The 55946-nt window shown below is 62.3% G+C and carries 55 protein-coding genes (2 of these 55 only partly in view); 32 read left to right on the top strand and 23 right to left on the bottom strand.

Features of this window, described 5'->3' with window-relative positions:
• The 3 genes from ACSFCA_RS23195 to ACSFCA_RS23185 all read right to left on the bottom strand — a co-directional run.
• A protein-coding gene (locus ACSFCA_RS23195; RefSeq protein WP_435461367.1) for a TRAP transporter large permease crosses the window boundary here: on the bottom strand, positions 1 to 560 show its start. The gene continues 1327 nt to the left of window position 1, outside the view; the window shows 560 of its 1887 coding nt (coding positions 1-560); the start codon lies at positions 558 to 560; the stop codon falls past the left edge of the window.
• 144 nt (positions 561 to 704) lie between these two features.
• Positions 705 to 1763 (bottom strand): TRAP transporter substrate-binding protein, encoded by a 1059-nt coding sequence (locus tag ACSFCA_RS23190; RefSeq protein WP_435461350.1) that lies wholly within the window; start codon positions 1761 to 1763, stop codon positions 705 to 707.
• 28 nt (positions 1764 to 1791) lie between these two features.
• Entirely contained in the window at positions 1792 to 2217 is a 426-nt protein-coding gene (locus ACSFCA_RS23185) for a VOC family protein (RefSeq protein ID WP_093125791.1), read from the bottom strand.
• 352 nt (positions 2218 to 2569) lie between these two features.
• Between ACSFCA_RS23185 and ACSFCA_RS23180 the strand changes: the two genes are divergently transcribed.
• From ACSFCA_RS23180 to ACSFCA_RS23170, 3 genes are all read left to right on the top strand, one after another.
• Positions 2570 to 3328 carry an HTD2 family dehydratase gene (locus tag ACSFCA_RS23180; RefSeq protein ID WP_435461349.1) on the top strand — a complete coding sequence of 253 codons (759 nt, stop codon included), beginning with the start codon at positions 2570 to 2572 and terminating at the stop codon, positions 3326 to 3328.
• Positions 3325 to 4533, top strand: a complete 1209-nt coding sequence (locus ACSFCA_RS23175) for a CaiB/BaiF CoA transferase family protein (protein ID WP_435461348.1) — start codon at positions 3325 to 3327, stop codon at positions 4531 to 4533. The genes ACSFCA_RS23180 and ACSFCA_RS23175 overlap by 4 nt, the downstream gene beginning before the upstream one ends.
• 87 nt (positions 4534 to 4620) lie before the next feature.
• A complete protein-coding gene (locus ACSFCA_RS23170; RefSeq protein ID WP_435461347.1) occupies positions 4621 to 5490 on the top strand; it encodes an IclR family transcriptional regulator in 870 nt (289 codons plus the stop codon).
• Between the two features lie 81 nt (positions 5491 to 5571).
• On the opposite strand, the gene ACSFCA_RS23165 is transcribed toward ACSFCA_RS23170, so the two are convergent.
• From ACSFCA_RS23165 to ACSFCA_RS23150, 4 genes are all read right to left on the bottom strand, one after another.
• Positions 5572 to 7461, bottom strand: a complete 1890-nt coding sequence (locus ACSFCA_RS23165; RefSeq protein ID WP_435461346.1) for a sigma-54-dependent Fis family transcriptional regulator — start codon at positions 7459 to 7461, stop codon at positions 5572 to 5574.
• 93 nt (positions 7462 to 7554) lie between these two features.
• On the bottom strand, positions 7555 to 8655 hold the full coding sequence (locus ACSFCA_RS23160; protein ID WP_435461345.1) for an LLM class flavin-dependent oxidoreductase: 1101 nt from the start codon (positions 8653 to 8655) through the stop codon (positions 7555 to 7557).
• A 63-nt stretch (positions 8656 to 8718) separates the two neighbouring features.
• Entirely contained in the window at positions 8719 to 9267 is a 549-nt protein-coding gene (locus ACSFCA_RS23155) for a flavin reductase family protein (RefSeq protein WP_435461344.1), read from the bottom strand.
• A gap of 220 nt (positions 9268 to 9487) precedes the next feature.
• Entirely contained in the window at positions 9488 to 10402 is a 915-nt protein-coding gene (locus tag ACSFCA_RS23150) for a LysR family transcriptional regulator (protein WP_093056015.1), read from the bottom strand.
• A 128-nt stretch (positions 10403 to 10530) separates the two neighbouring features.
• Between ACSFCA_RS23150 and ACSFCA_RS23145 the strand changes: the two genes are divergently transcribed.
• The 9 genes from ACSFCA_RS23145 (at position 10531) to ACSFCA_RS23105 (ending at position 20825) form a co-directional block, all read left to right on the top strand.
• Entirely contained in the window at positions 10531 to 11796 is a 1266-nt protein-coding gene (locus ACSFCA_RS23145) for an aromatic ring-hydroxylating dioxygenase subunit alpha (protein WP_435461366.1), read from the top strand.
• A 1-nt stretch (position 11797) separates the two neighbouring features.
• Entirely contained in the window at positions 11798 to 12268 is a 471-nt protein-coding gene (locus ACSFCA_RS23140; RefSeq protein WP_435461343.1) for an aromatic-ring-hydroxylating dioxygenase subunit beta, read from the top strand.
• An 8-nt stretch (positions 12269 to 12276) separates the two neighbouring features.
• Entirely contained in the window at positions 12277 to 12600 is a 324-nt protein-coding gene (locus ACSFCA_RS23135; RefSeq protein ID WP_021005390.1) for a non-heme iron oxygenase ferredoxin subunit, read from the top strand.
• 182 nt (positions 12601 to 12782) lie between these two features.
• On the top strand, positions 12783 to 14000 hold the full coding sequence (locus tag ACSFCA_RS23130) for an NAD(P)/FAD-dependent oxidoreductase (protein ID WP_435461342.1): 1218 nt from the start codon (positions 12783 to 12785) through the stop codon (positions 13998 to 14000).
• Positions 14001 to 14047: 47 nt separating this feature from the next.
• Positions 14048 to 14752, top strand: a complete 705-nt coding sequence (locus ACSFCA_RS23125; protein ID WP_093056023.1) for a fumarylacetoacetate hydrolase family protein — start codon at positions 14048 to 14050, stop codon at positions 14750 to 14752.
• An 85-nt stretch (positions 14753 to 14837) separates the two neighbouring features.
• Positions 14838 to 15974, top strand: coding sequence for a cupin domain-containing protein (locus tag ACSFCA_RS23120; RefSeq protein ID WP_093056025.1), 1137 nt, complete (start codon positions 14838 to 14840; stop codon positions 15972 to 15974).
• A gap of 122 nt (positions 15975 to 16096) precedes the next feature.
• The gene (locus tag ACSFCA_RS23115) at positions 16097 to 17392 is read left to right on the top strand and encodes a GAF domain-containing protein (protein ID WP_435461341.1); all 1296 of its coding nucleotides are present in this window, start codon (positions 16097 to 16099) and stop codon (positions 17390 to 17392) included.
• Between the two features lie 167 nt (positions 17393 to 17559).
• Complete coding sequence (locus ACSFCA_RS23110; RefSeq protein WP_093056029.1) at positions 17560 to 19308, top strand: GMC family oxidoreductase; 1749 nt, start codon at positions 17560 to 17562, stop codon at positions 19306 to 19308.
• 65 nt (positions 19309 to 19373) lie between these two features.
• Positions 19374 to 20825 (top strand): aldehyde dehydrogenase, encoded by a 1452-nt coding sequence (locus tag ACSFCA_RS23105; protein ID WP_435461340.1) that lies wholly within the window; start codon positions 19374 to 19376, stop codon positions 20823 to 20825.
• A 56-nt stretch (positions 20826 to 20881) separates the two neighbouring features.
• Here ACSFCA_RS23105 and ACSFCA_RS23100 read toward each other — a convergent pair whose 3' ends face one another.
• Entirely contained in the window at positions 20882 to 22465 is a 1584-nt protein-coding gene (locus tag ACSFCA_RS23100) for an MFS transporter (RefSeq protein ID WP_435461339.1), read from the bottom strand.
• 87 nt (positions 22466 to 22552) lie between these two features.
• On the opposite strand from ACSFCA_RS23100, the gene ACSFCA_RS23095 reads away from it, so the two are divergent.
• From ACSFCA_RS23095 to maiA, 8 genes are all read left to right on the top strand, one after another.
• A complete protein-coding gene (locus tag ACSFCA_RS23095) occupies positions 22553 to 23200 on the top strand; it encodes a TetR/AcrR family transcriptional regulator (RefSeq protein ID WP_435461338.1) in 648 nt (215 codons plus the stop codon).
• A gap of 22 nt (positions 23201 to 23222) precedes the next feature.
• Positions 23223 to 24200, top strand: a complete 978-nt coding sequence (locus ACSFCA_RS23090) for a zinc-binding alcohol dehydrogenase family protein (protein ID WP_435461337.1) — start codon at positions 23223 to 23225, stop codon at positions 24198 to 24200.
• A 481-nt stretch (positions 24201 to 24681) separates the two neighbouring features.
• Positions 24682 to 25860 carry an ABC transporter substrate-binding protein gene (locus tag ACSFCA_RS23085; RefSeq protein ID WP_108142788.1) on the top strand — a complete coding sequence of 393 codons (1179 nt, stop codon included), beginning with the start codon at positions 24682 to 24684 and terminating at the stop codon, positions 25858 to 25860.
• Positions 25861 to 25864: 4 nt separating this feature from the next.
• Positions 25865 to 26782 carry a branched-chain amino acid ABC transporter permease gene (locus tag ACSFCA_RS23080; protein WP_093056040.1) on the top strand — a complete coding sequence of 306 codons (918 nt, stop codon included), beginning with the start codon at positions 25865 to 25867 and terminating at the stop codon, positions 26780 to 26782.
• Between the two features lie 4 nt (positions 26783 to 26786).
• Positions 26787 to 27815: a branched-chain amino acid ABC transporter permease gene (locus ACSFCA_RS23075; RefSeq protein WP_435461336.1), complete on the top strand. Its 1029-nt coding sequence runs from the start codon at positions 26787 to 26789 to the stop codon at positions 27813 to 27815.
• Positions 27812 to 28570 carry an ABC transporter ATP-binding protein gene (locus tag ACSFCA_RS23070; RefSeq protein ID WP_435461335.1) on the top strand — a complete coding sequence of 253 codons (759 nt, stop codon included), beginning with the start codon at positions 27812 to 27814 and terminating at the stop codon, positions 28568 to 28570. Before ACSFCA_RS23075 ends, ACSFCA_RS23070 begins: the two co-directional genes overlap by 4 nt.
• Positions 28567 to 29280 (top strand): ABC transporter ATP-binding protein, encoded by a 714-nt coding sequence (locus tag ACSFCA_RS23065; protein WP_435461334.1) that lies wholly within the window; start codon positions 28567 to 28569, stop codon positions 29278 to 29280. Before ACSFCA_RS23070 ends, ACSFCA_RS23065 begins: the two co-directional genes overlap by 4 nt.
• A 70-nt stretch (positions 29281 to 29350) precedes the next feature.
• Entirely contained in the window at positions 29351 to 29989 is a 639-nt protein-coding gene (maiA, locus tag ACSFCA_RS23060; RefSeq protein ID WP_435461333.1) for a maleylacetoacetate isomerase, read from the top strand.
• Between the two features lie 45 nt (positions 29990 to 30034).
• Here maiA and ACSFCA_RS23055 read toward each other — a convergent pair whose 3' ends face one another.
• Both ACSFCA_RS23055 and ACSFCA_RS23050 read right to left on the bottom strand, forming a co-directional pair.
• A complete protein-coding gene (locus tag ACSFCA_RS23055) occupies positions 30035 to 31033 on the bottom strand; it encodes an alpha/beta fold hydrolase (RefSeq protein WP_435461332.1) in 999 nt (332 codons plus the stop codon).
• A 16-nt stretch (positions 31034 to 31049) separates the two neighbouring features.
• Positions 31050 to 31364, bottom strand: a complete 315-nt coding sequence (locus ACSFCA_RS23050) for a tautomerase family protein (protein ID WP_435461331.1) — start codon at positions 31362 to 31364, stop codon at positions 31050 to 31052.
• Between the two features lie 35 nt (positions 31365 to 31399).
• Between ACSFCA_RS23050 and ACSFCA_RS23045 the strand changes: the two genes are divergently transcribed.
• The 6 genes from ACSFCA_RS23045 (at position 31400) to ACSFCA_RS23020 (ending at position 40351) form a co-directional block, all read left to right on the top strand.
• Positions 31400 to 32305 carry a LysR family transcriptional regulator gene (locus tag ACSFCA_RS23045; protein WP_435461330.1) on the top strand — a complete coding sequence of 302 codons (906 nt, stop codon included), beginning with the start codon at positions 31400 to 31402 and terminating at the stop codon, positions 32303 to 32305.
• A gap of 127 nt (positions 32306 to 32432) precedes the next feature.
• A complete protein-coding gene (locus tag ACSFCA_RS23040) occupies positions 32433 to 33941 on the top strand; it encodes an efflux transporter outer membrane subunit (protein ID WP_435461329.1) in 1509 nt (502 codons plus the stop codon).
• Positions 33938 to 35161 carry an efflux RND transporter periplasmic adaptor subunit gene (locus tag ACSFCA_RS23035; RefSeq protein WP_435461328.1) on the top strand — a complete coding sequence of 408 codons (1224 nt, stop codon included), beginning with the start codon at positions 33938 to 33940 and terminating at the stop codon, positions 35159 to 35161. Before ACSFCA_RS23040 ends, ACSFCA_RS23035 begins: the two co-directional genes overlap by 4 nt.
• 3 nt (positions 35162 to 35164) lie before the next feature.
• Positions 35165 to 38209, top strand: a complete 3045-nt coding sequence (locus ACSFCA_RS23030; protein WP_435461327.1) for an efflux RND transporter permease subunit — start codon at positions 35165 to 35167, stop codon at positions 38207 to 38209.
• An 82-nt stretch (positions 38210 to 38291) separates the two neighbouring features.
• Positions 38292 to 38960, top strand: a complete 669-nt coding sequence (locus ACSFCA_RS23025) for a response regulator transcription factor (protein ID WP_435461326.1) — start codon at positions 38292 to 38294, stop codon at positions 38958 to 38960.
• Positions 38961 to 38983: 23 nt separating this feature from the next.
• Entirely contained in the window at positions 38984 to 40351 is a 1368-nt protein-coding gene (locus tag ACSFCA_RS23020) for an ATP-binding protein (RefSeq protein WP_435477450.1), read from the top strand.
• Between the two features lie 33 nt (positions 40352 to 40384).
• Here ACSFCA_RS23020 and ACSFCA_RS23015 read toward each other — a convergent pair whose 3' ends face one another.
• From ACSFCA_RS23015 to ACSFCA_RS22990, 6 genes are all read right to left on the bottom strand, one after another.
• A complete protein-coding gene (locus tag ACSFCA_RS23015) occupies positions 40385 to 41140 on the bottom strand; it encodes a winged helix-turn-helix domain-containing protein (protein WP_435461324.1) in 756 nt (251 codons plus the stop codon).
• A gap of 151 nt (positions 41141 to 41291) precedes the next feature.
• Positions 41292 to 41780 (bottom strand): MlaD family protein, encoded by a 489-nt coding sequence (locus ACSFCA_RS23010; protein WP_435461323.1) that lies wholly within the window; start codon positions 41778 to 41780, stop codon positions 41292 to 41294.
• A 21-nt stretch (positions 41781 to 41801) separates the two neighbouring features.
• On the bottom strand, positions 41802 to 42707 hold the full coding sequence (locus ACSFCA_RS23005; RefSeq protein WP_435461365.1) for a DUF2145 domain-containing protein: 906 nt from the start codon (positions 42705 to 42707) through the stop codon (positions 41802 to 41804).
• Complete coding sequence (locus tag ACSFCA_RS23000) at positions 42707 to 43168, bottom strand: hypothetical protein (RefSeq protein WP_435461322.1); 462 nt, start codon at positions 43166 to 43168, stop codon at positions 42707 to 42709. The genes ACSFCA_RS23005 and ACSFCA_RS23000 overlap by 1 nt, the downstream gene beginning before the upstream one ends.
• A 166-nt stretch (positions 43169 to 43334) precedes the next feature.
• Positions 43335 to 44150, bottom strand: a complete 816-nt coding sequence (locus tag ACSFCA_RS22995; RefSeq protein ID WP_435461321.1) for a MipA/OmpV family protein — start codon at positions 44148 to 44150, stop codon at positions 43335 to 43337.
• Positions 44151 to 44173: 23 nt separating this feature from the next.
• Positions 44174 to 44959: an MlaA family lipoprotein gene (locus ACSFCA_RS22990; RefSeq protein WP_435461320.1), complete on the bottom strand. Its 786-nt coding sequence runs from the start codon at positions 44957 to 44959 to the stop codon at positions 44174 to 44176.
• Positions 44960 to 45424: 465 nt separating this feature from the next.
• Here ACSFCA_RS22990 and ACSFCA_RS22985 point away from each other — a divergent pair, with 465 nt between their 5' ends.
• Entirely contained in the window at positions 45425 to 46558 is a 1134-nt protein-coding gene (locus tag ACSFCA_RS22985; RefSeq protein WP_435461319.1) for an alpha/beta hydrolase, read from the top strand.
• Positions 46559 to 46647: 89 nt separating this feature from the next.
• Here the strand turns inward: ACSFCA_RS22985 and ACSFCA_RS22980 are convergent, their stop codons facing one another.
• On the bottom strand, positions 46648 to 47292 hold the full coding sequence (locus ACSFCA_RS22980) for a thiol:disulfide interchange protein DsbA/DsbL (RefSeq protein WP_435461318.1): 645 nt from the start codon (positions 47290 to 47292) through the stop codon (positions 46648 to 46650).
• Between the two features lie 158 nt (positions 47293 to 47450).
• Here ACSFCA_RS22980 and ACSFCA_RS22975 point away from each other — a divergent pair, with 158 nt between their 5' ends.
• Entirely contained in the window at positions 47451 to 48512 is a 1062-nt protein-coding gene (locus ACSFCA_RS22975; RefSeq protein ID WP_435461317.1) for an ABC transporter substrate-binding protein, read from the top strand.
• Positions 48513 to 48630: 118 nt separating this feature from the next.
• On the opposite strand, the gene ACSFCA_RS22970 is transcribed toward ACSFCA_RS22975, so the two are convergent.
• Positions 48631 to 49527 (bottom strand): LysR family transcriptional regulator, encoded by an 897-nt coding sequence (locus tag ACSFCA_RS22970; protein ID WP_435461316.1) that lies wholly within the window; start codon positions 49525 to 49527, stop codon positions 48631 to 48633.
• Between the two features lie 156 nt (positions 49528 to 49683).
• On the opposite strand from ACSFCA_RS22970, the gene ACSFCA_RS22965 reads away from it, so the two are divergent.
• Genes ACSFCA_RS22965 through ypfH form a run of 4 tightly spaced genes read left to right on the top strand, consistent with a single transcriptional unit; the run spans position 49684 to position 52703 of the window.
• Positions 49684 to 50316 carry an NADPH-dependent F420 reductase gene (locus ACSFCA_RS22965; protein ID WP_435461315.1) on the top strand — a complete coding sequence of 211 codons (633 nt, stop codon included), beginning with the start codon at positions 49684 to 49686 and terminating at the stop codon, positions 50314 to 50316.
• A 34-nt stretch (positions 50317 to 50350) separates the two neighbouring features.
• Complete coding sequence (locus ACSFCA_RS22960; protein WP_435461314.1) at positions 50351 to 51184, top strand: isochorismatase family protein; 834 nt, start codon at positions 50351 to 50353, stop codon at positions 51182 to 51184.
• Between the two features lie 59 nt (positions 51185 to 51243).
• Positions 51244 to 52053, top strand: coding sequence for a dioxygenase family protein (locus ACSFCA_RS22955; protein ID WP_435461313.1), 810 nt, complete (start codon positions 51244 to 51246; stop codon positions 52051 to 52053).
• A gap of 26 nt (positions 52054 to 52079) precedes the next feature.
• On the top strand, positions 52080 to 52703 hold the full coding sequence (gene ypfH / locus ACSFCA_RS22950) for an esterase (protein ID WP_435461312.1): 624 nt from the start codon (positions 52080 to 52082) through the stop codon (positions 52701 to 52703).
• Positions 52704 to 52869: 166 nt separating this feature from the next.
• Here ypfH and ACSFCA_RS22945 read toward each other — a convergent pair whose 3' ends face one another.
• The 5 genes in view from ACSFCA_RS22945 to ACSFCA_RS22925 are tightly spaced (at most 31 nt apart) and all read right to left on the bottom strand, a layout consistent with a single transcriptional unit that may run on beyond the window.
• The gene (locus tag ACSFCA_RS22945; protein WP_435461311.1) at positions 52870 to 53715 is read right to left on the bottom strand and encodes a metallophosphoesterase; all 846 of its coding nucleotides are present in this window, start codon (positions 53713 to 53715) and stop codon (positions 52870 to 52872) included.
• Complete coding sequence (locus ACSFCA_RS22940) at positions 53712 to 54164, bottom strand: HAD domain-containing protein (protein ID WP_435461310.1); 453 nt, start codon at positions 54162 to 54164, stop codon at positions 53712 to 53714. The genes ACSFCA_RS22945 and ACSFCA_RS22940 overlap by 4 nt, the downstream gene beginning before the upstream one ends.
• A 31-nt stretch (positions 54165 to 54195) precedes the next feature.
• Positions 54196 to 55164 (bottom strand): metallophosphoesterase, encoded by a 969-nt coding sequence (locus tag ACSFCA_RS22935; RefSeq protein WP_435477449.1) that lies wholly within the window; start codon positions 55162 to 55164, stop codon positions 54196 to 54198.
• On the bottom strand, positions 55161 to 55667 hold the full coding sequence (locus ACSFCA_RS22930) for an HAD domain-containing protein (RefSeq protein ID WP_435461308.1): 507 nt from the start codon (positions 55665 to 55667) through the stop codon (positions 55161 to 55163). Before ACSFCA_RS22930 ends, ACSFCA_RS22935 begins: the two co-directional genes overlap by 4 nt.
• Positions 55668 to 55687: 20 nt before the next feature.
• Positions 55688 to 55946, bottom strand: the 3' portion of a protein-coding gene (locus ACSFCA_RS22925; RefSeq protein WP_435461307.1) for a DUF2384 domain-containing protein. It continues 125 nt past the right edge of the window; the window shows 259 of its 384 coding nt (coding positions 126-384); its start codon lies off the right edge, out of view — the gene reads right to left on this strand; its stop codon occupies positions 55688 to 55690.

Raw genomic sequence — 55946 nt, 5'->3', positions numbered from 1 at the left:
ACCAGCAACACAGCGGCCAAGAGGTGGCGCCAGTCTGCGACTTCGGCAAGCTTCACAGCTGCTGCGATACCCATCAGCGCTATGCCACAAGGCAACGCGGTCGCGCGCCATGCGTTGGAGATTCCGAGAGAAGGCGTCGTGACGATAGCCTCTTCCATTGCAAACTCGTATGAAGAATGAGCAACGAGCACTAGGAACATCGCTGCGGCGACAACCGCCAGGAGGTCGAGGAAGGATCGCACCCCGGGTGACGCAAGATCTACCAAGGCAGTCATGCGCATGTGCGAAGACCGACGAAAGGCCACTACGGCGCCAAGCATAGCCAGCCATAGGAACAGCAGTGATGCCAATTCATCCGACCAAGTGATTGGTGCATGCAGGATGTAGCGACTCACCACACCTGAGAACAGGATGCCAATCTCCAAGACGACCAGAAGTGCAGCCGGCACTTCCGTCGCCCAGCCCAAAATCTGATCGACCCATGAAACCGCTCGCCGCCATGGCGGCGAGTTGCGAATCAGTGGTTCGGGTAGTGGCGTGTTGTCGGAAAGCGCGTTGATGCTCACGTCGATGTCTCCATTTTTTTAGGCGCGGATGTTCAAGGTCGGTCATCGCCCCACGGATACTCACCCGCCGTTGCCGAGCGTCATCCCCGGGCGACGTGCTAACACCGATGTTTGAACATCAGGTGCCGGGAAGGCTGCTCAGGCCAGCTTACCGCTGTACTTTTCAAGCAGTGCCCACGCCTCGGGGCCAAACTTCTTCTGCCACTCTGCGTAGTACCCAGCCTTCTGAAGCTCTTGGCGGAAGGGCTTGCCATCCACTTTGTTAAACACCATTCCTGACTTCTTCAGTTGAACTTCCAGCGAGGCATTCAACGCTTCGTGCGCAGCGCGTTGCTTGATAGCCTGCGCGTCGAGGATGCGTGTCGCGAGGGCTCGAAGGTCTTCCGGCAATGCGGTCCAATTGCGCTTGTTGCCCACGAGGGTGAAGCAGTCCCACACATGCGAGGTGTCAGAGCAGTACTTTTGCACTTCGTAAAGCTTCGTCGATTCGATGGTCGGGAGCGCGTTCTCTTGACCATCGACGACCTTCGTCTGCAATGCCGTATAGAGCTCGCCGATCGGAACGGTTGCCGGCGAAGCTCCCAGCCCCTTGAAGAGTGAGGTCAGGATGGGACTTGCGGGGACACGAATCTTCATCCCAACCAAGTCCTTCGGCGTCGCGATCGGCTTGGACGTGTGAGTCACCTGACGGAACCCATGGTCAAACACCTTGCCAACGGGAACGAGGTTGACCTTGTCGAAAGCACTGCGGATGTGTGCACCGAGGTCGCCATCCATCGCACTCCATACCGTCGCGTAGTCCGGGAATGCGAATGCCACCGTATTGATTGAAGTCACCGGCACCAAATTGCCCCAGATGGTGCCTGCGGTGCAGACGAAGTCGATCGCCCCTGAACGAACTTGAGACACCGTGTCGGTGTCTCCACCAAGTTGGCCACTTGGATAGACCTCGAGCGTCAGCCGACCATTCGACTCCTTCAGAATCTCGGCGCTGGCGGCCTTCAGGGCTACTACCGTCGGATGGCTTTCCGGGATAGAGATCGCGATCTTCAAGTTGTACTTGCCGGCACCTTGTGCCATCGAAATTCCGGGCACCATGGCCACCGCGGCGACACCTGCCATCTGCAGGAGAACGTCTCGGCGTTTGGTGGCGCTGGCGCGCTCGGGCAAAGCATTCGTAAGCTGAATCGTTGTCATGCATGTCTCCTTTTTGTTGTCGATTGGGTCAGCCGAACACGTTGGGCTGGTGAACCTCGATGACGTTGCCGTCTGGATCTTGCAGAAAGACCTGGTGCCAGCCGGCTATGGCCCAGCGTCCATAGTCCGAATACCGGATTCCGAGTTCATCGCACTTGCGCATGAAACCTTTGATGTCGTCAGTCCGGAAGCAGAAGTGCCCGCGAGCCATCGGATTGACGATCTGCTTCATCTTGAAGCCGGTATTGAGATCGCGCTCGGCCCAATGGAACTCGATCGCGCCATCGCTGAGGAAGTCCACCTTGCCGTTATAGCCAGTACGGTCGCTGTTGGCGTCAACTCGCCGGTGCTCCTCGTCATTGATCGTCCCCAGATCAAAAAGCGTTTGATAGAACTTGGTGAGCCTGGGCAGGCTGTCAGTGCACAGGTTCATGTGATGGAACTTGAAGTTCATGGCGGGTCCTTGCAGAAGTTGGTGAGGGGAAGGCCAACCTTGGAATCACACAAAAGCACATTCCCAGGCTGTTTCTGAGGTCCTGGATTGCGGACTTTGGCCGCGACCGGAACAACTGACTCACACGTTAGCAAATTCATATATGAAGTCAATACTTCATAGGTGGAAACACCTAGCACTTTTCCGGATCAAACTTATTCACAAAGCGCAAACTAGAATTCACAGGAGAGTTTTTCTATTCATTTATGAAAAAGGAGATCTGGCTGCCGCCAGAAAGAACGTGTCGTCTCCCCTCCAAACCGTCCTCAGGGACGAAACCTGCAATACCACCTCGGTGCGACGCATCGCTGCAATGCTCGACCAGGACTTCAAGGAAATAACGACCGGGATGCCGCTCCCACGCGGATGGCAGTTCTTCATGATGGGAGCAGATACGCGGCGTTCAGCTCTGCGCAACGACGGCTTCCCTGGTCTCGGTGTACCGATGCCGGACCTCGGCCTGCCACGCCTCATGCTTGGCGGCCGAACGGTGGCCTTTCACCACGACATTCCGGTCGGTGTTGATATCGTTAGGTCGAGCTCTGTGCAGAGTGTTGCGCACAAGACCACCGCTTCGGGGCCGATGGCTGCAGTCACGCTCTTGCACGAGTTGCGCCTTCCTGAGCGGAACGACCCCGCTCTTGTCGAGACTCAAACTTACCTGTTGCTCGCGCCGCCGGCAGCGAGCTCTTCTCGTCCCAATCCACCTGGGCCAGACGAGATCGTCGCCGATCGTCGGACGACGGTCGTCCCAGACGAAACCCTGTTGTTCCAGTACTCCGCGCTGGGCTTCAACTCACACAAGATCCACATCGATCGGGAGCACGCCCGCAATGTGGAAGGATTTCCGGATCTCGTCGTGAACGGCGGTCTTGCAACGCTTTTGCTCACAGAGTTTCTTCGTCGCGATCTTGGCGTCCTACCCGCATCGCTCCAAACGCGCCACATCGCACCGCTGTTCTGCAATCGCCCTATCACCCTAGCGGCAGATCGCGCTGGCGAGCATTGGCGCCTCCGGGCTTACGACGACTGCAACCGGCTTGCTGTAGATATGGAGGTAACCGCGCAATGAGCTTCGAACCGTTGAAGGGCGTTCACGTCTTGGACCTGACCAGCGTTGTGGTGGGTCCCGTTTGCACATGGCGGCTAGGGCAGTACGGCGCCGAAATCGTGAAGGTCGAAAGCCCCGAGGGTGACCTGATGCGCGGACTAGGCGGGATGTCGCCCACTGGTCAACATTCTGGCGCCTATCTGCATTTCAACCGCGGAAAAAGGAATATCTGTCTCGACCTGAAGAAAGAAGGCGCAAGGTTGGTCATCGAACGGCTTATCGCATCTGCCGATGTCATCGTCGCGAACATGCGCCCACAGGCTCTCGAGCGGCTGGGACTTGACGCCAAAACGGTGCGGGCCCGGCATCCTGACAAGATTTATTGCCTCATCACTGGCTACGGTACCGATGGACCGTACGCTGGGCTTCCCACTTACGACAGTGTTGTGCAGGGTGTGACCGGAATGGCTGGCTTGATGCTTGCACGCGACGGGGCTCCCGCCTATGTCCCGATGCTGATTTGCGATCATGTGGCAGGTGAAATCGCAGCTGGTGCCATCCTCGCTGCGCTCGTCCAACGCAAGACAACTGGCGAAGGATGCAGCGTCGAAGTGCCGATGTTCGAAACCATGGCCGCGTTCGTGCTGCAAGAGCATTTGGCTCAACAGAGCTTTGACCCACCCGTCGGTCCTCCTGGCGATCTGCGCCTGCTCAGTCCACACAACAAGCCAGTGAAAACTGCGGACGGATGGATCGCATTCACCATCAACACTGATCCACAGGTGCGCGCATTCCTAGAGGCGACTGGGCGACAACAGTTCATCGACGACCCGCGCTTCGCCACCGTGGCGGCGCGTGCACGGTATGTTGCCGAGTGGTTCGAAGTGCGGGGAGCTGCATTAACAACCAAGACCACGGCCGAGTGGCTGGACATCTTGCGTGCGGCAGACATTGCAGCCCAGCCATGCCATACCCTTGAGTCACTTCCGCATGACCCCCACCTGGAGGCTGTCGGACTGATCGGCTTGGAGCAGCACTCGACCGAAGGCACGATCAAGTCGATCCGATCATCCATTCGCTTTGAGGACGACTATTTGCCACGCCGCCCCCCGGCTCAACCCCGTGGCGCTGACACCTGTGATCTCTTGCGCGAGATCGGGTACAGCGAGGCCGAGATCGAGATGTTTGCTTCTGCCGGCGCGGTCCATACTGAGGCAGCAAAATGATGGCGCAAAATTGATGCGCATAAATCGACACGAATGTGCACCGGTGTTGATATAGGTTGTCTTGGACAAAGGTAGGAGCTGAAACAAATGAAAGACGATGCAAACGAAGTGGCGACAGTGTCCGAAGCCGAAAGTCGTTCGTACTCGGCGCCAGCGCTGGAGAAGGGACTTGACATCCTAGAGACGCTTTGCCGTAGCGAGCATCCCCTCACGCAGAAGGACATCGCTCAGCGCCTGGGACGAAGCGTGAACGAGCTCTACCGCATGGTTGCGTGTCTGGTCGATCGAAATTACGTCACCTTGGTCGACGAGACCAGCTATGGGATCACGACAAAGCTGTTCGAGCTCGCGCACATCAACCCGCCGACGCACCGGTTGCTTCTTGAAGCCACACCCATCATGCAAAGACTGGCCAGTGAGCTTGACCAATCTTGCCATCTCACGGTGTACGGCCAAGGCAAACAGGTGGTGCTCTGCAAGGTCGACACGCCCAGCGGGATGGGTTTTGCGGTGCGCGCCGGTGCAGAACTCGATGTGCTGATCTCGGCTTCCGGTCGAGTCTTGCTGGCGTTCCAGGACGAGGAAACTCGCAAGCTCCGCATCGAAGAGTCCGTGCAGCGGCGGCCTGAACAGGCCAACGCGCAGATCGACACCATCCTCGATTCGATTCGCGCCACCGGCTATGAGTCGATCCCGAGCGTACAAGTCCGCGGTCTCTACGCAATCAGTTATCCCATTCTCGATACTCAGGGGTGTGCCATTGCAGCCCTCACAGTGCCCTATGCCGAGCGGATCGACCAGATTCAGCGGAAGTCAATTCCAGAAGTGACCGAACGACTAGGCGTGGCAGCCCGAACGCTGTCAGTGCGTGCTGGTGGAATGGTTTCGTCGGGAAGCTTGAATCCCACCGAACGGGAAAGCATCCTCAAACGCTCAGACCGATCCAACGGTCGCTAAGCTGCCAGAGGCAGCCGTCGAAATTGCCTTCTCCTGCAAACCGAGCCGGCGACGGTTACGCTTTTTCGACATCTAGGCGCATCAGTCGGTGGGACGAGAAATTCCCAACTCCCGGATGTGACGATGGAGGGTTGCCCGTGACACGCCCATCGAGATTGCAGCTTCAGACACATTCCAACCACAACGCTCCAGAGCGGCTTCGATTGCAGAACGTCTACCAGTCGGACGAGCGTTTCGCGACACTCCTCTTTGGCCCAAAGGTGGAGGAAGATCGGCCAAGTCGATCTTTCCGTCCGAGTCCATCGCAACGGCGAATCGCATGGCATGGTGGAGCTCACGTAAATTTCCGGGCCAATCGTGCGCGAGCAGCGCCTTCACGGCGGCAGCCGTCAGCACGGGAGCCCGCCGTCCGACGCGTTGCGCGGCGCCAATCACGGCCCGCTCTATCAGTTGCTCGAGATCGTCGCGCCGCCGCAGCGCCGGCAAGCGCACCGTAGCCCCAGCCAGTCTGAAATAGAGGTCTTCGCGAAAACGCCCTTCTCGCACCAGTTGCGCCACGTCGTGCAAACTTGCCGCGATAAGGGCAAAGCGCACTTGCACCGGCCGCGTCGCACCTACAGGCGTGAATTCACCATCTGACAACACTTGCAGCAACCGCGTCTGCAAGCCGAACGGCATATCGCCAATTTCATCGAGAAACAAGGTTCCGCCGTCCGCCTCCAGAAGCCGGCCTCGCGAGCCGTGCCGGGATGCACCAGTGAAGGCACCGGGACGGTAGCCAAAGAGCTCGCTTTCAATCAACTCCGCGGTGATCGCGGCGCAGTTGATACCAACGAACTTGTCGGGCCTGCCGCCGGCAGCTACATGCAATGCGCGCGCCAGAGCACTCTTTCCCGTTCCAGTCTCTCCGTGCACGAACACCGGAACCTGGTGGGCCATGAGCCTGCGCGCCATCGACACCGCTTCGCGTACCGTCCGGTCGTCTCCGATGATTTCCTCGGCCGGAGGCTGACTGATGTCAAAGGTGCGATCAAGTCTTTCTGATGCAGACACAGTCTGCAACTTCCGCCTCGGGCGCTCCACGCGAAAGAAGTGCCGCCCGCTAGCGAGTTGAAGCGTCAGATCCCCACCATCAAAGGCCTTTTGCCACTGGTCCATCCCGTAAATCTCAGACAATGGCCGACCGATCAACGGCGCACCCACAGGCAGCAGAATGCACTGTGCCAATGGCGTGGCGTCGAGCACTCTGCCCGATGAATCAAGGGCGACGCGCGACTCCACGGCCGCATCACAGAAGTCGCCATGCCTGGACACGCGAAGAATTGTGTGCTCGGCGTTGCGACGATCGAAGTAGAGATTCTCAATGCGTCGCGCCGAGGCAATGACAACCTGGCGAACCACAGCCTGAGCCGCGCGGTCGGATGCCCTGAACGTCGTGACATTCAAAGCCGCGGCTAGCTGACCGCCAGCCCCAAAAACGGGCGCTACCGTACAGCTCACGCTCGCCAAGCTTGAAGCGAAATGATCTTGCATGACGACGGAGAGCGCTCTCTGCTCGCGAATGCAGAGCGCGACTCCATTCGTGCCTTGCATTTCCTCCGACCAGATCGAGCCGGGCAAAACGCCTGCATTGCTGCACGCGTCAAGAACCAACTCGGTCGAGCGAAAACCTAGAGCGACGCCCTGGGGATCGGTCAGCATCAAAACGTAATCCTGTTCGGCCAGAAGTTCGAACAGGCGTTGAACTTCGCCTTGCGACAGAGATAGAAGATCGGCGATTGGCTCGCGATGATCCTGAATTTCGACTGCTGTGAGAACGTCAGGGCGCCCCACCTTTTCCGGGTTGAGACCATGGAGCGAAACACAGCGTTCTCTCGAGGCAGCCACGCTTCCGTGTTCCTTCAGTTCGTCCTGGAAGGGCGCGAGCACTGCGCCGGCGCGCAGTACGTTCGAATAGGATGCTTTGTCCACGACGCGTTGTCTCCTGCAGGGGGTCTGGAGCCGGCCCTTATCGAAGGATTCTGCATCCTTTTCCCCCTGGTGTCACGCCGGCGGGACCGCGCGTCAGCCCCGCGAAGACGCCTTGCGCACCTTCGGCATCACATCCTGTGCAAGCCTGCGCATGGTCTCCCATTCCCATTCGCGGTTGACACCGGATCCGTCCATCGATGCCATCATCAATCCATGGAACGGCCCCGTACGCTCTCGGAACGCCACCAGCTTGTCCGCCACGGTGCCAGGAGATCCATAGATCACCATGCTGTCGATGAGTTGCTCAACGGTCACGGCATCGTCGGGCTGCTTGGGGTCGTCCTTCATGACAGCCGTGTAGTTCACGGACTTGAGAACGCGCCACAAATAGTCGAAGTAGTAGTAGTTGCTGCCGGCCGGATCCATCACCCGCTCGCGTGCTTCGGCATCACTGGCAGCAATGACGATGTTTCGGGCGACCCGCCAGTCGTGCCCGGTGGGTTCGCGGCCTGCGGACTCGCACCCCTCGACATATTTTTTCCAGTGACTGGCAATCACATACTCCGGACAGAAGTTGGCGCTCATCGCACCGAACCCGCGCGCTGCAGCCGTCTTCACGCTATCGGAGAATGGAGACATCGCGGTCATCGAGATTTCGGGATATGGGAGCTGGTACGGCTTGGGCATGAAGCCCACGCCCAACTCGGGGATGACCATGTCCTTCAGAGAAATCTTCCAGTGCTTTCCCTGGATGTCATAGGGTGGATCTTGCGACCAGAGCTTGAGAATCGTGTCGATCGATTCCATCATCCGCTCGGTCCGATAGGCGCCATCGAGCACTTCGAACAGCTCCATGTCGCTGGCCAGGCCACCGGGACCGATGCCGAACATCAGGCGTCCTTTGCTCATGTGATCGAACTGTGCGATCTCTGCGGCCACCACGGCCGGATGGTGGTTCGGCAAGGCGATGACGCCCGTTCCGAAGCGGATGCGCTTGGTCTGGTGGATCAGTGACGCAAGGAAGATGAGGGGCGACGAGATCGGCTCCGTCGTGCAGGAAATATGCTCGCCGATCCACACCTCATCGAAGCCGATTTCATCGGCGTACAGGATCTTCTCGGTGGTTTCCGTGAAGCTTTCCGACTTGGGCCGGGCGGGTGGATGCAGAGGCATGCCGAACAATCCGAGTTTCATGAAGTCTCCTTTTTTGCAGGGTTGAAAAGCGCAGCAGATGCCGCGCGGGGAACATGGAAAGGCTCAGGCCACGGCTTGTTCCGCAGCTGCCTTGCAGCGGCTCGAAACGGCCATGCCCGCTCCGTCGAACCAGACGAGCGGGTCCGACTGGCCCTCTGCCAGTTGCACGGCCGTGACGCGACCGATGAACAAGGTGTGGGTCGCGTACTCGACGCGCTGGTCGACTTCGCAGGAGACCGCGGCAAGTGCCGAGGTCAGGCAAGGGAGCGAGTCCGAGCTGTCTTGCCAATCGCCGGTGACGAAGCGCTCGCCTCTGCGCGAACTCTGCGAGAACGCGCCCAGCAAGGGGTGATGGGCCCCCGCCAGCAGGTTCACGCAGAAGCGCCCCTGTGCGCTGAGCGCAGGATGCAGCCCTGACGTGCGATTCACCGCCACCAGGATGGCCGGCGGGTCCATGGACACCGGAATGACGGCGGAAGCGGCCATCCCGTGAGGCTCGCCATTCGCATCGCGTGTGGTGATCAGGGTGACCGAGGACGCAACGCGACGCATGGCGTCTCGAAATGCGGTTGCGACATCGAGTGCGGCAGAGGAATCGGGGAGCGAGGACATGGCGGAAGTCTCCTGAGTTGGTTTGGTGATGCGCTCCCAACGATCTCTGCAGATCGCATGCCCGAAGCGGATCTCAATCAAATCAAGGACTTAGTCGCGATGCGCCGTCCCGGCCGCGACACTTTGCGACACATCGGTGTCGCATCGGAAAGCCGAGCCAGTGCTTTCCTGTTGGCTTTTGAAGAAGCTCAGACGACGCTAGGCGCCGACCTTCAAAGCCCTAGTCGGGCGCGCCTTCCCCATGCAGCCCGACGATCAGCGAGCGCAGCCACGTGATGGCCGGGTCCTTGTGAAAGCGACCATGCCAGAACAGGTTGATCGCGATCTCCGGCAGCTTGGCCGGGTGACGGATGTAGGACAGGCCAAAGGGCCCCGCCAGCGCCTGGGCGAGCCGCTCAGGAACGGTTGCCACCAGGTCCGAGTCGTGAAGGATGTGGCCCACCGCCACATAGTGCGGAACGGTGAGGACCACCTTTCGCACCACCTTCTTCCGGCCGAGGATTTCGTCGGCATTCCCGTGTCCCGTTCCCGCGGAGATCACGACGACGTGATCGGCCGAGGAAAACTCGCTCAATGAAACCGTCTTCTTGTCGAGGGGATGCCCACGCCGGAACATGCAAACGTACTGCTGCTTGAACAGCCGGCGCTGAAAGTACCCGGCCTTGAGCTGCGGCAACAGACCGATCGCAAGGTTCACATGACCCGCTTCCATCTCATCCTGCAGATTCACGGCCGTGTTGCGAACAGTGCTGATGGACACATTCGGCGCAACACGTGCCACTTCCTTCATCAGCTTGGGCAGGAAGTAGATCTCGCCGATGTCCGTCATGCCTACCGTGAAGGCGCGCTTCGAAGTCGACGGGTCGAATGACGCCTTCTGGTTGATGGCCGCGTGGATGACTTGCAATGCGCTCGCGGTGGGTCCTGCAAGCTGCTGCGCATACGGCGTCGGCTCCATGCCGTTTGGCGTTCGAAGGAACAACTGGTCATCGGTGAGCTTGCGCAGGCGAGCCAGCGCGTTACTCACACCCGGCTGGGAAAGACCGAGGCTGCTGGCCACCTTCGAAACACGTCGATCGACGAGCAACTGATGGAAAACGACCAGAAGGTTGAGGTCGATGTCTTTGAGTTCCATGGCGCCTCATATTCGCAAAATCAATCTGAACTATTCCCCATATTCTATTGAGCGATGGCACGGGAATGGAGATCATTGCTGCACCCACAAGACGCTGTTCCCCTACGGCAGCACAGGAGACACAAAACATGGATGACACATCAGCCGTCTTCCCCCAGAAGATCCACTGGGAAAACCAAGGCACCAGCCGGATTCCCTTCATGGCCTACACCGAGGCTGATCAGCATCGGCAAGAGTTGGAACGCCTCTTCTACCGAAACCACTGGTGCTACGTCGGCCTCGAAGCCGAGATTCCAGAGATCGGGGACTTCAAGCGAACAGTCGTCGGCGAACGCTCCGTGATCATGGTGCGCGACGCCGAGGACTCCATCAGCGTCGTCGAGAACGTGTGCGCTCACCGAGGCATGCAGTTCTGCCGCGAGCGCCATGGAAACCGCAAGGCGGAGGGGTTCACCTGCCCTTACCACCAGTGGAACTACACGCTCACCGGCGACCTGCAGGGAGTGCCCTTCCGCCGGGGCGTCAAGCAGGATGGAAAAGTCAACGGCGGGATGCCCGCCGACTTCAAGCCCGCCGAGCATGGTCTGAACAAACTCAAAGTTGCAACCCGCGGGGGCGTTGTCTTTGCTTCCTTCGACCCCAACGTCGAATCGCTCGAAGACTTCATGGGGCCGGAGATCCTGGGCTATTTCGATCGGCTGTTCAACGGACGAAAGCTGAAGATCCTCGGCTACAACCGCCAGCGCATTCCTGGCAACTGGAAGCTGATGCAGGAGAACATCAAGGACCCGTACCACCCGGGTCTGCTGCACACCTGGTTCGTGACCTTCGGCCTCTGGCGTGCCGACAACAAGTCGGAGCTCAGGATGGACCGGCACCATCGGCATGCCGCCATGATTTCAACGCGCGGTGCGAGCGGCAAGGCCGACCAAGTCACCCAGGTGTCGAGCTTCAAGGAGAGCATGCAGCTCAACGACCCTCGCTTCCTCGACATCGTGCCGGAGCCCTGGTGGGGCGGACCGACGGCTGTGATGATGACGCTGTTCCCGAGCGTGATCTTTCAACAGCAGGTCAACAGCGTCTCTACGCGCCACATCCAACCGAGCGGCCCCGGCGCCTTCGATTTTGTTTGGACCCACTTCGGATTCGAGGACGATGCCGAAGAAATGACGCAGCGCCGGCTGCGTCAGGCCAATCTCTTCGGACCCGCCGGATTCGTGTCCGCGGACGACGGTGAAGTGATCGAGTTGTCGCAAAAGGGTTTTGAGCAGAAGCCTTTTCATCGCACGCTCGCCGAGCTTGGCGGACGCGAGGTCGGCGACACGGATCACATGGTCACCGAAACCCTGATCCGGGGCATGTACGAGTACTGGCGCAAGGTGATGGAGGCTTAACGTGGACTTCAAAGATTACTTCGAACTGTCCCAGCTCTACGCCAGCTACGCCCAGGCCGTCAGCTCCAGTCAATGGGAACTCTGGCCCGAATTCTTCACGGAAGACTGCACCTATCGGCTGCAGCCGAGAGAAAACTACGACCGCGGTTTTCCGCTGGCGACGCTCTCGTTCGAGAGCAAGGGGATGCTCAAGGACCGTGTCTACGGGATTCGCGAAACTCTGTTTCACGACCCCTATTACCAGCGCCACATTGTCGGAACACCGGTTGTACTGAAGGCCGAAGCCAACCGCTTCGAGTCGGAGGCCAACTACGCGGTGTTTCGCACCAAGCTCTCCGAGCTTTCGACGGTCTTCAGCGTCGGGCGCTACATCGACGTCGTCGTACGGACCGAACAGGGACTGAAATTCGCTTCGCGGCAGGTCATCTATGACAGCGAAATGATCCCGAACTCCGTCATCTACCCGTTGTGAGGCAACCCATGAGCGATCCTGATTTCCAATGGACCGACGCGACTCCGGTCGATGAAGTACCGGCAGACGATGTCGTGGGCATGCTCGTCGGCGGACGCGACATTGCCTTGTACAGCGTAGACGGTCAGATCTATGCGACCGACAACATCTGCACCCACGGACACGCCCGCCTGTGCGAGGGCTTTCTGGAGGGACACGAGATCGAGTGCCCTCTGCACCAAGGCAAGTTCGACGTGCGCAACGGCGCACCGACGTGCGCCCCCGTGACGGAAGCGATCCGCTCCTACCCGGTGAAGATCGAAGGCGGTCGGGTGTTTCTTTCACTGGGCTGATTCAGCTGCATGGCAATGCCCTTGCGGCGGCGTGAAGCGCCGATGCAGGACGGCAGTTCGACAAGCGGAACACGAACGTCCGCTTCCCCTCGCACCAAGAAGAATGGAGACATCAATGCGTCACATGGCGATGCTTGCGCACCGAGCACAGACACACCGTTCCCCAGCGGCCCGGAGGCCCCATGAGTGACCGAACGATCGTGATCGTGGGCGGTGGTCAGGCCGGAGGATGGGCTGCGCAGACGCTGCGCAGCGACGGCTTCGATGGCCGGGTGGTGCTGATCGGCGACGAACCTCACCGCCCCTACGAAAGGCCGCCCCTGTCAAAGGCGGTGCTCGCAGGCGATGCGCACCCGGACACGACCTACCTGCAGAAATCGGAAGCGTTCGATGCGCTGAACCTCGACTGGCGCCCCGATGTCAGCGCAACGCGCATCGACAGGACCGCGAAACGACTGCATCTGAGCCACGGCGAGCCGATTCACTACGACAGCTTGATCCTCTGCACCGGAGGGCGTGCGCGCCGTTTGGGCATCCCGGGTTCCGACCTGCCTGGCATCTTCACCCTGCGCAGCATCGGCGATGCGGCAGCGCTCGGAGCGGCGCTCGTCGCCGGAAAGCGACTGCTTGTGGTGGGCGGAGGATGGATCGGACTGGAAGTCGCGGCAACCGCCCGAAAGAAGGGCCTGGACGTCATCGTCGTCGAGGCCATGGACCGGCTGTGCGAGCGCACGGTGCCTGCGGAGATTTCCAGTTATCTGCTGCGGCTTCACACCGCGCATGGCGTTCAGGTCGAATTGGGTGCGGGGATCGAGCGGTTGGCCCAAGGGCCGGGCGAAGACCTGACGGCGACCCTCAGCGACGGACGGGAGCTGGCTTGCGACGTGGTTCTCTTCGGCGTTGGATTGATCGCGAACGATGAACTCGCACGCGAAGCGGGTCTGGCATGTGAAGGCGGCGTCCTGGTCGATTCCCAGTGCCGGACCTCGGATCCGGACATTCTTGCCGCTGGCGACGTCGCGGTCTGGCACTGCGACTGGACTGCCCGACGCATGCGACTGGAGTCCTGGCAGAACGCCCAGGAGCAAGGGATCGCGGCCGCGCGCGCCGCGCTGGGAACCACGGTGAACCATCAGCCGCTGCCGTGGTTCTGGTCCGACCAATACGACGTCAATCTGCAGATATTCGGCGTTCCGACACCCAGGCACCAGGTGGTCGTACGCGGCGACGTGGGCTCCAACAGCTTTGTCATGTTCTTTCTTGAGGCAGACAGAGTTGCCGCTGCGCTCGGGCCGAACGCGGCACGCGACCTGCGCTTTGCGCGACGCCTGATCGAGCGCCGCACGAGCGTCGATCCCCAACAACTCGCCGACCTCCAGGTCCCTCTTTCCAAGCTCTGAAGGTCGAAAACGACCGGACGGCTTTTCACATTCAACAGACCTAAATCATGACCCCCACCTATCTCTGGAATCCCCCTGCCGTTCCTTCGCTGCCGGTGCGCGGCACCTCGCAGCGCCTGCCCATCAACCGGCTTTTCTTCGTGGGCCGCAACTACCACGCGCATGCGGTGGAGATGGGACGACCCGTCGACAAGACCATCGAGGTCCCGTTCTATTTCACGAAGAGCCCCTCGACGTTGGTCGAGTCGGGTGTGACCGTCGCCTATCCGCCCGAAACCAAGAACTACCACCATGAGATGGAGTTGGTGCTGGTGGTCGGAGCGCCTGGCTTCCGTGTCAATCGCGACGACGCCCACAAGTTGATCTATGGGTATGCCTGCGGTCTGGACATGACGCGACGGGACCTCCAACTGGTTGCCCGCGACAAAGGCCGGCCATGGGACCTCGGCAAGGACGTCGAGCAATCGTCCGTCGTATCCGAAGTGGTGCCAATGGCCGGCAAGGTGCTCGACCAGGGCGCCCTGAGGCTCAGCGTGAACGGCCAGGAGCGGCAGAGCTCCGACCTTTCAAAGCTGATCTGGAACATTCCCGAACTGATTGAGGATCTCTCGAAGTTCTACCACCTCGAGCCGGGAGACCTGATCTTCACGGGAACACCCGAGGGCGTCGGTGCATTGCAGCCGGGCGATCGCGTCGAAGGCAGCGTTGCCGGCGTCGGAGAGATCACCCTCACGGTCGGCCCGGCCGAATGATGCAACAAGGCTCCCCAGAGCAACGCTGAACAGCCAAGCTGCGCCGTGCACCAGTCGCGCTCGCAGCCCCGCAAAGGAACCGCCGATGACCGCCGATACCGTCCCCTCCCCTGTGCACCTGAAGGCCGTCGCCGGCCCGTCCCAGCCCGACCCCAGTCCGGCGCTCGAGCAGCTTTACCGAGGCTTCGAGCGCGAGTTGCTGGTCCCCCTCTGGACGGAGATCGGCGACCTGATGCCCCGCCACCCGCGCAGCAAGGCAGCCCCGCATGTTTGGCGTTGGGACCGGCTCGTGGAGCTCGCCGCCGAAGCCGGGCGCATCGTCCCTGTCGGCCGCGGCGGGGAGCGCCGCGCGATTGCGCTGGCCAATCCCGCGCTCGGCGGCAGGCCGTTCGCCACACCCACGCTGTGGGCCGCGATCCAGTACCTGATGCCGGGCGAAAACGCCCCGGAACATCGGCATACGCAACATGCCTTCCGCTTCGTGGTCGAAGGCGAAGGCGTATGGACCGTGGTCAATGGCGATCCGGTCCGCATGTCGCGTGGCGACTTCCTGCCGCAGGCCGGCTGGAACTGGCACTCGCACCACAACGCAGCCAGCGCACCGATGGCATGGATCGACGGGCTGGACATTCCGTTCTCCTACTACACCGAGTCGCAGTTCTTCGAGTTCGGACGCGAACGCGTCAGCACGGCCGAGCAGTCGACGCCCGAGCGTTCGCGATCGGAGCACTTGTGGGGACACCCTGGTTTGCGACCGCTGTCGCAGCCCGAGTCCCCGGTGGCCACGCCCTTGCTCGCTTACCGTTGGGTCGACACGGACAAGGCGCTCGCAGACCAGTTGATCCTGGAAGCCGAGGGCCATGCAGCCACGCTCAGCCCGGGTCATGCGGCCGTTCGCTTCACCAACCCGAGCAACGGGCGCGATGTGCTGCCCACGATCCGTACGGAGATGCACCGCATCCGAAGCGGTGCCAGCACCCTTTCGCGGCGCGAGGTGGGCTCGTCCGTGTACCAGGTGTTCGAAGGCAGCGGCAAGGTGAAGGTCGGCGATCACACCTGGACTGTCAAGCGTGGCGACATGTTCGTCGTACCGTCGTGGCAGCCTTTCTCGGCCCACTGCGATGAGACCTGCCCCGGATCGCTCGACCTGTTCCGCTTCAGCGACGCCCCGATTCTCGAGGCGCTCCACTCGCATAGAACTGCCTCCGCCGAGCTCGAGTGACGCGAGTGCCCCAGCGAGCCACCAAGGCACGGACGCAGGGATAGTCCGGCTTGTCAGCAGCGCCTGCTGGGGGACACTCGCAAGAGAAACGCACGGCAAGAAGTTTGACCACGCAGTCGTCGATGAACTCCCCCGGAACGTCGTTGTTCTTCAACTCCAGGACCGAGCGTCTTGCGCTCGCGCGCCGACGCTACTTCGAGGAAGGACTGCTGCCCTCTGGGGTCGTGAGCGACGCGGTGTATCAGTCCTGGGCGCGGTGCCAGCGCCTGCATGACGGCCCTGGCGCAAAGGTTTCCTTTCAGCCGGTTTCGACCAGCCGGGCGCATCTGGCGCTGCAGAAGAATCGCGATCTCGTCCACGCCTGGCTCGAAGAACTCCCCCAACTGCAGTCGGTGCTGGGCGCGACGTCTTGCGCGGCCATGCTCACCGATGCAACAGGCGTACTCATCGGGGCAACGTGCGTGGGCCGTTCGCACGAACGCATCATGCCGATCGCGACCCGCACTGGCGTGAACCTCTGCGAGGAAGCAGTGGGCACGACCGCACCGGGCGTGGCTGCGCGCACTGGTCGTCCTGTGTCGGTCGACGGCGCGGAGCACTTCTTCGACGAAGTCAAGGCGATGCATTGTGCCGCAGCGCCTATTCACGACACCCGTGGCCGACTCGTTGGTGTGCTCGATATATCGAGTGAAGCCATTCCATTCAGCTTCGATGCGATCTCCGTGGTCGGACTGTATGCCGCGGCCATCGAGAACCGGCTCTTCATCTCGCAGTCCGACCAGCATCTCGTGGTGCGATTTCAAGTGGATGCAATGCTGCTCGATTCGAGATTTGTCGCGCTGGTCGGCATCGACATCAACGGCCAGCTCGCCTGGATGAACGGTGCGGCGGCCCGTCTACTGGGGTTGCCGCCAGCCGAGCGCGGCGCGAATACCTCGTCCGTGGAAGAGGCCATGGGCGCCAGCATCGCGCAACTGGCATCACTGCCCCGATCGGGCTCGGCGCCATTGCAACTGGCGAATGGACTGATGGTCTGGGCCCGCGGCGAGATGCGCGCCGCCGATGGTCACCGCGGCCTTTTCCCGGGGGTCGATGAGTTCGGGAAACGTGACCCCACTCCTGCACCAGCAGTGACTTCCCCTTGCGCCCTGGCCGTGCCGAGCGACGAAGAGAGCACTGCCGAGCTTGCGACCGCGAGCGCAATCGAAGAGCCGGACGTCGCCTCCTCACCGCCCGGACCTGAAGCGCCTCGCGATGCCAGCGAGCCATCGGTCAGGCTTCGCGAATGCGGCAACGATCTCATCGATCGAACCTTGGAAACCTACGGCGGCAACGTCACCAAGGCGGCCGAGAAGCTCGGCGTTTCGCGCGGGTTGATCTATCGGCGACTGCGCAATCGCGCGCAGGCCAAGCGCTAGCTTCGCACCATCCACCGTTCCGAAACGGAACACCCGCATCGACCGGGTTTTCCCGATGCTTCGGTCACCGTATGCGGTGAATTACCTTCCCCCTCCGATACGACTTCGGCCTTCGTCCGGGGCGGTATCGAACGAGCATTTTTCTCCCAACCCGAGGTGGATACGCCATGCGACTCTCTCCGCATTCCCAGAACGACAAAGACAACGACGACAAGCTGGACCGATTGGAACGTGCATTGATCGCCGGACGGCTCGATCGACGAGGCTTCCTGCGAGCAGCCGCCGCGGCAGGCATCGCCACGACGAGCCTGCATTCGCTCGCCGACGAGCTGGATGCCGCGCGAGCCAATCAGGCCGAGCGAACCGCCTCGTTGTTGCCTGCCTACGACTACATCGTCGTCGGGACCGGCAGCGCCGGCTCCGCACTCGTCGGCCGTCTGGCGGCAAAGACAAGCGCGAGCATCCTTGTGATCGAAGCGGGCGATTGGGATACCGCACCCTCCGTCATGGACCCGCGGCTGTGGTTCACCAACCTGGGGACCGAACTCGACTGGAAGGACGTCGCACTGCCCTCGTCCAGCACAAACGGTCGGGCCATTCCCGAGCACATGGGCAAGGTGGTTGGCGGCGGTAGCAGCATTAACGCAACCATCTGGGCACGGCCCTTTCGCAATGACCTCGAACACTGGGCTGCGCAGAGCGGTGACGCTGCCTGGGGCTATGAGCACGGCCTGGGTATCTATCGCCGGATGGAGAACTGGCAGGGCAAGGCCGACAGGCACTACCGCGGCAAAGGCGGGCCGGTGTGGGTCCAGCCCGCATTCGATCCGCCGCCCGTCGCGCTGGGCATGCTGGCGGCATGCCGCTCGCTCGGCATGCCCATCCTGGACGACCTGAACGGCGCCCGGGAAGTCGGAGCCGGCGGCTTCGCGTTGATGAACCAGATCATCCGGAACGGGCGCCGGCAAAGCATGGCGCGTTCGTACCTTTACCCCGTCCTCGGGCGAAAGAACGTCACGGTCCTCGTCAAGGCGCACGTCAACCGCCTGACGTTCAGCGGCACTCGCGTCACGGGCGTGGAACTCACGCGCGACAACGCGGGGCCTGTTCGCATCCAGGCGAAGTCCGAAGTCATCCTGAGCGCGGGCGGGATCAACACGCCAAAGCTGCTCATGCTCAGTGGCATCGGCGACGAGGCGCAGTTGCGCGCACACGGCATCCAGACCGTGGCGCATTCGCCGGATGTGGGGCAGAACTTCCACGACCACCTGCTGCATGGCGGCTGCATCTGGGAGCCGAAGGAGCAGGTTCCGCATCGCAACAGCGCCGCCAACGTGTCGGGCTTCCTCAAGAGTCACGCTGGCCTGAACACGCCGGACTTGAATCTCGTGCAGATCGAGCTGCCCTATGCCAGCGACGTCGTCGGCAAGCAGTTTTCCCCACCGCCAAGCAGCTGGGCCCTGTGCGCAGGCCTCGTGGCCCCCAAGAGCCGCGGCGAGATCCGGCTTCGCTCGGCAAATCCGGCTGACCGTCCGATCGTCGATGCGCGCTTTCTCAGCCACCCCGACGACGTCAAGGCGCTGGCGCACGGCATCGAGGTGTGCAGGGAGATCGGCAATTCGGCAGCCATGCGCGATTTCGTGAAGCGCGAGGTCGCACCGGGCGAGCAGCTGTCGGGCAAGGCGATGGAAGACTTCGTGCGCAACGGCGCAACAACCTATTTCCATCAGGTCGGCACCTGCCGCATGGGCAAGGATGCGAAAGCCGTGGTCGATGCCAGGTTGCGCGTGAACGGCGTGCAGAACCTGCGAATCGCGGACAGCTCGATCATGCCGACCATCCCGGCGGTCGCAACCATGGCGACTTGCGCGCTGATCGGCGAACGCATGGCGGAGCTCCTGCGCCCGAAAGCCTGAACACCCGCTCCCCCACCGACCTCACTATCCCTTTTCATTCAACACCCCATCGACGGAAGACTCTCATGCAAACACAACTGCTCATCGACAACCAGAAGCGTGCCGCCCACGGAAACGCCATCTTCGAGCGCCGGCATCCGACCAGCGGCGACATCGTCACCCGCGCTGCCGCGGGCGACGTGGCCGATGCCATTGCGGCCGCGGAATCGGCCAGCATCGCGTTTCAATCGTGGCGGCACAGCTCGCCGTCGGAGCGACGCCGCATCTTGCTGAAGGCGGCCGACGCGCTGGAAGCGCGGATGCCGGATTTCATCGAAGCCATGGCGGCCGAAGTCGGCGCCGCTGCACTCTGGGCAGGATTCAACGTCGTCCTGGCTGCAACCGCATTTCGCGAGGCCGCATCGATGACCACGCAGATCCAGGGCGAGACCATCCCGACCGACAAGCCCGGCGCGTTGTCGATGACCGTGCGCCAGCCCGTGGGCGTGATCCTGAGCATCGTGCCGTGGAACGGTCCGGTGGTGCTGGCCGCCCGGGCCATCGCCTACCCGCTGATGTGCGGCAACACCGTGGTGTTCCGGGCATCCGAAGCCAGCCCGCGCACTCACATGCTGGTGGCAGAGGCGCTGGTCGATGCAGGGCTCCCGCCTGGCGTGCTCAACTTCCTGACCAATGCGCCCCAGGACGCACCGGAGGTGATCGATGCGCTGATTGCCCACAAGGCTGTGCGACGCGTGAACTTCACCGGCTCGACGCGTGTCGGCCGCATCATTGCGCAAAAGGCCGCCGTGCATCTGAAGCGCTGCCTGCTGGAACTCGGCGGGAAGTCGCCGCTGGTGATCCTGAAGGACGCGAACATCGACGATGCGGTGAACGCGGCCGTGTTCGGATCGTTCCTCTACCAAGGCCAGATTTGCATGTCCACCGAACGGATCGTCGTCGATGAATCGATTGCCGATGAATTTGTCGCGAAGTTCGCCGCACGCGCGAAGGAACTGCCGGCGGGCGACCCGATGAAGAACCCGCAATGCGTGATCGGCCCCATGGTGTCCAAGGACTCCGGCCCGCGACTCAATTCGCTGCTCGAAGACGCCATCGCCAAAGGCGCAAAGCTGGCGTGCGGCGGCCGTGCCGAAGGCGCGTCGATGCCGGCAACCATCGTCGATCACGTCACCCGCGACATGAAGATCTACGACGAGGAAACCTTCGGGCCGGTCACGACCATCGTTCGCGTCAACGGCGACCAGGAGGCCGCGACCGTGGCCAACGACACGGCCTACGGACTCTCCGCGGCCGTCTTCTGCAAGGACGTCATGCGTGCCCTGAATGTTGCGATGCAGATCGACACCGGGGCGTGCCACGTGAACGGCGCGACGGTTCAGAACGAAGCACAGGCGCCCTACGGCGGAACCAAGCACAGCGGCTATGGCCGCTTCGACGGACGCGCGGTCATCGATGAATTCACCGAGCTGAAGTGGATCACCATCGAGCCATCCGGACAGCAGTATCCGATCTGAGGTTCATGCAAGGCACGATGGGTGCTCCTGGCCGTCATTGCTGACCACCGGCCTGCTCAAGCCACCTGTTTCGCGGGTCGTCGAACTCCCCATTCGATGGCCACGAGCAGGAGGCAGAGCAGGCCCAGCGCGGAGATGCCCCAGAAATAGTCCGTCGTCGCCATGAAGGTCGATTGCACAGCCACCTGCTGCTGCAGGTAGCCCAGCGCGCGTTGCGCCGCAAGAAGCGGTGCATCCGTGGCGGCAAAGTGGGTGGTGAGCTGCGCAAGCATTTCATTCACCCCGGGCCGCCCTCGCACGATGTCCTGAGCAAACTGGTCGTAGTGCCAGGCGGTGCGCCACTGCGTCACCAGCGTGGCCAGCGCAATGCCTGCGGCCGTGCCGAACTGACCCAACATGTTCTTGACCTGGTTGGCAGTCGAAAAGACAGCCTCGTCGTGCTGAACGTTGCGGTAGGTCTGCACCGCCGTCGTCGCGAGCACGAGGATCACGAACATGCCATGCAACATGAGGACCGGTGCGATGTGCAGCCATGGGTGCACCTGCGGTGTCAGACGCGCCAGCAATGTGCCGTAGAGCGCGAGGCACGTGAAACCCAGTGCATAGAAGGGCGTCGACAGCGCATGGCGCTTCATCAGGCGAGCCATGAAGAACCAGGTAACGACACCTGTTGCAGCTCCCGTGGCGAGCAGCGACCCCACGGTCTGCAGCGGCAGGCCCAGGCCCTGCCTGATGAGAAGCGGAACGACATAGTTATCGCCGGCCATGACCATGTACGCGACGGTGAACGCCACGACTCCCAGCAGGTAGCGACCGTGACCCAGCCGCGCAAGTTGAAGCGGCGCCCGGTGCCGCCGCCGCTCCCTGAATGCGTAGAGCGCGAGCAGGGCGATGGCCAGCAGGATCCATGCAAGGATCGTCGAGCGATCGGGGAACCAGTCATAGCTGGACCGCTGCAGCGCGTGAAGCAGCGCGAAGGTACCGAGCATCAGAAGAAGCAGGCCAGTCGGATGTGCTTCGGAGCGGAGTTCGGCCGGCGCCGACTCCTCGGGCAGCACCACGGTAGCGAGAGCGGCCATCACCACCGCCGGCACGCCCAGTATCCAGAACGCATACCGCCATGACCCGTGATCGAGCGCCATGACGGCAACCAGGGGCCCAAGCACACTGCCCGCAACAAGACCGTAGGCGAAAAACCTCACGCCGTCGAAGCGCCGCGCAGACGGGGGGATGTGATTAACGATGACTCTTGCCACCGTCACGAACGTCGCGCCGCCTGCAGCCATCAACACCCGCCCGACGACGAACTGCACCATGGAGCGGCCGGTCGAGCTGACCAGCAGACCCGCGACGAAGATCGCAATAGAGACCTGCGTGAACAGCCGCCAGCCCAGGCGCTCGACAAGCCAACGCTGCTTGTAGATCGCACCGACAGCCACCAGCGCATACATGGTTGCGGCAAGACTGAACTCCTCGGGACTCGCGCCCAGATCCCCGATGATCGCGGCGGCGTTGATCGCCACGATGGTGCTTTGAAGGAAGTCCGTCGTTGTGAGACAGAAGACCAGCATGAGCAGCAGGGCATGGCGCGAGAGAAGCCCCTGGGCGCCTCGAATGGTGGAACTCGTCGATTGCTTCATCGCTGGGAGAGCGCCGCATGGTTGGCAGCGCGTAAAATACAAATTTATTTACTGAACAGTACAGCAAACAAATAAACAGGATTCGGCATGAGCAGCATTTCCCCACCCACGACACGGTTGTCTGCGCGGCCGAGAGGCCGACCGCGCGACCCCGCCCGCCTTGACCGGATGCTCTCTGCCGCCCGTGAGCAGTTCGCCCAACTCGGGCTCGAAGGCTCCAGCATGGACGGCATTGCCGAAGCGTCGGGAGTCTCGAAAGTCACTCTCTACAAGTACTTTCCGTCCAAGGAGGCCCTGTTCAACGCGACCGTGAACGAGCCGGTGCGCCAGGCGCTGGACCTGGACATCGCGTCGCTGGATCCGGGCAATCCGCGAGAAGCACTGCTTCGCGTTGCACAGAGCTATCTGGGTCTGATCACGGATGCGGCAGTGATCCAACACGTCCGGATGCTCAATGCGTCCGGAGCCCGCAATGTCGACCTCTCGACCAGCTTCCTAGAGAGCGGTCCGGAGGCAGTGATCACGACACTCATCAAATACCTGAGGGCCTGTGATCGCGTTCGCAGCCTCAGAATTGCTCATGCACAGGATGCGGCCGAACAGTTCGCCGCGATGGTTCGCGGAAACGAGCAGCTTCGACTGATTCTTGGCCTGCAGTGCCGACGAACAGGCGCACAGACAAGGCGCTACTGCGCGGCTTGTGTCGAAGTTTTCCTGAAGGGTTACGCAGCCTGATGAATGCTGCACGGAGATGCCGATGAAACCGATGATGAAAGCCGTGGTTCTGGATGCCCCGGGCCCTCCCGAGGCGCTTCGCATTCGCCAATTGCCGGTGCCGGTTCCTCGGCGAGGCGAGGTGCTGATTCGCGTTCGCGCTTTCGGCATCAACCGGTCGGAGTTGCACACCAGGCTGGGCCTCGCCGAGGGCGTTACTTTTCCGCGCGTACTGGGTATCGAAGCCTGCGGCGTAGTCGAAGCCTGCCCCGGCGGGGAGCTTCAATCAGGTCAACAGGTGGCGGCAATGATGGGGAACATGGGACGCACGTACGACGGCGGCTACGCGGAGTACACCTGCGTGCCGGTAAGCCAGGCGATTGCCTTCCGGAGCGATCTTCCGTGGAGCACGTTGGGGGCCATACCGGAGATGCTTCAGACCGCTTATGGCTCTTTGACGGCCGCACTGGATGTGCAACCTGGCCAGTCCATCCTGATCAGGGGTGGCACATCCTCGGTGGGACTGGCCGCCGCCGTACTGGCAAAGCAACGCGGCATGACCGTGTATGCGACAACACGCAATACAGCCAAACGACAGGTCCTGGTGGACGCTGGCGTCGACCACGTACTCATCGACGACGGCGATGTCGCATCGCAGGTTCTCGCGCATAGCGAGGGCGTGGACACCGCACTCGAGTTGGTAGGCACGCCCACCTTGCCGGACACCCTGCGGGCGACCCGCAACCGGGGCACCGTCTGCTTCACGGGAATGCTCTCCAACGAATGGACCGTGAGGGACTTCTACCCCATCGCGTACCTGCCGCGCTGCATTCGGCTTTGCGCATATTCTGGGGATGCGAGCGACCTGCCGGCGCCTGTGCTGCAGGACTTCCTGGACCGGGTTCGCGCCGGAACAGCAAAGGTCCCCATTGACCAGATCCACAGCCTCGACGAGATCGTGGAGGTTCATCGAAGGATGGAGAACAACGAGGCAAGCGGCAAGATGGTGGTAATCACGTAGCTGTCTCGAATGCAAGCCATGACGAAGCGAAATCAATATTCGCCAAATCTATGCGCTGTATTCACTACATACTATTGGCTTATGTCTCCAGTGGCGCAATGATTGCGCCACCCGCACCCACGAACAGGCGCCGTCCAGCGAGCAGCCTATAACGGAGACAAAAAAATGCATCGGTTCCATCCCTCTTAGGGCCTCGGCGCCTGCCGCTCGAGCGCCAACGCACGCTGACTCGCAGACCGAGCGAGCAGCTTCGACGCAACGCCTTGACGCGCTTCCCGTGACGCTCGAAGTCCGAACTTCGAGCTTCCCTGGGCCAACACGAGTTTCACTGAACACCTCTGGCGCATCTCGCAAGTGATGCGCGCGGATCGCGCTCGGCCCGGTTTCGCGCGACCGCATCTGCCTTCGCCTTCTGCGAGACGGCGTTCCACCTTTCCTGCATACCTCACGCAACCCAGGACCTGGCTTCGCCAGAACGACCATGACGACACCGAACACTTCTTTTCGCCGCACGGCCCTGACACTCGCCGCACTGACCTGCGCGGGCATCGGTCATCTCGCGAGCGCAGCCACGATCGGCATCATGGCACCGCTTTCCGGACCCATTGCAGTCGTGGGTCAGGACCAGGTCGATGGCTTCATGCTGGCCGTCGAACAACTGGGCGGAAAGCTCGGCGGCCAGGCAGCCACCGTGCTGAAAGAGGACGACCAGCTGAAGCCGGAAATCGGCGGCCAGATCGTGCGCAAGTTCATCGACAAGGACAAGGTCGACGCCATCGTTGGCCTGAGCTTCTCGAACGTCATGATGGCAAGCCTGCCGCGCATTGCCGAGTCCGGCACCGTGGCCATCGCGACCAATGCAGGACCGTCGCCAGTCGCTGGCGCCGGCTGCAAGGCGAATGTCTTCTCGACGGCTTGGCAGAACGACGGTGCAGCCGAAGCGATGGGCAAGTTCGCGCAGGACCGCGGCGTGAAGAAGGTCTACCTGATGGCGCCGAACTACCAGGCCGGCAAGGACATGCTGAGCGGCTTCAAGCGCTACTTCAAGGGGCAGATCGTCGAAGAGGTCTACACGCAGGTGAACCAGCCGGACTACTCCGCCGAACTCGCCCAACTCCAGGCGGCCAAGCCTGATGCCGCTTTCGTGTTCTATCCGGGCGGCATGGGGGTCAACTTCATCAAGCAGATGGCGCAGGCCGGACTGATGACGAAGGTTCCGCTGTACTCGGTCTTCACGGTGGACGGCACGACATTGCCCGCCTTGCGCGATGCGGCCGTCGGCAGCATCAGCGGCGCGATGTGGGACGCCGCGCTGGACACGCCGGAGAGCAAAAAGTTCGTCGCCGCCTTTGAAGCCAAGTACAAGCGCACGCCAAGCGAATACGCAGCCACCGCGTACGACGCGGCCAACCTGTTGAACATCGCGCTCGGCAAAGTCAAGCCAGGTGACAGCAAGGCGCTGGCTGCCGCAGTCCGAGCCGCCGGCGACGAGTTGAAATCGGTGCGCGGCCCTTTCGCATTCAACAACAACAACATGCCGGTGCAGAACTACTACGCCTTCGAGACCGTGAAGGACGGCGGGCGCATCACCGGCAAGTTGCTTGCAACGCCACTGACGAAGCACGTCGACGCGTATCACACGCAGTGCGCACAGAAGTGATCTCATGAGCAGCACGCTCGTTCTCGCACAGCTTCTCAACGGGCTCCAGTACGGGGTCCTGTTATTCCTGCTGGCCGCCGGCCTGACACTGGTCTTCGGCATCATGAGCTTCGTCAACCTGGCGCATGGATCGCTCTACATGATGGGCGCGTACTTCGCGGCCACCGCCTTCCAGTACACCGGCTCGTTCGGTCTTGCCGTTGCAGCGGCCATGGGCGGCGCGCTGCTGCTGGGCCTGGTGCTCGAGCTCGCGGTCGTGGCGCGGCTCTATCGCCGCGACCACCTCGACCATGTGCTGGCCACGTTCGGACTTGTGCTCTTCTTCAACGAGCTGGTGCGCATCGTCTGGGGTTCGCAACCGGTCTTCCTGCAGGTGCCCGACTTCCTGAGCGGCGCCATCGACATCGGCGGGTTCAGCTATCCCTCCTATCGGTTCGCGATCATCCTGGTCGGACTCGCGGTCGCGGTGGGTTCCTGGATGCTGATCAACAAGACAAGAGTGGGCATGCTAATCCGCGCAGGTGCCGTCAATCCGGCAATGGTTGCGGCCCTGGGCGTGAACATACGGTTGCTCAACGCCATGCTGTTTGCCGTTGGCGCCATGCTGGCAGGACTGGCCGGCGCGATGGCCGGGCCGATTCTTTCGGTCCAGTCGGGCATGGGCGAATCTGTCCTGATCACCACGCTCGTGGTCATCGTCATCGGGGGTATCGGCTCGGTGACGGGGGCCTTCTATGCCGCCTTGATCGTGGGCATCGTCGACACGATGGGCCGGGTGTTCCTGCCGCTGATCCTCAGGCAGATGACGGAGCGCTCCTTTGCCGACGCGGCCGGTCCCGCGTTGGCCTCGATGCTGGTCTACCTGCTGATGGCGGTGGTTCTGGCCTGGCGGCCCCAAGGGCTCTTTCCGGCCAACAGGTGATCCCATGAAATTACTCCTCTCACGCCCCAGTGTCTGGGTGCCGCTGCTTGTCCTGCTGCTCCTTGCAAGCGTTCCCCTGGTCGCGCAAGCGACCGGCGAGACCTTCTACATCGCCTTCTTCGCACGCATCATCATCTATGCCATTGCCGCCTGCGCGCTCAACATCGCACTGGGCTACGGTGGGCTGGTGAGCTTCGGTCACTCGCTGTTCCTGGGGCTGGGAAGCTATGCGGTGGGCCTTGCGGCGTTTCACGGCATCGGCAGCGGCTGGGTCCATCTGCTCGTGTGCCTGGTCGCGTGTGGCCTCGTGGGGCTTGTCACAGGCGCGATCAGCCTTCGCACAAGTGGCATCGCCTTCATCATGATCACGCTGGCCTTCGCCCAGATGGGCTATTTTCTCTTTGTGAGCCTGAAGGCTTATGGCGGGGATGACGGGCTGTCGATCGCGATGGGCAGCCGCTTCGGGCCGTTCGATCTTTCTTCGGCCACCAACGTCTACATCGCCGCATTCGTTGTTCTCGTCTTGTCGCTTTGGTGGTTAGCGCGCCTTCGCGTAGCGCCGTTCGGCATGGTGATTCGCGGCGCCAGGCAGAACCTGCGGCGCGTGAATGCGGCAGGCATTCCGGCCAGGCGTTACCAGTTGCTGGCCTACGTTATCTCTGGCATGTTGTGCGGCGTCGCGGGCCTGTTGCTGGCCAACCTCAATGCGTTCGCATCGCCCAGCACGCTTGCCTGGTCGGTGTCCGGCGAGCTGATCGTGATCGTGGTGATCGGCGGGCTCGGGTCGATCTTCGGGCCACTCCTGGGGGCCCTGGTCTTCCTCGGCCTGGAAGAAGCGCTGAAAGGCGTGACGGAACACTGGATGGTGATCTTCGGCCCACTGATCGTGCTGGTCGCCCTGCTGGGCAAGCGCGGCATCGTCGGCCTGCTCGAACACTTCGACGCGCGCACACCGGTCAACGCATCGACGACCGCGCCCATTGCAGAACACGCAGCCATCGATGCGACATCGACAGCCAGGAAGACGACATGACCTCAACCGTTCTTCGCACTGATTCGCTGACCAAGCGCTATGGCGCGCTGCTCGTCACCGATGCCGTATCGCTGGACATCGGTGAAGGCGAACTGCACGCGATCATCGGACCCAATGGCGCCGGCAAGACGACGCTGATCAACCAGCTCTCCGGTGAGCTCGCATCAGACTCCGGCGCCGTATGGTTCAACGGCGTCGACGTATCCCGCCTGCCCATCCAGGAAAGGGCGCAACGCGGCCTGCTGCGCTCCTACCAGATCACTTCGGTGTTCGAAGACTTCACCGTGATCGAGAACGCCACGTTTGCTGCCCTTGCCTCCAAGCGACATGCATTCCAGTTCTGGCGCCCGATGGCCGCCGATCCTCGAGCTCTGCGTTCGGCCGAAGAGGCCCTTGCAGCGACCGGCCTCGGGAGCCGCCATCATGTGGCCGCTGGCGATCTGGGGTACGGCGAGAAGCGGCAGCTCGAACTCGCCATGAGCCTGGCCGCAGGTCCGAAGTTTCTGCTGCTCGACGAGCCGATGGCCGGCATGAGCGTGCAGGAGTCCAGCAGCGTGATCGCGCTGCTTCAGCGGCTCAAGCGTCAGTACACCATTCTTCTGGTGGAGCACGACATGGACGCGGTATTCGCATTGGCCGATCGCATCAGCGTCCTGGTCTACGGCAGGATCCTGTTCACCGGGACCCCCGACGAGATCCGCAACCACCCTGAGGTACGGGCTGTGTATCTGGGCGAAGAAGAGGCCGAAGCATGAGCACATTTCTGTCTGTCAAAGGCGTGAAGGCTTCCTACGGCCACGCGCAGGCGCTGTTCGACATTTCCTTCGACGTCGGTACCGGAGAAGTCGTCACGCTGCTCGGGCGCAACGGCATGGGTCGGTCCACCACGGTGAAATGCCTCTTCGGCATGTTGCCTGTGACTGGCGGGAACATTTGGGTCGACGGCACCCGGGTAGATCGATTGCCTTCGCACCGCATTGCCCGGCATGGACTTGCGCTGGTACCCGAGGGGCGCCAGATTTTCTCCAACCTCACGGTGGAAGAAAACCTCGTCGCCACGGCGCGTGCCAGTAAAAAGGAAGTCATCCGTCAATGGGACCTGGACCGCGTTTACGCCTTCTTTCCCCGGCTCAAGGAAAGGCGCGGCAACCTTGGAACGCAACTTTCCGGTGGCGAGCAGCAGATGCTGGCCATCGGCCGGGCGTTGATGACGAATCCTCGCCTGCTGGTGCTCGATGAAGCCACTGAGGGCCTGGCCCCCCTGATCCGCAACGAGATCTGGCGCGCGCTCACGGAACTCAAACAGGACGGCCTGTCCCAGATCGTCATCGACAAGAACGTCAAGTCGCTGTTGAACCTCGCCGACCGTCACTTCGTGATCGAGAAGGGACGCGTCGTATGGAGCGGGAGCTCCACCGAACTGCGCGGGCAACCTGAGATCGTTCATCAATACATGGGGGTTTAGTGCGATGGCGGCGAAGCGGCCGCCGCGCATCCGAGACCTCCGAAGAAGTCCCTTCCCGATATCCAACACCATGAAGCTCTACAACTTTTTCCGAAGCGGCACCTCACACCGCCTGCGCATCGCACTGAATCTCAAAGGTCTGAGCTATGAACAGATCGCGGTCGACTTGCGCAAAGAGGAGCATCTCGGCGAAGCCTACACGACCATCAACCCCCAGCAGTTGGTGCCGACACTGGACATCGGTGACACCCTGCTCACCCAATCGCCAGCGATCATCGAGTGGCTGGAGGAACGCTATCCAGACGTTCCTCTTCTTCCCTCGGGGTTGCTCGAACGCGCACATGTCAGGGCGCTGGCCGCAATCATCGGATGCGACGTTCATCCGATCAACAACCGTCGGATTCTGGAGACACTGCGCCATCGCTTCGGCGCTGACGAAGCAGCGATCAATCAGTGGTGCGGCACCTGGATCGCCAGCGGGTTCGACGCATTCGATGCATTGATTGCAGCCAAAGGGTCCCGCGGCGGCTTCTCGTTCGGCGACCGTCCGACGCTTGCCGATGCCTATCTTGTCCCTCAGATCGAAAGCGCTCGCAGGTTCAAGGTCGAGCTCGGTCGTTGGCCCAGGCTGCAGGCCATCGATGCTGCCTGTTCAAGCCTGGAGGCGTTCAAGCGCGCAGAACCGTCGGCGCAGCCCGACGCCGCTTGAGTGGTGCAGAGCGAGGCGGACCGCAAGCACGATGCCCGCTCCACCTCAGCGCGCCAGGAAGGCCTGCAGATCGCTGGTGAACTTGACGGGGTTCTTGAACATCAGGAAGTGATCGCCTTGCTCGGCTGACGTGTAGCTGTAGAGCGTAGCGTTCGGGATCACCGACTTCGCCCAGCGCTGGCTGGGCAGGTTGTTGCTTTCGTCGCCCGAGAAGATGGCAACGGGTATGTCGATCTTGTGGCGGACAACGTCGCGCCAGTCGCTCACCGTGTGATTGAACAGCACCCGTCCCATCGCCTGTGGATCGCTCTTGATGACTGCGCTGGCAAGGCCCTCGGAGTTCGCAAAGTAGGGCGAGTCGAACGACTGTGCGCGCTCGAACGGTTTCATGTCCGTGATGAGCTTGTTGACCGGGCCACCCGCAGTCAAGGCGGCCACCATCCGCTCTGCCGAACTGGTGCTCCCACCCGCTTCGGAACGCTCTTTTTCCGACCAATCGCTGTGCGAGTAGATGGAGATGGGTTCGTCCACGAAGACCGCCTTGTGCATTGCGCTGGTACCGAACAGATCGATGTAGCTCCACAGGACTGCCGCTCCCATCGAGTGACCCACGTAGTCGGCCGACTTCACGCCGAGGTGGTCGCCGAACTCCTTCAGATCCATCGAATAGCGTGCGATCCGGTTGCCATAGTCGACGTGCTGCGACAACCCCTGGTTGCGCGGGTCCAGCACGTAGACACGGTAGTGCTTGGCCAACAGATACATGACGTTGATGTACTGGGCACCATTGGCCGACCATCCGGGCACAAGGATCAACGGCTTGCCCTGCCCTGCCTCCCAGTAGGCCAGCTTGACCCCGTCGTTGGTGACGAAATGGTTAACTTGAAGGCCCTTGAAATCGGACAGCCTGGCCGGCATGCCTTCGACGCGATGGGGAAACACGAAGTCTCGGCCCAAGACCTCCAGCGCGGGTTCGGCTCTGACCTGGATGGAAAGCAAGCCGCACACCGCGGCAAGCGCGAGGCCTGCGATCGTCTTTTGCATGTTCTTCCTCCGCGAATCAGCCGGCGCTTTCTTCCGACGCTTTCCCGAAAAGCTTGCCTGCACCGGCCCAGTCGGACGCCTTGACGTCTTCGAAGATCACATAGATGTAGTTCGGGTCCGTCCCGGTATTGCGGACGATGCTCTGCGTGATCTCCGATGCGACCTTTTCCTTTTGCGCATGGTCCTTGCCTTCAAACCAACTCACACGAACGACGGGCATAAAGTGCTCCTTGAAACGGTTGAAGCCGACACTAAAGCGCCCTTGATGGACGTGGTGCTCCGGCTGTGGAATACCAATGCTAATGAAGAACTGAAGTCCATAATTAGCCATTCCTTCCACTCTGTGTAGCCTCTGGAGATACACCCATGCAACGCGACCCCCTGTCTGGCGTGTCCGTTTTCGTGGCGACCGCACGATCGAGCACATTCACGGAAGCCGCCGAGCGGCTGAGCCTGACGAAGTCGGCGGTGGGCAAGACCATTGCCCGCCTGGAAGACAGGCTCGGCTTCAAACTGTTCCATCGAACCACCCGCCTGACTAAGCTGACGGCCGACGGCGAGGCCTATCTCGCCGCCTGCACTTCGGCCATCGATGAGATCACTGCGGCACAGGCGGCCCTTTCATCCGACAACCAGATCCTCAGCGGACGGCTGCATATCGACATGCCCGTCGCGTTCGGTCGACGGGTCCTCTTGCCCGCACTCATCGAGATCACGCGGCCCCACCCGGATCTGAGCCTGACGCTCACGTTCTCGGACGCCACCAGCGACCTGCTGCAGGACGGAGTCGATCTGGCAATCCGCTTTGGGGCCCTCCCGGACAGTGCCGAGCTCATTGCACGCCATCTCGTGACACAAGAACGCGTGATCTGTGCTTCGCCGGCGTATCTGCAGGCACGCGGTGAGCCTCGAACCCTGGCGGACGTCCGGGCGCATCGCTGCATCGTGGGTTCACGGAAAGGTCCACCCCTCGTCTGGTTCGTGCACGACGATGGAACGCAAAAGCGCTTCACTCCGCCTGCGACACACCGGCTGAGCGATGGAGAGGCCATGGTGGATGCCGCCATCGGTGGCCTCGGGATCGTCCAGCTGCCCCACTCGCTGGTGCGCGAGCCATTGAGCGCCGGCCTCCTGAGACCTGTATTGCAGGCTTACTCGGGCGTCGGCGTGGAGGTTCACGCCGTGTGGCCGCGACAGGCACATCTGAACCCTCGTGTGCGCTACGTGATCGATCAACTTCTGGCCTATGCGACCAAAGGTCGGCTGGGTTGACGCCCAAACGGGGCCCTCTTAATCAATTCTTAATTTCGCTAAAGAGTTATTAAAGCCCGTCGTTCAGCATCTGCTCCAGCACGCGAAGACATGTCGTCGTCCGCATGCCTTTCAGACCGGAGACCCCATGCTGAACTGCGCAATGAAGCGCCACCCGATGCGCAGCGCGAAGCCGGGATTCACAGCATCCCTCCTGATTCCACTGCTTGCCGCACTGGCTGGCTGTTCAACGCAGCCGCCGTATGCAGCCGACGCCATCTCAGCGCCGGCAGCCTGGTCTGCGATGCAGCAGGAAGGCCTCTCCACAGCCACGGCGAACACCCAGTGGTGGCGCCAACTGCACGACCCCACCATCGACGCGCTGACCGGCGCAGCACTGGCCGACAGCCCCACCCTTGCTCAAGCCATGTCACGCGTGGATGAAGCCAAGGCTCAGTTGGGCGTTTCCAGCGCACAGCGCTTGCCGACCTTGGGCGTCAACGCCGACAGCACGCGCGGGCGCAGCCTGAACACCAATAGCAGCGATGGAAGCACACGCACGACCACTGCGACCTCCGTCGGCATCGGCCCCAGTTGGGAGCTGGACCTCTTCGGCCGCATCCGCAACTCGGTGGACGCCAGCGAACGCAAGCTCGACGCCCGGGATGCCGATGCCCGCGCAGCCCACCTTTCGCTGACTTCGCAGATCGCAAGCCAGGTGCTCGCGCTACGAGCCTGCGAGTTCTCCAGCATGGTCCTGGCAGAAGACATCGATTCGCGCGAGAAAACGCTTCAACTTACCCGTCGTCGCGTTGCCATCGGATTCGTCGCGCCCGTCGATGAAGCGCGCGCAGTCAGCGAACTGGCCACTGCGCGCACCAGCCTTGCCGCTCGACGGCAGGAATGTGCCCGCAGTGCCAACGCGCTGGTGGCGCTGAGTGGACAGCCACTCGACGCCGTCCGCGCGCTGGTTTCTGTCCCATTGTCAGCGTCGCTTCCCTCGGAAATCGGCAGAGACACTCGATTTGGGATCGACTCGGTGATGCCAGTCGCACCGCGCGCGCGGTTGTCTTTGCCTGCCGAGGTGCTTGCGGCACACCCGAGCGTGGTGAGTGCCGAGCGCGAAGTCGCCGCTGCCTGGGCGGAGATTGGCGTAGCACGGGCAGAACGCCTTCCGCGGCTGGACCTTTCCGCGGCATTGAGCGGCCAATGGCTTCGCGCAGCCGGCACCACGCTCGACTACACAGCCTGGTCAGCAGGTCCCGCGCTCGTGGGCAGTTTGTTCGACGGCGGACGCGGCGCGGCCAACGTGGCAGCGACAGAGGCCCGCTACCGCGGTGCGGTAGCTGCCTTGCGCATCGCCGTGCGCTCCGCGGCTCAGGAAACCGAAGACGCCTTGGCGGCGGTCGCCTCGTCCGATGAACGCCGCCTCACCACCCATGAGGCGGTGGTCGCCGCCCGGCTGGTTCTCGAAGCCACGGAAGCGCGCTGGCGCGCTGGCGCCGTGAGCCTCTTCGAGCTCGAGGACGCACGACGCCAGTTCGCGGCAGCGCAGGACAGCGCGATCGCCGCCGCACAGGACAGCGGCCAAGCCTGGATCAGCCTCGTGCGAGCTTCTGGCAATGCCGCTACCACCGAACCCCCTCTCTCTTCATGAACTCGAACGAGTCCGACAAAACCGAACCGGCCATGCTCCAGTCCGCAAAGCATGCCGTCCGCCCTGCTTTGCGTTCGGGTCGACGCCTTGCGTGGGTCCTTGCCACATCGACGATCATCGTGCTGTCCATCGCATTTGCCGTGTGGAACCTTCGGGGCCGCCATTCGCCGCTCCCCGCGGCACCGATCGCCTCTGCGTTGACGGTAACGGAAGTCATCGCGCGCACAACGGAATGGCCCACCACGCTGGATACCACCGGCGCGATTGCGCCATGGCAAGAAGCTGTCGTCGGCTCCCAGACCTCAGGGCTGCGGATTACAGAACTGCATGTCGGCGTGGGCGACGTCGTACGACGCGGCCAGTTCCTCGCGCGCTTCGACGCCGCCATGCTGCGCGCAGATGAAGCGCAACTTCTCGCCAGCCTTGCGCAGTCCGAAAGTCTCGCGGCGCAGGCCGATGCGAACCGCGAACGCGCCCTTCAACTCAAGGGCAGCGGAGGCATCAGCGAGCAGGAGATCCTTCAGTACGTCACGCAAGCCGCGACTGCGCGAGCGCAGGTCGATTCGGCTCGCGCGCAATTGAACTCCAAACGACTGCAGCTGCGCCACGCAGACGTCATCGCCCCTGACGATGGCGAAATCAGCGCGCGCTCGGCCACCCTGGGGGCGGTGACAAGCAGCGGACAGGAGCTCTTCCGGCTGGTGCGGCAAAGCAGGCTCGAATGGCGCGGCGAGCTCACGGCCAGGCAGATCGCAGCCGTGACCCTGGGGCAGTCGATTTCGCTCGCGCTGCCCGACGGCGGCACCGCCCAGGCGCGCATTCGTCAGATCGCGCCCTTGCTCGACGAGCGTTCGCGACTCGGCGTCGTGTATGCGGACATTGCCCCTGGCAGCACCGCACGCGGCGGCATGTACGCCAGCGGCCACATCGCACTGGCGCCGAGCGTCGCGTTGGTGGTGCCAGCTTCGAGCGTGGTGATCCGCGACGGTCGCAGTTTCGTTTTCAGATTGATTGGAGCCGAGGCCACGCGCCAGGTGCGTGCGCAGGCTGTGACGACCGGACGTCGACGTGGCACGGAAATCGAAATTCTGCAAAACCTCGCGCAAGGCGATCTCGTTGTTGCACAGGGCGCCGGCCTCCTCAACGATGGCGATACCGTGCGCGTCGCCAGTCCATCAGTCACCGCACCGTTGGCGGCGCTGACATCGCGAAAGGGTTGAGCGATGAACTTCGCCACCTGGACCTTGCGCAATCCGATTCCTGCCATCCTGTTGTTCGCCCTGCTGACATTTGCGGGTGTGCGCGGTTTTCAGCAACTCCCGATCCAGGCTCTTCCAGACCTGGACCTGCCAACCGTGAACATCGTGCTCTCGCAACCCGGTGCGGCTCCCGCCCAGCTCGAAACCGAGGTCGCTCGCACGGTAGAGAATTCGCTCGCCACCATCACCGGACTCAAGCACACACGCACGTCGATCACCGACGGCAGTGTGCAAATCCGTGTGGAATTTTCGCTGGAGAAGAAGCTTTCGGACGCCCTGATCGATACGAAAGATGCAGTCGATCGCGCGCGCTCAAACCTGCCGACGGACCTGCTTCAACCGACCATCAGCGCAGTCACCGAACGGGGTAGCCCGATCCTTACTTACGCCATCGCATCCGATCGAATGAACGAGGAAGCTCTTTCGTGGTTCGTCGATGACACAGTCGGCAAGGCGCTGCTCGCGGTACACGGTGTCGGACGTGTTGACCGGCTGGGTGGCGTCCAGCGCGAAGTCCGCGTCGAAGTGAACACCACGCAGATGAATGCGCTTGGCGTGACGACAACGGACGTCTCGCGGGCATTGCGGAGCACCCAGCAGGAATCGTCCGGTGGGCGCGGCCAGATCGGCCTCTCCGAGCAATCGGTAAGAACGGTTGCGACGGTGCGACAGGCCGCCGAACTGGCGGACATGCCAGTGGCTCTGGTCGATGGCCGCGAGGTGCGGCTCGACCAAGTGGCATCGGTGCTCGATACGAACGCCGAACGCAACCAGGCAGCACTGCTGGACGGCAAGGCCGTCGTCGGGTTCAGCGTCTATCGCGCCAAAGGATTCGATGAGACACGGATCGCACAGGGCGTCACCGAAGCACTCGAGCGCATGCAGGCCACCGACGCGTCTCTGGTCGTCACGCCGGTATCCGGGAGTGTGGAATACACCCGCGAACAGTTCCGCGGCTCGATGCAGATGCTGTACGAAGGAGCAATCCTTGCGGTGCTGGTCGTCTGGTGGTTCCTGCGCGACTGGCGTGCCACGCTGGTGGCAGCCTCCGCCCTGCCACTGTCGATCTTGCCGGCGTTCGCGGTGATGTCCTGGCTCGGCTATTCGCTCAACACACTGACACTGCTTGCACTGGCGGTGATCGTCGGCATCCTGATCGACGATGCCATCGTCGAGATCGAGAACATCGAGCGCCACCGGCGCATGGGCAAGTCCGTACTGCAGGCCACGGGCGACGCGGTCAATGAGATCGCGTTGGCGGTGATCGCAACCACGATGACGCTGGTGGTGGTTTTTGTGCCCACCACATTGATGAGCGGCGTACCGGGACTCTTCTTTCAGCAGTTCGGCTGGACTGCGGTGATCGCAGTATTGGCGTCGCTTCTCGTGGCGCGCCTGCTCACACCCATCATGGCCTCATGGCTGCTGAAGCCGCATGCACCTTCGGAAAAGCTGGAGGCAGACGGCAAGCTCATGCGCTTCTACCTGGGCTCGGTGCGGTGGTGCCTGACGCACCGCGGGACAACGATGGCCGCCGCTAGCGTGTTCTTCTTGATCTCGATCGCGTTGATCCCGCTGATACCGTCAGGCCTGATTCCTGCATCGGACCGCGGCTTCACCACAGTCAACGTCGAGCTACCGCCGGGCAGTTCGCTGAGCGACACCGTGGAAGTGTCGGAGCGCGTGCGCGGCGCGCTGCACGACGTCCCGGGAATTCGCAGCGTATTTACCGCCGTGGGAGCCGCACAAATCGGTGGTGCGGGCCAGGCTTCCGATGTGCGCAAGAGCGCGCTGACCTTGGTGCTGCGAGCCCGCGAAGACCGCCCCTCGCAAATGGCGATCGAAAAGAGTGTGCGCAGGATACTCGCCACGGTACCGGGTGCACGCTTTGCCGTGGGGGGTGGCGGCTCCGGCGAACAGATGTCGTTGATTCTCACGAGTGACAACGCGCAGGCGCTGAAAGCAAGTGCGCAAGCGTTCGAGCGCGATTTACGCGGCGTGAGTCGACTCTCGAGTATTCGCACAACAGCCAGCCTTGAGCGCCCCGAAGTCATCGTGCGGCCTGACCTCAAACGTGCCGCCGAACGCGGAGTGAGCACGGCCACGATCGGCGAGACCATCCGAATTGCCACCAGTGGCGATTTCGATGCGCAGTTGGCCAAGCTCAACCTCGACAACCGCCAGGTCGACATCCGTGTGCGCGTGCCCGATACGACGCGACAGGACATCGAAGCGCTCTCGAACCTGCGGGTGCCTTCTCGCAACGGACTGGTGCCGCTTTCGAGCCTGGCCGAACTGGCCGTTGAAAGCGGCCCAGCGCAGATCGACCGTTACGACAGGCGTCGCTACGTCACCGTCAGCGCCGACCTCGGCGGCATGCCGCTGGGTGAGGCCCTGACAGCAGCCCGCGCGCTGCCGGCTGCACAACACATGCCGCCGAGCGTTTCATTGATCAATACGGGCGATGCCGAAGTGGCGGCCGAACTGGCCTCGGGCTTCGGCCTCGCGATCCTCACTGGCGTGCTGTGCATGTTCTGTGTGCTCGTGCTTCTTTTCAAGGACTTCCTGCAGCCCGTCACCATTCTTTCAGCGATTCCGCTTTCGCTGGGCGGAGCCTTCGTGGCGCTGCTTCTGGCGCGAAGTGAGTTGGATGTTCCGTCGATGATCGGACTGGTGATGCTCATGGGCATCGTCACCAAGAACTCGATCTTGCTGGTGGAACACACGGTCGTCGGCATGAGGGACCGCGGTCTTCCTCCCATGGACGCGTTGATCGATTCCTGCCACAAGCGTTCGAGGCCGATCGTGATGACCACGGTAGCGATGATCGCGGGCATGCTGCCCATCGCCCTCGGGTTGGGCTCGGACGCGAGCTTTCGTCAGCCAATGGCGATCGCGGTGATCGGTGGTCTCGTGACCTCGACACTGCTCAGCCTGCTCGTGGTCCCCGTGGTATTCACGTATGTCGACGGATTCGAGCGCTGGTTCAGGTTGCGCTTCGCGCAGTAGGCCACCACGAACCTTAAAAAGATCCTAATAATCCACCGTCATCATTCACGGTGTCCCACCTGGCCAGAAGAAGTTCCTCTCCATGCACCTGCTCCTCGTAGAAGACGACGACATGCTGGGTGAAGCCGTGTGCGATGGCGCGCGCCAGAGCGGCTGGTCCATCGATCGTGTCGGCAATGCATCCGCTGCCCGGATCGCGCTGATCGACCATGCCTATGCCGCCGTGCTGCTGGACCTGGGCCTGCCGGGTGGGGAGTCGGGGCTGACGGTATTGCGGTCGATGCGAAGCCGCTACGACCCGACACCGGTCCTGATTCTCACGGCGCGCGATCAGTTGAGCGAGCGCATCCACGGCCTCGACGCGGGCGCCGACGACTACCTCGTCAAGCCTTTCCAGTTCGACGAGTTGTGGGCGCGCGTTCGCTCGGTCATTCGCCGCAGCCAGGGTCGCGTGATACCCGTTTTCTCCCGTGGCGACGTCACGGTCGACCGCAGTCGCCGCGCGGTCACCAAGGCCGGCCTCGATGTGCCGCTGAGCGCGCACGAGTACCGCACCCTGCTCGCCTTGCTCGAACGCCCCGGCCACGTCGTCACGCGCGACCAGCTACACGACGTGGTCTACGGAACGGCCAGCGTCGTCGAAAGCAACACCATCGCAGTGTTCATTCATCAGTTGCGCCGCAAGCTCGGCGACGACCTGATCCGCACCGTTCACGGCCACGGCTACGTCGTCGACCCGTCTCCGTCGTGAATTCGAAATCGCTGTACGCGAGGATGATCCTGGTGCTGGGCGCGACCATCGCCCTATGCTGGATCGTGGCATTCGCGATGCTTTTTGCGTATCTCACGCACAACAAGACCAGCATCTGGGACGACAAGCTCAAGACCATCGCCACGCGCATCCTGCTGACAATTCCGGCTGGCAAGGACATGGTTGCGACAGGGCCGGGACTGCAACTGCGGGATCCCGCACTGGCAGAGAGCGAGCAGCTCGTCTTTCAAGTCTGGATCGACCGCAAACGATTGTCCGTTCGCACGCCCGGGGCACCTGGATCCCCGCTGCGGCCTGACTTCGAGGACGGCATTGCCACCACGGTGATCGAGGGAAGGCGATGGCGCGTCTATTCGGTCTCGGATTCCGAAGGCCGGATCTACGTGCAGGTCGGCAATCTCCACAGCGTGGTGGATGCCGAAATGCAGCACGAAGCATTGGTTGGCTTGGTACTCAGCTCGATTCTTTTGCTGATCGTAGGCACGTTGATGTGGTTCGTGGTCCGCAGCTCACTCAAGCCTGTGGTGGCGCTGGAAGCCGCAATGCGAAGCCGGCGCAAGTTCGACCTCACACCGCTGACCGCTTCCACGCTGCCGCGCGAGTTGCATCCGTTGATTGCTTCGTTCAATCATCTGTTGGAACAGGTCTCCGATTCGATCGAAGGCGAGCGCCGCTTCATCGGTGATGCCGCGCACGAGTTGCGCACACCCCTTTCCACTCTGCAGGCACAAGCCCAGATCGCGCTGCGTGCCACCACGTTGGTCGACAAAGACGTGGCGCTGACCAAACTGCTTCTGGTCGCGCAGAGAAGTACACGACTGTCCGAACAGCTGCTCGACCTGGCTCGACTGAATTCGAGCGCCAACGCCCCGCAGCACACGCTTGCCAACTTGAGTGATCTCACTCTGCTCGTGGCGCGGGATTTCAACACCTATGCCTTCCAGCAGGACCGTTCGATCCAACTCGATATTCGCAACAATTGCATCATTCTCTGCAATATCGACGAGATGGGCATCCTGCTGCGCAACCTGATCGACAACGCGCTGCGCTACACCGCGAAGGGAGGACGAATCCGTGTCAGTTGCGGGCATGAGCCTGGCGCCACACAGGAAGACAGGCAGGCGGCTGGACAACGGGTCTATCTGGAAGTGGCGGACGACGGTCCTGGCGTACCGCTGTCGGAACGCCAAGCGATCTTCGAACGCTTCTATCGAGTCGCAGGTACTTCCGTGCGCGGCAGCGGTATCGGGTTGTCGCTGGTGGCCGGGATTTCCCAGCTACACCATGCAACGATCGAGACCGGGGATGGATTGGAAAGGCGAGGTTTCTGCATACGGGTCGTTTTCCCCTCGGTAGAGGCGCCGTCTTAAGTGGCCGGACATTCAGGCCTGCCAAAGCAACGATCAAGGCCAGCGTGTTGCCGCAAATCCAGGCGTTGGGGCGATGCAGTCCTGTCTGCACGAAGCCATCCGGAGCTTGATTCCCTGATGGCCGTTGCACAGCTTCAGCACGTACCCCTGACCGCGCACCGTGTGGAGCAGCTTCAGATCAAACGGATCGTCCAATTTCTGACGCAGCCTGAGGATGCCAACCGTGACCATGTTGTCCCGCTCGCCGGTACTCGATCCCCATACGGCCTTGATCAGCTGTGCGCGTGACAGCACCTGGCCCCTGTGCGCCATCAGCGCATCCAGAAGCTCGAACAGCGTGGCACTGAGGCCGAGGTCCATACCTTGACGGAACGCCTTGCCGCGCGCGCGGTCGATGGCCAAGTCCGCCAATCGCAGCACGGCCGACTTCGGACCGTGATTGCCAGATGCAAGCGCCCAGGCGCGCGCCACCAGATCGGCGAGCGCACAGGGCTCGACCAGGTACTCGGTCGCACCCTGGGCCAGTCCTTCAAGGCGTTCGACCACCTGGTCTCGCTGGATCAATACCAGCAGCGGAGCACTGCTGCTACGCCGTACGGAACGTATCACCACATGAGCGGCTGCCGGTTGCACGGCGTCGACAAGAATCAATGCATACGGCTTGCCTGCGAAAAGCCACGCGCCTGCATCGGGGGAGTCGATCACGTCGACGGAAAAGCCACATCTTCCGAGCACGCCACCGAATCCATCGCACGTCCCGCCTCCGGATTTGAGGAGCAGGACATTCATGAGTAAGGCCCCCGTGCCGGTGTTGAAGCCGGCGCATCCAGAGTTTTCGGGGAAGTGCTCGGTTGCCTCTGCGCGCAGCCGTCCATCAGAAAGACGCCGACCACCAGAGCGAGCACTGCGGCGTGGGCGACTGCAAAGCTGGAAGGGTATTTCACTTGCTGTCGTCCGGTTGCAGGAGTGGCGCGAAGCTTGTGTTCTCCCAGGCGGCCGGACCGCCGACGTCGCCCGGCGCGCCAAAGACAATGCCCCAGAGCAGGGAGGATGTGAGCGACGACGTGCTCAGCGTCGCGCCGCTCGAGATGAACTGCAGGCCGAACCCGCTCGTATGCCAGAAGCGTGTGTTGGCACCCTCGAAGTTGTCATAGGGTGCGTTCACGAGGATCCGCAGCAACGCGCCGCGGCCATCGCCATCGAGCTCGCAAGCGGCGACCTGGCCGACCTTGATGCGCCGAAAGAACACCGGAGAGCCCACGCTGAGCAAGCCGGCGTCCTCGACATGCAGCAGGAATTGCGTACTGCAAGCATCCAGACCTTCGGTCGTTCTGAGGCTCTCATCGATCCCGGGGCCTCGCCGGAGGAGGACCCAGGCGATCAGCGCGATACCGACCAGGACAGCGATCGTGGGGATGAGCCAGATCATTGTGTTCCCCTTGTCTGCGCGCTAGTCGAGCGACACGACACGATCGCTCTCACCCGGGCTGCAGCCGTCGGAGACGGGTGTCCAGCCACGGTGCACCACGACCTGCTTGCTGTCGTGGCACAGCTCGATGCGTTCGCTCCCGGGGCGTTGTTCGCGCACGAAGGCTTCCACAGTCGAGGGCAGGCTGACGCGCAGCGTCAGTGCGTAGATGTCGTCCTGCGGGTGGTCGTCCAGGTACAGCAGCGGCACGAAGTTCGACGCGAAGATGAGCGCATGCGAGCCGACATCGACCGGCTCGGGCTTGTAGGGCGCCTCGCGCAACCATTGCTGGGCGCGCTCGCGCAGGTCGTCTCCGTCGGGCAGCTCGCCCCACGCCACGGCGAGCAGTTCCATCACCCACTGGTTGCAGTTCTGGTAGCGCAGGCTGAACGGATAGGCATTGGCGCTGTAGCGCGCGGCCAGCAGATGCAGGGCGCGCGGCGTGTCGAGTGCCGCGCTGCGCAGCGCCTGTGCCGCTTCGGGGGGCAGGGCGACGATGGAGACGTAGCCCAGCGCGGAGTCGTCGATGCCCATGACGAAGCCGGCCAGGCCCTGGTCGTAGAGGCGCGGGTGCCCTTCGTCGCAGGCGTAGTACAGCTGCCGCGCGGACCAGGTGCCGTCCGCGGCTTTCCAGGCGATTGCGGCGTGCGAGTAGCGGATGCGAAAGCGCGAAAGATCGAGCCCGGATCGGCTGATCAGCACGGCGTCGCTGCCTGTGTTCGAAAGCGCTTCCTGCACGACGGCGGTGAAGCGCAGCAAACGGTCCTGCTGGCTCGCTGTGAGCGGTTTCGCGCGATCGCAGAATTGCGAAGACGCCGCGTGCGCAACGCCACCCGCCAAGGCGAGGAAGGCCGAGAGCCCCAGCAGCAACAGACGGCGAGCGACGATCAAAGGCTCACAGGGCGCGCGGCGAGCCCCCCATACCAGTCGTCGGCGAGCACGAGGTAGAACGCCTCGCGCGTGTCGGCACGTGCGAAGGCGGTGCCGTAGGTGCGCTGCTGTGCATGCACGAGGTCGCCGGGGCCCAGGCGCTCCTTCGCGAAAGTGGCTTGCGGCAGTTCGAGCACGATGCGCCGCTGCGCGTCGCCGTCGCTCTGCATTGCGACGCGCGTGAAGCCCTCGCGGTCGCCGGCCCGCGCGATCTCCGTGATGCGGTAGTCGCCTTCGGCCACCTTGTCGCCGTCGAACGAACTCTTGCTGGAACCGCGCAGCGACGCGGACACGCTGTTGCTGGATGCGGAGCCGGCACTGGAGGCCACGGACGCAGCGAAGCTGCCGGCGTGGGCGTTGAAGGCTGCGGCGAGTATGGCTGCGATGCCTGCAAGGCGGAAAAAATGAAGGAAGGTCATGGAATGCTCCGGCTGAGTGTGAGGGAGGAAGTCATTTGCGTGGAAGATGCCGGGCCTGAACCGACGGGCCCGCGTGAAGGCGCACCGAAGCTCTTTGCAGGCCCTGCAATCTGAAGCGCTGGTGCGCCATGCAGCCCTCTGGCCGCGCAAGCGCGGCTAAGGTTTCTCAGAACCGGTAGACGTAGCCCAGACGCACGCCGGACTGACTGGATCGGCTGACGAGCGGGCTGTTCTTGATACCGCTGCCGAAGCTGGTCGCACTCACGTCCAGGAACACCGTTTGCTTGGGGGCCACGGCGTAGTCCACACGCAGGCCCACCTCCATGTTGGCGCTCGACTTCCCTACATAGGCCGGCCGGCCGGACTGAGCTTCGGAGTCCTTCACGCCGTAGTAGTAGTCGACATACTTGCTGTCCACCCAATGTGCCGCCAGGCGAGGCGTGAAGCCGAAGGCACCTGCAGCGAAGCGTCGGTCGACCTGTACCTTGAACCGAGAGCCCTTGCTGTTGCCCGATCCGTCGGCCAGCAGTTCGGCCGACAGGTTGGCAATGTCATTGCGCCAGATGGCCGCGCCGCCCAGCCACAGGCCGCTCTTGCGCTTGTCCATGCCATTGAGGAATGGCGAGTCGTCGGCCTCGTAGCCGTCTCCAGCGAGCCGCGCGCGCAGCCGCAAAGAAACCGGCCCTACGGATGTCAGCTTCAGATCGGCGCTCGGAAACGCGACGCTGACCCACTTGTTCTCGTAGGTGATCATCGGAATGCCCTGGGCCTTGTTGTTGAAGTCGCGATAGGGCTTTTGCTCCATGGCCACGCCAATGCCAAGGCCCCATTGCGAACTCGCTTCGGGGCTTTTTTCTTCTTGGGCCTGCGCCCGAGCCGGTGAAAGGAAGGCCGCGCACGCGACCCCCGCGGCAATGGCCGTGAAAGGCAAGTGGGCGCGGAAATTCTTGCCTTGCTTCACAAGGCGGATTCGTTCTGTCATGGAAATCCTCGAGGTTGAAAAAATCAGTGGTTTGCAGCAGGCGGCGCCGCGCTGTCATCGCTGCTCCGACCCGGCTGCGAAGCGCCAAGGACGAGGCTTTGTCTGCGTTGCAGATAGGTGTCGCGAACAAGGAGATAGCGATCGAGCGCGACGTCGTCGAGCAGGCGCGTTGCCGGCAGAAGATCCGCACGCTTGCTTGCGAACTGCAGCGCGGTCAGGCCACCACCGAGCGCGCTGTTGGAGACGAAGGTCTGCGGCGTCAGCATCATGTCGACCGGAATGTTGGCGGTGTCGCGCACGGTCGAGGGGCCCATCAGGGGCAAGACGACGTAGGCGCCAGATCCGACGCCCCAGCGCCCAAGGGTCTGGCCGAGATCGGCGGATTGGCGCGGCAGCCCCAGCGGGGTCGCGACATCGAACATGCCGAGCAAGCCCACCGTGGTGTTCGTCGCCACGCGCGCCAGATCGGTCAGGCCTTCTTTCGGCCGCCCTTGCAGCACCAGGTTCACGCCGGAGCCAAGGTCGCGGGGATTGGCGAAGAAATTCCTGACGCCGCCGCGCACCGGCTCCGGCACAACGCGCTCGTAGCCGCGGGCGACGGGGGCCATCACGGCCTTGTCTACGGTTTCGTTGAAGCCGAAGACCTGGCGGTTCATGGCTTCAAGGGGATCAGGGCGTTGGGGGGTGGCGCAGCCGCCCAGCAGCAAAGCGCCAGCCAGCGACAGGATCGGCGTGGCCTTTGCCGCGCGGGCCCTCGGGGCCAGCGTCGACCTGAGCGGGGCGCCAGCGAATACGAGGCAGTTCAGCATGGGGACTCCAGTGGGGATACCTGGCGATCGACACCATGTCCTCGCCCTCTGGAGCGGATGCTGAGCGAGCTGCGTTAATAACTTTTTAGTGGTTTTAAGATTTGATTAACTGATCCGTGAAAAGGGGTCGCCAATCCATTCGATCACTTCGGCATCGGCATCGCCGAGCTCGGCGGGACCCGAAGCAGGTGCCAGCCATCACTGGGACTTGGAATTTGCGTGGTTCTTGGGATAGACCATCTCAATTTTGTCGCTTTACTTCCATTTTCACGATCTCAATAATTTCCCGGGTGATGGTGTGCTCCCCGAGGATTCATGGGAACGACACGCGGTGACTGCGAGGCGCAACGAAGCTCGGAACCCAACGATGTCATTCCCCGCTCTCACAACGTCGGCAAGCTGAACAGCGCCAGAACGCAAGACTTTCATGCAGCGCGGCATCGGCTCACAACAGAGGAACGCACAATGAACTTTGACCACTCCCCAAAAAAGAGTGACTCGGCTCCACAGCAATCGGGTGACTCCGCGCGACGAGGATTCCTGGCTGGCATGGCAAGCTTGGCCGTCTCGGCGTCAACGTCTGCGATGGCGGGTCCTGGTTCACAAGGCGAGAGCGGTCTCCCGCTGATATTGAAGACCCAGGGCAGCCTTTCTTTCGGTGGCACGATCATCACGGGAACCAATGGAGACACCTTTCACGGCGACCATGGGTATGCCCAGTTTCAGATTCCAATGAATGCCAGGCGACATCCCTTGGTGATGTGGCACGGTGCCGGCGTGAGCGGCTGGATATTCGACAGCACCCCTGACGGGCGAGAGGGGTTTCGATCCATCTTTCTGCGCAGAGGATTCAGCGTCTACACCATAGATCAACCACGGCAAGGTCGCGCGGGCCGCTCTACCAAGGGATCCGTGGCGTTGCCGGATGCCGCTCCAGGCGAATCCAATCTGTTCAATACTTTCCGCCTCGGCGTTTGGGCACCTCCGGCCTTGCCGGAATTCTTCCCTGGCGTGCAGTTCCCTCGCGACTCGAAATCACTCGATGAGTATTTTCGGCAGGGAACCCTTCATGGAACAGGAGGAGACAGGAGAGATTGGAGCGGAGCTGGAGAGGCGTATCAAGTGGTCACCGACGCCGTCGGGAAATTGATGGACCAAGTTGGCCCCGCCATCCTGGTGACTCACTCCGGAGGTGCAAACCAAGGCTGGGGCGCCGCAATGAAAAGCGCCAAGGTGAAGGCGATCGTCGCTTATGAGCCTACGAACTTTCAGTTCCCCGAGGGCGAGCTTCCGACCACCGGCCCTCTGCAGCAAAGCCACGCCGTGCCGCTTGCGGATTTTCTGAAGCTGACGAAGCTTCCGATCCAACTCGTATACGGCGACAACCTCGATCGCTCCCCTCTTTGGGTCCAGGCCTTCAGAGATGCCCAGGCATTTGTGGATGCCATCAACCGCCACGGAGGTAGAGCGGAGCTGCTTCACCTGCCCAGCATCGGCGTGACCGGGAACACGCACTTTGCCTTCTCGGACCTGAACAACGTCGAGATCGCTGACTTGCTATCGGGATACCTTGCGCGATACGGCCTCGATCAGCGCTAGGTCGGATTGACGATCACTCGGTTTGTCCCAGCCAAGAAGCATCGCAATGCAGGGGATGCGACGCCCGCTCAGAAGCATTCTCAACGCTGCTACACACGCAGCGCCTGGGACATCAGGTAATTGACGACCTGAAGCGTTCTCGGGCCACCGCCAGCCAACTCGCCATCAACGTACCAACGCCCGGCCACACCCATGGCCGGGACTCCAGCAACCTGGTACGCGTCGACGAGCTGGCTTGCTCGCTTTGCCTTGTTGACCACCGCGAACGACTTGAAGATCTCGGCAAACTTGTCGCCATCGATTCCGTTCTTCCCAACCCAAGCGATGATGTTCGCGTCACCCGTCAGATTCTGACGTTGTGCATGGATCGCATCAAAGACTCTCATCTGATACGCGTCCACTTTGCCCATGGCCTCGAGGGCATAGAACATTCGCTGCTTGGGTTCGACATCGCTCCCGACAAATGGGGCAGGCACCCGGCGAAAGGCCACCTCCTTCGGCAGGCTCTTGAGCCAGGCTTCAAGCCCCGGCTCAAACGCATTGCAATGAGGGCAGTTGTAGGAAAAGAATTCGATGACTTCGACCTTCCCCGCCGGTGCTTCAGACGGAAGTCGTTGGCTCAGTTCTAGGTAGTCTTTTCCTGATTTGGCCAGGATCGGCTGTGCTTGCGATCGACCCGCCGCCACACCCAGTCCAAGCGTGACAGCAGCCATTGAGAATTTTCGACGGTCCATAGAAGAATCTCCTTTTGCCATCGATAGAACAAACGTGTTGCGCTAAGTTGCCGATCATTTTTCGAGAATGATGAAAAAGACTTTCTCGTAAATGACGTGGTGGCACTTCTTGCAGCTGGATAAGGTCCGCGCATGATTAATCCATTGGAGTTGAAGCTTTGACCACATCCCTCTCGGTAACGCGCCGCAGTCTTCTCGCCGTCTCTTCGCTAGCCCTGGGATTGCCTGCCACAGCCCTCGCTCGGAAGCACTCGAATCCGCCCCCGGTCGCGCATCCCAATCCTCTTCGCACGCTGCGGGTGATCGGCTTTGCTGGCGGGTTCAACCTGCCCATCTGGGCAGCCGAACGGCAGGGTTACTTCGATGCCGAAGGACTGCGTGTCGATCTGCACTTCACGCCCAACTCCAAATACCAGATAACCCAACTGCTCGCAGGTAACTACGACATAGCGATGACTGCGGTGGACAACGTTGTGGCGTATCAGGAAGGGCAGAGCGAAGCCCCGATTGGACCTAACCCCGACCTGTTCGCGTTCTTCGGGTCGGACGGTGCGTTTCTTTCACTGGTCAGTCAGCGGCCGTATAAACGCATCGAGGATTTGCACGGCAAGACGCTGACCGTAGATGCGATGACTACCGGTTTCGCTTTCGTTCTGCGCGAGATCCTCGCCCGCAACGGAATTACCGAGAACGAGGTTCGCTTCGAGCAAGCAGGTAGCGTGGCCAGTCGCTTCCGTGCGATGACGGAGAACCCGGACCACGCGGCAACGATGCAGATGACGCCCTTCGAAGTGCTGGGCGAGGAGCGTGGCTTCAATACCCTGGTGCGTGCAGAAGATGTTATCGGCGAGTACGTTGGCATGTGCGGTGTGACGCGTCGGCGCTGGGCTGCCGCCAACGAGTCCGCGGTGATCGGCTATACACGCGCCTACAGTCGCGGAGTAGATTGGCTGATCGATCCCGCAAACCGACCGCTGGTCGAGGCTTTGCTGGTAGCGCGAGTGCCCGCCCTTACTCCGGCACTCGCGCCACGAGTGGCCGACCTATTGCTGGCCGAGCGGGGCGGCTTCCATCGGGACTTGTCGATCAGTGAAGCCGGCGTGCGTACCGTATTGAAGCTGCGCAGCCGCTACGGCCTTCCCAAGCGCGAACTGACCGATCCAGGCCGCTATGTCGACGACCGGTACCGACGCGCGGCACTCGCCGGTCGTGGCGCTTGACGCGATGCTTGACGGCGCCGTCGTCGGAGCATTTGAATTCCAACTCGCCCAGCAGACGGCTTGGTTCTGATGGCTTCTAGGCGGCAATCAGCACACATCACCCTCTCTAACTTGGGTTCTATCCCCAAGGTGGCACCCGCAACGCTTCCACCAGAAAGTCAACGAGTCGCCGTACCTTCAGCGGCAGTTGCTTGCGCGTCGGGTAGATAGCGAAGATGCCCAACTCCACGGCGCTGAATTCCGGCATCAGCTCAACGAGCGCACCGCTGCGCAGGTCTTCATAGACCAGGAAATCGGGCTGCAGGATGATGCCCTGGTGCGCGAGTGCCGCTGCGCGGCAGGTGTCACCGTTGTTGGCGTGGATGCGCGAGTGCGTGCGCACCGTGACCTCGCCTTGAGGCCCCCGGAAGCTCCACATGTTCCCGGATGACCAGTAGCTGTACGAAACCACGTGGTGCTTCTCGAGCTCGTGCGGTTGAACGGGCGTGCCGTGCTGCGCAAGGTAGGCCGGCGAGGCGCACAGCATCATGCGCGTGCTGGCAAGCCGACGGCTCACGAGGTTGGAGTCGGACAGCCGCGCGATGCGCACCACCAAGTCGTAGCCCTCCTCGACCAGGTCGACTGCGCGGTCCGACAGCACGATGTCCAGCGTGACCTGGGGGTTCTCCGCCGCGAATCGGCCCCAGAGCGCCGCCAGGTGCAACGCGCCGAAGGTCTGTGGCGCGCCGATGCGCAGGCGTCCCTGGGCCTGACCTGTGCTCGCCCCCACTTCGGCCTCCGCTTCCTGGACGGCCTGCAGGACCTCCTTGCAGCGCTGGTAGTAGATCTGCCCCTCGCTGGTGAGCGAGAGCCGGCGCGTCGTGCGCTGCAGCAGTCTTGTGCCCAGGTGCGCCTCCAACTCGTTGACATGCCGCGACACGGCGGGCTTGGACAGCGCTGTCGCCCCCATCGCACCGACGAAGCTGCCGGCCTCGACCACCGCACTGAAGGTTTTCATGGCTTGAAGAAGATCCATCGTCTCGATTCTCAAAACAATATATACCACGAACAGTTATTTATCTCTTCGGCTGATATTAATAAAGTTCTTCCATGCCAGCACATCGCGCTGGCGGACAGGCCGCCGGGTACCTCGATTGCCGCGGCTCCAAGCAACCCCTGAAGGACTTTCATCATGAACATCACACTCATCGGCGCCGGCAACATGGGCGCGGGCTTTGCCAAACAACTCACCGCCGCCGGCCACAAAGTGCGCGTGACCGCGCGCGATCTGGCCAAGGCTCAGGCGCTGGCCTCCGCGCATCCGGGCGTCACGGTCGCGGCCCCGGCCGACGCGCTGGGCGATTCGCAAGTCGTGATCGTCGCCACCGGCTTTGCCGATGCCGTGCCCGCGCTGAAGGCGCTCGGCTCGCTCGAAGGCCGCGTGGTGATCGACATCACGAACCCGCTGACGAACGACTACATGGGCCTGACGTTGGGCTTCGAGACGTCCGCTGCCGAAGAACTCGCCAAGGCGCTGTCTGGCGCGCAAGTGGTCAAGGCTTTCAACACCGTGCTGGCCCAGGTGCTGTCCGAAGGCCCGGCGTTCGCGAACAGCCAGACCGTGCCCGTGTTCTATGCCGGCGACGACGAGCGTGCCAAGCAGACCGTGCGTGCACTGATCGAAAGCATCGGCTTTGCAGCCGTGGACGCGGGCGGGCTGAGGAACGCGCGCTACCTGGAGCCAGTGGCCGGTCTCAACATTTACTTCGCCTACGGCGCCGGACAAGGCACGCAGATCTCGCCCACCTGGATCCGCCGCGCCTGATTCACCTCGACCTTCATCGCCAAAGAGAACACACATGCACAAGAAGCTGACCCAAGTTACCGCCGCCATCGCCCTGGCGGCTGCCACCACCCTCGCTGCTGCGCAGGATCGCCCGGCCGACATCGTGAGCCCGATCACCGACAAGGTACTGTCCACCAAGACCAGCCCGGCGGACGCCCGCAAGGCCGGCCGCGCGGCCTACGAAAAGCCCACCCCCGACAACAGCATCATCCTGTTCATCGACCATCAGGTCGGCCTGATGGCCAGCGTGCGCGACTTCGCCCAGGCCTCGGGCTACAAGGCCAACGTGGTGTCGCTGGCGCAGATGGCCAAGGCGCTGAAGATCCCGGTGCTCCTGTCTTCGTCGAACGCGCAATGGCAGAACGGCGACCTGCTGCCGGAACTCAAGGAAATCTTCAAGGACCAGCCTATCTACCGCCGCACCGGCATCATCAACGCCTACGAGGATCCGACCTTCCGCAAGGCACTGGAGAACCTGGTCGCCAAGACGGGCCGCAAGCACATCATCATCTCGGGTGTGACGCTGGGTACCTGCGTGGCGCTGCCGACGCTGGCGATGATCAACGACGGCTACGTCGTGCACCCCGTGGTCGATGCATCGGGCGCCTGGAGCAAGTACGAAGCCGAAGCCGCAATGCAGCGCATGAGTGCCGCGGGCGCGCAACTCAATACCGTCTATGCCCTCGGCGCGGAGCTGCAGGCCGACTGGAAGCTTCCGTCGGGCAACGACATGCTGCCGCCGTTCATCAATGGCCTGCCCGAATATGGCTGGATCGTGCAGCAGTTCTGGAACAACGCTGACCCGGCCAAGCGCCCGGTCAAGGATCCGTTCGGTCTCGTCAAGTAGTCCGCCGGCGTCCCCTGTGCCTTGCGGCGCGGGGGATGCCAGCGCCAAGGAGCGTCCCCATGAAGTTTCCTGCTCTCTTCGTCTCACACGGTGCCCCCACCTTTGCGGTGGAACCTGGTCAGGCCGGCCCGCTGCTGCACGCCATCGGCAAACGTGTACTCGCGCTGTCCGGGCTGCGGGCCGTCCTGGTGATATCGCCGCACTGGCGCACGCGCGGCCTGCGCATCGGTGCCAGTACACGGCCCCAGACCGTCCATGACTTCGGTGGTTTCCCCGCATCGTTGTATGCACTGCGTTACCCTGTTCAAGGGGCCCCGGATGTCGCGCGTGAGGTGGCCGAGCTGTTGACGCAGTCGGGACTCTCCGCGCAACTGGTGGATGAGCAGGGGCTGGATCACGGCGCCTGGGTGCCGCTGATGCACATGCTGCCTGGCGCATCAGTGCCGGTGTTTCAACTGTCGCTGCCGATTGAACTGCGCCCCGCCGATGCGCTCGCCCTCGGGCGCGCTCTGGCACCGTTGCGTGAGCAAGGGGTACTTGTCGTGGGTTCGGGCAGCCTCACGCACAACCTCTACGAGTTCCGCCAGTCTGAAACCGAGGCACCCGAAGACTACGTGCGCGAGTTCGTGCAGTGGGCGCGGCGGGCGGCCATCGCGCATGACGTGAGCGCCCTGGTCGACTTCCGAGGTGCCCCGCACAGTCGTCGCGCCCACCCCTCGGACGAACACTACTTGCCGTTGCTCGTGGCCGTCGGCGCCAGCAGCGCGGGTGAGCCGGTCGAGGTCATCGAAGGCGGCGTCACCTACGGCGTGCTTTCGATGGAAGGCTACGTATTCGGTGAGTTGCCTAGCGCGTCCGCGCTGGCCTGAGCCTTTTCCATATCCAGAGAACACACATGTCTTCCACCTCCATCATCGTCCAGCAGCCTCAAGGCCCCGCTTCCGGTCTGGTGCTGCTCACGCACGGCGTTGGCTCCATGCCGCAGTCCATGCTGGGCGTCGCGCGCTGGTTCGCCAACCACGACCGCAACGCCATGGTGGTCAGCGTCGCATCGCCCGATCCTTCCGATATTTCCAACGGGCTCCAGTGGTTCTCGGTACGCGACGTGACCGAGGGCAATCGCCAGGCACGCGTGGATGCGGCCATGCCCGCTTTCGTGGCGACCGTGCAGCACTGGCAGCAGGCTTCACGCGTCAACGCGCAACGCACGCTGGTTGCCGGCTTCTCGCAGGGCGCAATCATGGCGCTTGAATCCACCAAGCTCGCAGAGCCGCCCGCGCTGCGCATCGTCGCCATCGCGGGGCGATTCGCTACGCCGCCGGAGCATAAATCCTCTGCGTTGATTCATCTCTTGCACGGCGGCGCAGACCCTGTGATGCCCGCAGCGCTGGCACAGGCCGCACAAGCGCGACTGCTTCAATTGGGCGTTGAAGCGACCTTGGATCTGGCGCCCGGCGTTGGGCATGAACCTCATCCGGCGTTGCTGACGCTCTTGGCGGCGCGACTTGTGCCCGCCTGAAATGTCAACAGTGTGCGTCCGGGCCACTTTGCTCAGCTTGCAGACGCCTCCTTCATAAGATCTGCAGCGCCGACAGGCACGCGGAGGGGCGCAACCGGATCAGGCATCTTCAGGCAATGCGGGGCACGTTGGTTCAGAACTCGACAGTCCGAGAGGATGAACAGCATCACGAGCCGTCATCCTCGGCGAGAGATTGCACATCGATGACTAGGCCAGGCTCGAACGCCTTGTTCTCGATCCTGCCGCTCCAGTTCACGTAGCCGCGCGGGTTGCACACGACTCGGCAGGAACGGACTCGATAGTCGAACTGCTGATGCGTGTGACCATGCACCCAGAGCATGGGCACATCGAAGAAGGCCTCCGGGAGCTCGTTGACGAAGGCCCCCGAAGCCCAATCATCGGCGTAACGCTGCGCCAGCGAACCGCGATGAGGCGCGTGGTGCGTCACGACCACCGTCGGTCCGGCGAACGGTTCGGCAAGCTTCGCTTGCAGCCACGACCGCTGAGCCTGGTGAATCCGAAGCGTGTCGGCCGCCTGAAGCTTTCTTCCCTGCTTGTCTCGCCAGGTATCGGGTTCTGCCGACTCGTCGGCTGTGCGTATCAGCGCGTAGTCGTTCAGCAGATTGGTCGCCATCTTCATGGCGCGCCCGACATCGCTGACCGGACCTTCAGGCGTCTCGATGGCGAGCGCGAAGTCGGTCCACAGCGTTGCGCCAAGGAAGCGTACGCCGTCGATCACTAGCTCGTCGCCATCGAGCAGATGGACGTTGCCGCCGTCGGCTTCACGGCGTGCCTCGGCCAGTGTCGTGTCAGTTCGTCCATCGTAGTACTCGTGATTTCCGAGCAGATAAATCACCTGCTTTCCGCGGAAGCGATCTGCTGCCCATCGAACGGCGCGCTTCGCAGGCGAATGAATATCGCCCGCGAGAATGACGACATCGAATTCGAGATCAGGTTCCGGCTCGAAGGGGGCGAACTCGAGGTGAAGATCGGAAAGAACCAGCAGTTTCATCGGAGTGCCCCTTCAAAGCGCGCGCGAAGCTCGGCACTGGCTTTGTCGTCGAAGCCGACGAACGAGCCACACACCACCAGATGGTCCTTGCAGCGGTCGAACTGCCATTCGGCATCGTCGAGCGCGACCCAAGGCCCGTCGACCGCATCGTGAAGTTGCAGCCAAGCGAGGATCTGTCCTTCGCGGTGGGCGAAGGGGTGGGGAAGACCAAATTCGCGCGGGGGTGTCGCGCCAATGATTCGGGCCCGAATGTCCTCGGAGAATGGCTTGAGGAGTGTCGAGTAGGCCAGCCGTTCGCGCCAACTCGAGCTGATGACGATCCTCACATGAGGGAACTCGCGCAGCAACGCCTCCAGGCGCGGCAGGAAGCAGAAATCCGTGCCATCGTCGGGCAAATGCCCCTCCCCCTCGGGATGGAGCACGCCGTCGAAGTCGAGAAACAGAATCACCCTGGACCTCCCGATCCATTCTCATCGGCTGTCATACGACTCCGCCGTAGTGGATGGCAACGAGCATTGATCGCACCTTGTCCGAGCCGCCCGCGGCAGCGAACGCTGCTGGCGTTTGGCCGTCGAGCCATTCGTTCGGCTTGTCCAACCAGGCTTGGGCGTCTGCGCCGAACACCTGGGTCGCGAGACCCAGCAAGTCTTGTGGAGGACCTCCCAACCCAAGCTCCCACCGCGGATGCCGTGGCCACGCCAGGTACGAACCCATGTCGACCCCGAAGGCGCGGAACGGCGCTGAGGAGGGCATCAAGCCCTCGCCGGCGTAATTAATATTCTGGTGATGATGGCCGTGCACTACAAACAGGACACCGAGCTTCTCAGCGAGCTCGTCGATTACCCGCCAGCCGTGCGGATGCGCCGAAGGCGCTTCGTGTGTCACCAGGATGTCGGCAGGACCGCTCCGCAGCAGTTGCTGGTATTCGACCGGGAAGATGGAGGATCGGTGCTTGAGGGAGATGGAGTCGCGCCACCGCTCTTCGGGCTTCATGGCTTGGCGCATGGCATCGCTCGACTGGAATGCAGCTTCCTTGATCGGCCGCCGAGGATCCCAGATCTTGCTGCGGAAGATTCCACCCAAGCCCGCGACGTTGTAGCCGGCCACAGAGACCACACGGCCATGGAGATTCCGATCAGCGAGCTCCGAATGCCACACGTGATCGTGATACGCCACAGAATCAGAATCATGGTTCCCAGGTATCCAGTGGACCTCCGTGATGTCTCGGATCGATTGCAGTTCGATATGCAGAGGCTGGCGCGCTTGGAGGTCGCCCAGCAGCACGATCGCCTCGGGTCGAAAGCGCTCGACCGCGGTGATCACGGGTTCGAAGTCGCCGTGGGGGTCGCCGAAGAACATCAGCTTTGGCGCTGACCGCTCTCGCTCGGATCGCGCATGGAGGTCCGACGGGATGAGAGGTTTCATTTCATATGCCGACTGGTGGTTCATCGGCCAACTGCGAACCGCAGGAAGTGCGAGTGCAGTTCCTGGAAGCTGTCTTGATCGAACGCCCGCTTGGGATCCGTGAGTACGAGCCGTTCGAAGCCCGCCTCAAAGTGTGAGGCCCAGTCGTCAAGTGCGGCCCACTCTGCGTCACTGCGGCCGTTCCCCTCTAGCCAGGCCTGGATCTCCAGCTGGCGCCGGTTATGGACGGCCGCATTGGGATCAATCTGCGGCGTCGCACCGATGATCCGGTGCCGGATGTCAGCGCTGAAATACCGCTGCAGCTGTTCGATGCTTTCGGCCAGTCGCCAATCCGAGGAGATGACGACAGCGACACACTCGAACTCGCGAAGGAGCTCCTCCAGAAGCGGCAAATGACTGAAGAACCTGCTGCTGAACGAGTAGTCCGCACCGACAGGATGAAGAACACCATCGACATCCAGGAACAGCAGATCGTTGGAGTCACCCGTGCGGCTGGAGACATCATGAATCGGCATTGCTTCCACCATAGGTAGATGGCGGTGTTCCATCACCCAACAAACCCCGCCTGGAAGGACTCCAGCAGATCGATCACATCGGTGGCTCGTCCCCCAGCCACCATTGACTCGGCTGTCTTGTAGGCGAACGACGCCAGCGGCTCGTTCCTATACCAGAAGATGGCGGCCTGAAGGTCATCTCCAGAGACCTCTACCACGGCAGCCAGCACTTGCAAGCTCATGCGGATATGGGACTGGACGCTCTCTGCCGCAGGTGCGTGAATGACCGTACTTCGATGGACGTGCGCGTGG

The organism is Variovorax multivorans (genome assembly GCF_051216835.1).
Taxonomy (GTDB): Bacteria; Pseudomonadota; Gammaproteobacteria; order Burkholderiales; family Burkholderiaceae_C; genus Variovorax.
The sequence above is the reverse complement of the archived record's forward strand: the minus strand, read 5'-3'. Positions and strand labels throughout refer to the sequence as shown.

Coding starts and splice junctions, on each gene's coding strand:
- ACSFCA_RS23190 (WP_435461350.1), bottom strand. CDS start 1,763: ATGACAACGATTCAGCTTACGAATGCTTTGCCCGAGCGCGCCAGCGCC.
- ACSFCA_RS23185 (WP_093125791.1), bottom strand. CDS start 2,217: ATGAACTTCAAGTTCCATCACATGAACCTGTGCACTGACAGCCTGCCC.
- ACSFCA_RS23180 (WP_435461349.1), top strand. CDS start 2,570: ATGCTCGACCAGGACTTCAAGGAAATAACGACCGGGATGCCGCTCCCA.
- ACSFCA_RS23175 (WP_435461348.1), top strand. CDS start 3,325: ATGAGCTTCGAACCGTTGAAGGGCGTTCACGTCTTGGACCTGACCAGC.
- ACSFCA_RS23170 (WP_435461347.1), top strand. CDS start 4,621: ATGAAAGACGATGCAAACGAAGTGGCGACAGTGTCCGAAGCCGAAAGT.
- ACSFCA_RS23160 (WP_435461345.1), bottom strand. CDS start 8,655: ATGAAACTCGGATTGTTCGGCATGCCTCTGCATCCACCCGCCCGGCCC.
- ACSFCA_RS23155 (WP_435461344.1), bottom strand. CDS start 9,267: ATGTCCTCGCTCCCCGATTCCTCTGCCGCACTCGATGTCGCAACCGCA.
- ACSFCA_RS23150 (WP_093056015.1), bottom strand. CDS start 10,402: ATGGAACTCAAAGACATCGACCTCAACCTTCTGGTCGTTTTCCATCAG.
- ACSFCA_RS23145 (WP_435461366.1), top strand. CDS start 10,531: ATGGATGACACATCAGCCGTCTTCCCCCAGAAGATCCACTGGGAAAAC.
- ACSFCA_RS23135 (WP_021005390.1), top strand. CDS start 12,277: ATGAGCGATCCTGATTTCCAATGGACCGACGCGACTCCGGTCGATGAA.
- ACSFCA_RS23130 (WP_435461342.1), top strand. CDS start 12,783: ATGAGTGACCGAACGATCGTGATCGTGGGCGGTGGTCAGGCCGGAGGA.
- ACSFCA_RS23125 (WP_093056023.1), top strand. CDS start 14,048: ATGACCCCCACCTATCTCTGGAATCCCCCTGCCGTTCCTTCGCTGCCG.
- ACSFCA_RS23120 (WP_093056025.1), top strand. CDS start 14,838: ATGACCGCCGATACCGTCCCCTCCCCTGTGCACCTGAAGGCCGTCGCC.
- ACSFCA_RS23115 (WP_435461341.1), top strand. CDS start 16,097: ATGAACTCCCCCGGAACGTCGTTGTTCTTCAACTCCAGGACCGAGCGT.
- ACSFCA_RS23110 (WP_093056029.1), top strand. CDS start 17,560: ATGCGACTCTCTCCGCATTCCCAGAACGACAAAGACAACGACGACAAG.
- ACSFCA_RS23105 (WP_435461340.1), top strand. CDS start 19,374: ATGCAAACACAACTGCTCATCGACAACCAGAAGCGTGCCGCCCACGGA.
- ACSFCA_RS23100 (WP_435461339.1), bottom strand. CDS start 22,465: ATGAAGCAATCGACGAGTTCCACCATTCGAGGCGCCCAGGGGCTTCTC.
- ACSFCA_RS23095 (WP_435461338.1), top strand. CDS start 22,553: ATGAGCAGCATTTCCCCACCCACGACACGGTTGTCTGCGCGGCCGAGA.
- ACSFCA_RS23090 (WP_435461337.1), top strand. CDS start 23,223: ATGAAACCGATGATGAAAGCCGTGGTTCTGGATGCCCCGGGCCCTCCC.
- ACSFCA_RS23085 (WP_108142788.1), top strand. CDS start 24,682: ATGACGACACCGAACACTTCTTTTCGCCGCACGGCCCTGACACTCGCC.
- ACSFCA_RS23080 (WP_093056040.1), top strand. CDS start 25,865: ATGAGCAGCACGCTCGTTCTCGCACAGCTTCTCAACGGGCTCCAGTAC.
- ACSFCA_RS23075 (WP_435461336.1), top strand. CDS start 26,787: ATGAAATTACTCCTCTCACGCCCCAGTGTCTGGGTGCCGCTGCTTGTC.
- ACSFCA_RS23070 (WP_435461335.1), top strand. CDS start 27,812: ATGACCTCAACCGTTCTTCGCACTGATTCGCTGACCAAGCGCTATGGC.
- ACSFCA_RS23065 (WP_435461334.1), top strand. CDS start 28,567: ATGAGCACATTTCTGTCTGTCAAAGGCGTGAAGGCTTCCTACGGCCAC.
- maiA (WP_435461333.1), top strand. CDS start 29,351: ATGAAGCTCTACAACTTTTTCCGAAGCGGCACCTCACACCGCCTGCGC.
- ACSFCA_RS23055 (WP_435461332.1), bottom strand. CDS start 31,033: ATGCAAAAGACGATCGCAGGCCTCGCGCTTGCCGCGGTGTGCGGCTTG.
- ACSFCA_RS23050 (WP_435461331.1), bottom strand. CDS start 31,364: ATGGCTAATTATGGACTTCAGTTCTTCATTAGCATTGGTATTCCACAG.
- ACSFCA_RS23045 (WP_435461330.1), top strand. CDS start 31,400: ATGCAACGCGACCCCCTGTCTGGCGTGTCCGTTTTCGTGGCGACCGCA.
- ACSFCA_RS23040 (WP_435461329.1), top strand. CDS start 32,433: ATGCTGAACTGCGCAATGAAGCGCCACCCGATGCGCAGCGCGAAGCCG.
- ACSFCA_RS23035 (WP_435461328.1), top strand. CDS start 33,938: ATGAACTCGAACGAGTCCGACAAAACCGAACCGGCCATGCTCCAGTCC.
- ACSFCA_RS23030 (WP_435461327.1), top strand. CDS start 35,165: ATGAACTTCGCCACCTGGACCTTGCGCAATCCGATTCCTGCCATCCTG.
- ACSFCA_RS23025 (WP_435461326.1), top strand. CDS start 38,292: ATGCACCTGCTCCTCGTAGAAGACGACGACATGCTGGGTGAAGCCGTG.
- ACSFCA_RS23020 (WP_435477450.1), top strand. CDS start 38,984: ATGATCCTGGTGCTGGGCGCGACCATCGCCCTATGCTGGATCGTGGCA.
- ACSFCA_RS23015 (WP_435461324.1), bottom strand. CDS start 41,140: ATGAATGTCCTGCTCCTCAAATCCGGAGGCGGGACGTGCGATGGATTC.
- ACSFCA_RS23010 (WP_435461323.1), bottom strand. CDS start 41,780: ATGATCTGGCTCATCCCCACGATCGCTGTCCTGGTCGGTATCGCGCTG.
- ACSFCA_RS23000 (WP_435461322.1), bottom strand. CDS start 43,168: ATGACCTTCCTTCATTTTTTCCGCCTTGCAGGCATCGCAGCCATACTC.
- ACSFCA_RS22995 (WP_435461321.1), bottom strand. CDS start 44,150: ATGACAGAACGAATCCGCCTTGTGAAGCAAGGCAAGAATTTCCGCGCC.
- ACSFCA_RS22990 (WP_435461320.1), bottom strand. CDS start 44,959: ATGCTGAACTGCCTCGTATTCGCTGGCGCCCCGCTCAGGTCGACGCTG.
- ACSFCA_RS22985 (WP_435461319.1), top strand. CDS start 45,425: ATGAACTTTGACCACTCCCCAAAAAAGAGTGACTCGGCTCCACAGCAA.
- ACSFCA_RS22980 (WP_435461318.1), bottom strand. CDS start 47,292: ATGGACCGTCGAAAATTCTCAATGGCTGCTGTCACGCTTGGACTGGGT.
- ACSFCA_RS22970 (WP_435461316.1), bottom strand. CDS start 49,527: ATGGATCTTCTTCAAGCCATGAAAACCTTCAGTGCGGTGGTCGAGGCC.
- ACSFCA_RS22965 (WP_435461315.1), top strand. CDS start 49,684: ATGAACATCACACTCATCGGCGCCGGCAACATGGGCGCGGGCTTTGCC.
- ACSFCA_RS22960 (WP_435461314.1), top strand. CDS start 50,351: ATGCACAAGAAGCTGACCCAAGTTACCGCCGCCATCGCCCTGGCGGCT.
- ACSFCA_RS22955 (WP_435461313.1), top strand. CDS start 51,244: ATGAAGTTTCCTGCTCTCTTCGTCTCACACGGTGCCCCCACCTTTGCG.
- ypfH (WP_435461312.1), top strand. CDS start 52,080: ATGTCTTCCACCTCCATCATCGTCCAGCAGCCTCAAGGCCCCGCTTCC.
- ACSFCA_RS22945 (WP_435461311.1), bottom strand. CDS start 53,715: ATGAAACTGCTGGTTCTTTCCGATCTTCACCTCGAGTTCGCCCCCTTC.
- ACSFCA_RS22935 (WP_435477449.1), bottom strand. CDS start 55,164: ATGAACCACCAGTCGGCATATGAAATGAAACCTCTCATCCCGTCGGAC.
- ACSFCA_RS22930 (WP_435461308.1), bottom strand. CDS start 55,667: ATGGTGGAAGCAATGCCGATTCATGATGTCTCCAGCCGCACGGGTGAC.